Genomic DNA, 56,453 nt, shown 5'->3' on the forward strand with positions numbered 1-56,453 from the left:
TTGCGCCACGGGGAAGCCGGTTTGGCGGATACTTTAGGCTCTGGCGCCGCTTTTGGAGCAGCCTGAGGCTGGGCAGAAACCTGAATCGGTGGCGCAGGCCAGGTGATTTCACCTTCACGGACCACGGTGACGCCGCGTACCACTACATCGTCAAAATCAACGGTGATGTTGCCGTCTTTCTCTTTGCAAAGCAGCTTCAGCAGGTTGACGAGGTTGGTACCGTACAGCTGAGAAGACTGCGTAGGCAGGCGGCCCGGCAGGTCGGTATAACCAATCACCTTCACGCCGTTAGCGGTCGTGGTCACCTGATTCGGCACGGTATATTCGCAGTTACCGCCGTTTTGCGCGGCCAGATCGACGATCACGCTGCCCGGTTGCATGGAATCAACCATCTCACGGGTGATCAGCTTCGGCGCAGGTTTACCCGGAATCAGCGCGGTGGTGACAATAATGTCGACCTCTTTCGCCTGGGCGGCGAAGAGTGCCATTTCGGCTTTGATAAAGGCTTCGGACATCACCTTCGCGTAACCGTCACCGCTGCCTGCTTCTTCCTTAAAGTCCAGCTCAAGGAATTCGGCCCCCATACTCTGGACCTGCTCCTTCACTTCCGGACGGGTGTCAAAGGCGCGCACGATAGCGCCCAGGCTGTTTGCCGCACCGATTGCGGCAAGCCCCGCCACGCCCGCGCCAATCACCATCACTTTTGCCGGGGGAACTTTACCCGCGGCGGTGATTTGACCGGTAAAGAAGCGACCAAACTCGTGGGCAGCTTCCACAATGGCGCGATAGCCAGCAATGTTTGCCATGGAACTCAAGGCATCCAGCGACTGCGCGCGCGAAATACGCGGCACGGAGTCCATCGCCATCACCGTCACGCCGCGGGCCGCCAGCTTCTCCATCAGCTCAGGATTTTGCGCAGGCCAGATAAAGCTCACCAGCGTCGTCCCCGGATTCAGCAGCGCAATCTCACTCTCTTCCGGTGCGTTTACCTTCAGAATAACCGGCGACTGCCAGACGTCAGCACCGTCCACCACTTCCGCGCCAGCCTGGATAAAGGCCTCGTCATCGAAACTCGCCAGCTTGCCCGCGCCGCTTTCAACCGCGACGGTAAAACCCAGTTTTAGCAGTTGCTCCACCGTTTTCGGTGTTGCCGCTACGCGGGTTTCATTGGCTAACCGTTCTTTTGGTACCCCAATACGCATAGTTTTCCCTTCCATCGGTTTTTGATGATGGTTTATCGATAAATGCCCGCGGTTTGTATCAGTTTTCACCGTCGCGCGAGCGACGAGATATGATTGACCCCGGAAAATAAAACAGTAACAAACTGTCTATAACCTACTGAAAATAGCGCCCGCGATCTACCGCCAGAAAACACTATTTCTTACTTTATCTGTGAAAAATAAGCGATCGGCGTCACTGACAGTGATATTTACCTTAAATTCATCGCCGGAACCGATAAATCGCGCAAGCGAAGCGGTAAAAACATGATATAGCGCCATAACAGAACAAGTTATTAACATTAAATTAACTTGTAAAAGTCATATGCTTTATCAGTTTTACTTGTCAAACGCCCGTTTTTTCAACATATCACTAAATGTTATAGAATTCGGTGATTGAGTGAGCACAGGCTGTGAAAAATGGCGCAGACAGCGACGGGTTTTAAATGCAATAATCGGGACCGTCTCAAATTAACAACAATACCAGTACATGGTTTGCGCAAGGCGAAGGATCATTTTTATGAAGCTTAAGAACACACTCCTGGCGTCCGCACTTCTTTCCGCGACCGCCCTGTCTGCGAATGCCGCGACAGAGTTAACGCCGGAGCAAGCGGCAGCGTTAAAACCTTTTGACCATACGGTCATTGTGGGTCGTTATAATTCTATTGGCGATGCCGTCGCCGCTGCATCAAAAGCCGCTGATAAAAACGGGGCGGCCTCGTTTTACGTAGTGGACCAGTCTGATTACGGCAACAGCGGTAACCAGCGCGTGACCATTGCGCTGTTCAAAGACAATGCGCCAAAAGCTGACGCACCGAAAAACCGCGTGATCAACGGCGTGGTTGAGCTGCCGAAAGATCAGGCGATTGAGCTGGAACCTTACGACACCGTCACCGTTCAGGGCTTCTATCGCAGCCAGCCTGAAGTGAACGATGCCATCACCAAAGCCGCGAAAGAGAAAGATGCATACGCTTTCTACATCGTGCGTCAGGTCGATGCTAACCAGGGTGGCAACCAGCGTATTACCGCGTTCATCTATAAAAAAGATGCGAAGAAACGTGTTCTGCAGAGCCCGGATGCCATTCCGGCTGATTCAGAAGCCGGTCGCGCAGCGATAGCGAAAGGCGGCGAAGAGGCGAAGAAAGTAGAAATTCCTGGCGTAGCAACTTCTGCTGCACCAAGCGCTGAAGTGGGCCGTTTCTTTGAAACGCAATCCACGAAAGGCGGTCGTTATTCCGTTACTCTGCCAGACGGCACCAAAATTGAAGAGCTGAACAAAGCCACTGCTGCGCAGATGGTGCCGTTCGACAGCATCAAGTTTACCGGCAACTACGGCAACATGACGGAAGTCTCCTATCAGGTCGCGAAGCGTGCGGCGAAGAAAGGGGCGAAGTATTACCACATCACCCGCCAGTGGCAGGAACGTGGTAACAACGTGACCATCAGCGCCGATCTGTACAAGTAACAAAATCGTTTACGAAAGGCGGCGCAATGCCGCCTTTTTTGTTACTTTTTTTGAATTTCTGCCCCACGTCATTGCATGCTTTCGTTACACTCCGTAAAATCCCGCGCCTTAGTGTAATCCACCATTTTTATGCGCCTGTGCGAAATAATTATTCTGGATTTGGACCTTTCATAACAGGAAGCCAATGGAAAAGAAACTTGGCCTGAGTGCTCTGACTGCACTCGTTTTAAGCTCAATGCTGGGTGCAGGCGTATTCAGTTTGCCGCAGAACATGGCGGCCGTTGCAAGCCCTGCCGCGCTACTCATTGGCTGGGGCATTACGGGGGTTGGGATATTGCTGCTGGCCTTCGCCATGCTGCTGCTCACCCGCATTCGCCCGGATCTGGACGGCGGCATATTTACTTATGCACGTGAAGGTTTCGGCGAGCTGATTGGCTTCTGTTCCGCGTGGGGATACTGGCTGTGTGCCGTTATCGCCAACGTCTCCTATTTGGTCATCGTCTTCTCGGCATTGAGTTTCTTTACCGATACGCCTGAGCTGCGCTTCTTTGGCGACGGGAATACCTGGCAGTCTATTGTGGGCGCCTCGATATTGCTGTGGTTCGTCCACTGGCTGGTGCTGCGTGGCGTGCAAACGGCCGCCAGCATTAACCTGGTAGCGACCCTCGCGAAGCTGGTTCCGCTTGGCCTGTTCATCATTCTGGCGTTTATTGCGTTCCGCCTCGACGTGTTTACGCTCGATTTCAGCGGCATGGCGCTGGGCGTCCCTGTCTGGGAGCAGGTGAAAAACACGATGCTGATAACCCTGTGGGTGTTTATCGGCGTTGAAGGAGCCGTCGTGGTTTCGGCCCGGGCCCGAAATAAACGTGATGTCGGCCGCGCCACGCTGCTGGCCGTGCTGGCCGCGCTGGGCGTGTATCTGCTGGTGACGCTGCTGTCGCTGGGCGTGGTAGCGCGTCCTGAACTGGCTGAAATGCGTAACCCGTCAATGGCAGGACTGATGGTGAAAATGCTCGGTCCCTGGGGCGACGTGGTGATCGCTGCGGGGCTGATCGTCTCCGTCTGCGGAGCTTACCTGAGCTGGACCATTATGGCGGCTGAAGTGCCGTTCCTGGCCTCTACGCACAAAGCGTTTCCGCGCCTGTTTGCCCGTCAAAACAAAAACAGTGCGCCGTCGGCCTCACTCTGGCTGACCAACATCAGCGTTCAGGTTTGTCTGGTGCTGATCTGGCTCACAGGTTCAGACTATAACACCCTGCTGACCATCGCCTCGGAAATGATTCTGGTACCCTATTTCTTAGTGGGTGCGTATTTGTTAAAAATTGCCTCACGCCCGGCGCATTATGTCGTGGGTGTCGGAGCCTGTATTTACGGCCTGTGGTTGTTGTATGCTTCCGGGCCTATGCATCTGCTGTTGTCGGTGGTGTTGTATGCCCCGGGTCTGCTGGTGTTTATCTACGCCCGCCGCACGCATCAGCTGGAGAACGCGCTGAAACGCCGTGAAATGGCATTAATTGGAATGTTACTGGTTGCTGCCGTACCGGCAACCTGGATGTTAATGGGATAGCATCGTCTTTCCCATTGTTGAACTGCAAAGGAGAATACGATGGGAAATGCACAGCTTCGCCCAATACTGATCACCGGTGGAGGCCGCCGTATCGGCCTCGCCCTCGCCCATCATTTTCTCAACCTTCGCCATCCGGTTATTGTCAGCTACCGTACGGAATACCCGTCAATTGAAGGTCTGCGCAAAGCCGGGGCGGTTTGCATTCAGGCTGATTTTTCGACCGATGACGGCATTCTGGCCTTTGCGGAAAAGGTGAAATCCACCACGCCGGGGCTGCGCGCCGTGATCCATAACGCCAGCGCCTGGCGGGCCGAAAAACCCGGTACCTCGCTCAGCGAAACGCTTTCCGCCATGCTGCAGATCCACGTCAACGCGCCTTATCTGCTTAATCACGCCCTGCAGGATCTGCTGCGCGGCCATGGGCATGCTGCGGGGGATATTATCCACTTCACCGATTATGTGGTGGAGCGCGGGAGCGACAAGCACATCGCCTATGCGGCCAGTAAAGCCGCTCTGGATAACATGACGCGCTCGTTTGCCCGCAAGCTCGCGCCGGAGGTGAAGGTGAACGCTATCGCCCCGGCGATGATTTTGTTTAACGAAAACGATGATGCAGAGTATCGCCAGCAGGCGCTGAATAAGTCGCTAATGAAAATTGCCCCGGGCGAGAAAGAGGTAATCGACCTTGTGGATTACCTCCTCACCAGCTGCTACGTCACCGGCAGAACGTTTGCCGTGGACGGCGGCCGACCGCTGCGCTAGTGAAAGCGGCTCCAGAAGAAAATTAACACCCAGGCGCTGAGCCCCCAGCAGACCACCGCCCCGCTCAGCGCCAGGGGAAGACGCAGATAACCGGTGAAATACCACAGCGAAAGCAGATAAAGAAAATAAGGGATGATAGACCACATGCCAAACACGATGGTCGTGCGTAACGCTTCCGTACCCCGCTCAGACGCCACAATATAGTGGGCGATAAGCGCAAAGGTCGGGAAGAGCGGGATTAGCCCGGCAATATAGTAATTTTTCGTTTTTGCCAGAACGCCAATCAGTAACATCACCAGCGCACCCAGCGCGGCTTTGATCGCCAGCCCCATACTTTTTCCTATAACAATCAAATAACAATATGAGCCAGAATAACGTAACCGGCGTTAATTTTGAAAGATTAATGGAAGGTTAAGGTTCCGCGGTGTATGTTGGCTTTTTTCACGAAAACAGACGTGTATGAATAAGATTGTTTATGTTGAAGACGAACCCGAAGTCGGGCAATTGATCGCGGCCTATCTGGGTAAACATGATATGGACGTCATTGTTGAACCTCGCGGCGATCGTGCCGAAGAGGTGGTCGTCCGTGAAAACCCGGATCTGGTGTTGCTGGATATCATGTTGCCTGGAAAAGACGGCATGACGCTCTGCCGCGACCTGCGCGCCCGCTGGGACGGCCCTATCGTACTCCTCACCTCCCTGGACAGCGATATGAACCATATTCTGTCGCTGGAGATGGGTGCCAATGACTACATTCTGAAAACCACACCGCCTGCCGTCCTGCTTGCCCGCCTGCGCCTCCACTTACGCCAGCACGCCAGCATCGAGCGCGAAGCGCCCGCGCCGTCTCTGACGCCGCATAAAGCGATGCGTTTTGGGACGCTGTCGATTGATCCGATCAACCGTCAGGTTCTGCTTTCCGGCGAGCTTATTGCCCTCTCCACCGCAGACTTTGACCTGCTGTGGGAGCTGGCAACGCATGCCGGGCAAATCATGGACCGTGACGCGCTGCTGAAAAACCTGCGCGGCGTAAGCTATGACGGCATGGACCGCAGCGTGGACGTTGCGATTTCGCGCCTGCGCAAAAAACTGCAGGATAACGCCACCGAGCCTTACCGCATCAAAACCGTGCGTAACAAGGGCTATCTGTTCGCCCCTCACGCCTGGGAAACCTGATCGCGTTTCCGAATAAGATACCCTGCGCGAAAAGAAGGCATTACGCGATAATGCCCTTCTTTCGCGCGTTTATTTTTACGTTTACGCAACAATTAGCTTGCTAAGCCCGCGAACTATTCCATAATTACCTTCTCGACTCTCCTTTCTTCAGCTCATCACGCTCTTGCGACCGTTTTACTCATTTTTCGCCGTGAAGCTTTCACGACATCTCTCCCATAAATCTTGAAATGAGGATTTAAGCCCATGAAATATGTATAGCTACATTCAGGTAGAAGCTATCAAAACCAATCTTGAATGGATTGTTAATCAGGCAACGCTTGGCCATTCCACTCCCTCACGCGCCGATCAAAAAGCGCTCTTTGATCTCCTTGAACTCATCCAGTCTTACGAAATTCTCCTGGATTTAATTAACGAATTCGGGACCGATGTGATTGATACGGACATTGCGGAAGGCCTGGCCGTAACTGAAAAATTCATCGCCAAGGTAAAAAACAGCGCGAAAGCCATGTAACACGCTCCACAGACATGAAAAACGCGAAGGCTTTTCATGTATATTCTGCATATAGCGTTTTTTCGGTGAGATCCAATGAAAAAGCTGTTTGTGCAGTTTTATCTTTTGCTGTTTGTCTGCTTCCTTGTCATGACCATGCTGGTCGGGCTGGTGTATAAATTTACCGCCGAACGTGCGGGCAGGCAGTCTCTGGATGATCTGATGAAAAGCTCGCTGTATCTGATGCGCAGCGAGCTGAGAGAGATCCCCCCCCACGACTGGGCTAAAACCCTGAAAGAGCTGGATCTGAATCTGTCGTTCGATTTACGCATCGAGCCGTTGAAGGATTTCGTCCTGGATCCGCCCGCCATGCAGCGTCTGCGCGATGGGGACATCATCGCGCTGGATGAGAAATATACCTTTATCCAGCGAATTCCGCGCAGCCACTACGTGCTGGCCGTCGGGCCGGTGCCTTATCTCTATTATCTGCATCAGATGCGTCTGCTGGACATGGCGCTGATGGCCTTTATCGCCATTTCGCTCGCGTTTCCGGTCTTTATCTGGATGCGTCCGCACTGGCAGGACATGCTGAAGCTCGAATCCGCCGCGCAGCGTTTTGGCGAGGGGCATTTTACCGAGCGTATTCACTTCGACAGCGGCTCCAGCTTTGAACGTCTGGGCGTGGCCTTTAACCAGATGGCCGATAATATCAATGCCCTTATCGCCAGCAAGAAGCAACTCATTGACGGGATTGCGCACGAGCTGCGAACCCCGCTGGTTCGCCTGCGCTATCGTCTGGAGATGAGCGAGAATCTGACGGAAGCGGAGTCTCAGGCCCTTAACCGCGATATTGGTCAGCTTGAAGCGCTGATCGAGGAGCTGCTGACCTACGCGCGTCTCGATCGTCCGCAGAACGAACTTAACCTCAGCACGCCGGACCTGCCTGACTGGCTGCAAACCCACATTGATGATGTCCAGAGCGTGAACCCGCAGCGCACGCTGTTGACCCGCGTCACGCCGGGCGATTACGGCGCGCTCGATATGCGCCTGATGGAGCGCGTGCTGGATAATCTGATCAACAATGCCATGCGCTACAGCGAAAGTACGCTCCAGATTGGCCTGGATTTGCAGGGCAACCAGGCCAGCCTGACGGTTGAGGATGACGGACCGGGGATTGCCCCGGAAGCACGCGAAACCGTGTTCGAGCCGTTTGTTCGCCTCGACCCGAGCCGCGACCGCGCCACCGGAGGATGTGGCCTGGGGCTGGCGATTGTCTACTCTATCGCGCAGGCAATGGGCGGCACGGTGCATTGCGAGGAGAGCGAGCTTGGCGGCGCGCGCTTCTGCTTTAGCTGGCCGGTATACCATAACATCGCGCTTCCCGTTCCTGCCTGACCTAAACCGCATGCTGGCCTGACCCGGCGTGCTGTGCTATATGATAAGTATGTTGTAACTAATGAGAGTGTTTATGGCATCCTACGATCTCATCGAAAGGCTGAACAGCACCTTTCGCGAAATAGAGCACGAGCTACTTACCCTGACCGAACGTTTGCAGACCTGCCGCCTGCTGGCCGCGCGCGTCTTTACCCTGCCCGACGTGGCCAAAGGGGCCGAGCACGATCCGCTGGATACCATCGAGGTGAAACAACATATCGGCAGCGCCGCACGAGAGCTTACGATGAAACACTATCGCCATCTCTTTATCCAGCAGCAGTCAGAACAGCGCAGCAGCAAGGCGGCCGTGCGCCTGCCTGGCGTGATCTGTCTGCAAACCGATGCCGCAGCGTGCGAGGCGCTGGAAACCCAGATTGCCCATGTCAACGCCCTGAAAGCGACGTTTGAAAAGATCGTCACCGAAGAGTCGGGCCTCGCCCCTGCCGCCCGGTTTGAGTGGGTGCACCGCCAGCTTCCGGGGCTGATTACCCTGAATGCCTACCGCACGCTGACGGTACTGCGTCACCCTGCCACGCTGCGCTTCGGCTGGGCGAACAAGCACATCATTAAAAACTTCACCCGGGAAGAGGTTCTGGCGCTGCTGGAAAAAAGCCTCAAGGCGCCGCGCACCGTCGCCCCGTGGTCGCGTGAGCAGTGGATCGAGCGCCTGGAGCAGGAATATCACAGCATCGCTTCACTGCCGGCGGATACGCGGCTCAAGATCAAGCGCCCGGTGAAGGTTCAGCCCATCGCCCGCGTCTGGTATTCCGGCCAGCAAAAACAGGTGCAGTACGCCTGCCCGACGCCGCTGATTGCGCTTTATGATGCCGATAAGGGAGCCATCGTGCCGGATATTGGCGAACTGTTGAATTACGATGCCGAAAATGTTCAGCATCGTTACAGACCTCAGGCGCAACCGCTACAGCTGATTATTCCGCGGCTGCACCTGTACGTGGCGGGATGATTATTTCAGACTGCCGACCATCGCTTCCGGGCGTACCCAGGCGTCGAACTCCGCCTCCGTCAGATAACCCAGCGCCAGGGCGGAGGCTTTCAGCGTCAGCCCCTCTTTATGCGCTTTCTTGGCGATCTCGGCGGCTTTGTCGTAGCCGATATGGGTATTGAGTGCGGTCACCAGCATTAATGATTCATTCATCAGCTGGCTGATACGCTCGCGGTTTGGCTCAATGCCCACCGCGCAATGCTCGTTAAAGCTCTCCATCCCGTCCGCCAGCAGACGAATCGATTGCAGAACGTTGTGGATCACCATCGGGCGATAGACGTTCAGCTCGAAGTTGCCGGACGCGCCGCCCATGTTGACGGCCACGTCGTTGCCCATTACCTGACAGCAGAGCATGGTCATGGCTTCGCACTGGGTCGGGTTAACCTTACCCGGCATGATAGAGCTGCCCGGCTCGTTTTCCGGAATGCTGATTTCGCCGATACCGCAGCGTGGACCGGAGGCCAGCCAGCGCACGTCGTTGGCAATTTTCATCAGTGAAGCCGCCAGCCCCTTCAGGGCACCGTGAGTGTGAACCAGCGCATCGCAGGTCGCCAGGGCTTCGAACTTATTGGGTGCGGTGACAAACGGCTGCCCGGTAATAGCGGCAAGCTCCTCAGCCACGCGCACCGCGTATTCAGGGTGGGTATTTAACCCGGTACCGACCGCCGTACCGCCGAGCGCCAGCTCCGCCAGGTGCGGCAGGCTGTACTCAATATGCTTCAGGTTATGTTCCAGCATCGCCACCCAGCCGGAAATCTCCTGCCCGAGCGTCAGGGGCGTGGCGTCCTGCAGGTGCGTACGGCCAATTTTAACGATGTCGCGGAAGGCCTGCGCCTTCTCGTTGAGCGTGGTTTTGAGCACGTTGAGCTGGGGGATAAGCTGCTCGCGGACAGCGATCACCGCCGCCACGTGCATCGCCGTCGGGAAGACGTCGTTAGAGCTCTGGCTTTTGTTCACGTCATCGTTCGGGTGAACCTTGCGCTCCATGCCGCGAACGCCGCCCAGCAGCTCGCTGGCCCGGTTTGCCAGCACTTCGTTCATGTTCATATTGCTCTGGGTGCCGGAACCGGTCTGCCAGATGGCAAGGGGGAATTCGTCAGGATGCTTGCCCGCCAGCACTTCATCGGCGGCATTGATAATGGCGGTGGCCTTGTCTGCCGCCAGCAGGCCCAGATCCTGGTTTACTTTCGCGGCTGCACGTTTGGTGAGCGCCAGCGCCTGGATCAGCGAGACGGGCATTTTTTCGGTCGAAATACGGAAATGTTCCAGCGAACGCTGGGTTTGCGCGCCCCATAGCTTGTCGCCCGGAACCTCGATTGCGCCCATAGAGTCTTTCTCATGGCGTACCGTTGTCATTACTTTCTCCTTGATAACACTGTCGGGATTGCTCACATGCTTAAGGGATAAGTATTGATGACTTCTGAGAAACGTTATGGCGCTTTGTGCGCTCTTTTTGGTGTCGAGTGGCGCTGACGCTTACCTGACCTACCAGACACGAAGGTCGGGTAAGGCGCAGCCGCCACCCGGCAATTTACAGAATTACTTCACACAGGCCGAACACTGAGAGGACTGGATCTGCTTGAAGAAGTCGTTACCTTTGTCATCCACCAGGATAAACGCCGGGAAATCTTCTACTTCAATTTTCCAGATCGCTTCCATACCCAGTTCCGGGTATTCCACGCACTCCAGGCTCTTGATGCTGCCCTGCGCCAGGACCGCAGCCGGGCCGCCGATGCTGCCGAGGTAGAAACCGCCGTGCTTATGGCAGGCGTCCGTCACCTGCTGGCTACGGTTGCCTTTCGCCAGCATGATCATGCTGCCGCCGTTGGCCTGCAGCTGGTCAACGTACGAGTCCATACGGCCAGCCGTGGTGGGGCCTAACGAACCAGAGGCATAGCCTTCAGGCGTTTTCGCCGGGCCCGCGTAGTAGATCGGGTGATCTTTAATGTACTGCGGCAGCCCTTCGCCGTTGTCCAGACGCTCCTTCAGCTTCGCGTGCGCGATGTCGCGGCCCACGATAATCGTGCCGTTCAGGGAGAGGCGGGTCGAGACCGGATACTGCGAAAGCTGCGCCAGGATCTCTTTCATCGGACGGTTGAGGTCAACGCGAACCGCCTCGCCCTCGCCCGCTTTACGCAGCGCTTCCGGGATGTATTTGCCCGGGTTGTTTTCCAGCTTTTCGATCCACACGCCTTCGCGGTTGATCTTCGCCTTGATGTTGCGATCCGCAGAGCAGGACACGCCCATCCCGACCGGGCAGGATGCGCCGTGACGGGGCAGACGGATCACGCGCACGTCGTGGGCAAAGTATTTGCCGCCAAACTGCGCGCCGAGGCCCAGATTACGCGCTTCTTCCAGCAGTTCCTGCTCAAGCTGAACGTCGCGGAACGCCTGGCCGTGCTCGTTACCTTCGGTGGGCAGACCGTCGTAGTATTTGGTTGAGGCCAGCTTCACGGTTTTCAGCGTGCTTTCCGCCGAGGTACCGCCAATCACAAAGGCGATATGGTACGGCGGGCACGCGGCGGTGCCGAGCGTGCGCATTTTCTCAACCAGGTAGTTCTTCAGCTTGCCCGGGGTGAGCAGCGCTTTGGTTTCCTGGTAGAGATAGGTTTTGTTGGCTGAACCGCCGCCTTTGGCGATACAGAGGAATTTGTACTCGTCACCGTCAACGCTGTAGAGATCGATCTGCGCAGGCAGGTTGGTGCCGGTGTTGACCTCTTTATACATATCCAGCGCCGCGTTTTGCGAATAGCGCAGGTTGTCTTCGATGTAGGTGTTGTAAACGCCGTGCGCCAGCGCCGCTTCATCACCGCCGCCGGTCCAGACGCGCTGCCCTTTTTTACCGACGATGATCGCCGTGCCGGTATCCTGGCAGGTCGGCAGAATGCCTTTTGCCGCGATATCGGAGTTACGCAGGAACTGCAGAGCAACGTATTTATCGTTTTCGCTGGCCTGCGGGTCGCTCAGAATATCGGCAACCTGCTGCTGGTGCGCAGGACGGAGCATAAACGACGCGTCGTGGAATGCGTGCTGCGCCAGCAGCGTCAGCGCCTGCGGATCCACCTTGAGGATCTCTTGTCCTTCAAACTCAGAGACGGAGACATGATCGCGGGTTAACAGGTAATACTCGGTCCGATCCTTACTGAGGGGGAAAGGATCCTGATAATGGAAGGGTTTATTCGACATTGTTCTCTCACTTACTGCTTCGGTCTGTTTATTCAGGGCAGATGTTCCGCTGCCCGGCTTAAAAGCGAGTCAGCTTATCCTACACAATTTTTTAACAAAAACTGAGACTAGTACGACTTTTTACATCCACAGGTTACTTCCATGTGGTTTATTGCTTTAATACCCGGAGTGAATTCCTTAATTGAATCAGGGCTTGATAATGCAAAAACTCATTAACTCGGTGCAAAACTACGCCTGGGGAAGTAAAACTGCGTTAACGGATCTCTACGGTATCGCCAACCCGAACAACCTGCCGATGGCAGAACTGTGGATGGGTGCACACCCGAAGAGCAGCTCAAAAGTTGAAGACGCCAGCGGCCAGGTACGCAGCCTGCGCGACGCGATCGACGCCGATAAAACCGCGCTGCTGGGCGACAAGGTTGCTCAGCGCTTCGGCGAACTGCCGTTCCTGTTTAAAGTGCTGTGCGCCGACCAGCCGCTCTCCATCCAGGTTCACCCGAACAAGAAAGCCTCTGAAATTGGCTTTGCGAAAGAGAACGCGGCGGGTATTCCGTTAGACGCTGCCGAGCGTAACTACAAAGATCCTAACCATAAGCCAGAGCTGGTCTTTGCGCTGACTCCGTTCCTGGCGATGAACGCCTTTCGCGAGTTCGCCGAGATCGTCTCTCTGCTGCAGCCGGTTGCCGGCGCGAACAAGGCTATCGCCCACTTCCTCGAAAACGCCAATGCTGAAGGCCTGAGCCAGCTGTTTGCCAGCCTGTTGAACATGCAGGGTGAAGAGAAATCCCACGCGCTGGCGGTGCTGAAAGCGGCGCTGAACGCGCAGCAGGGTGAGCCGTGGGATACCATCCGCCTGATTTCTGAGTTCTACCCGGACGACAGCGGCCTGTTCTCCCCTCTGCTGCTGAACGTGGTAAAGCTGAACCCGGGCGAAGCGATGTTCCTGTTCGCAGAAACCCCGCACGCCTACCTGCAGGGCGTGGCGCTGGAGGTGATGGCCAACTCCGACAACGTGCTGCGCGCGGGCCTGACGCCGAAATACATCGACATCCCTGAGCTGGTTGCCAACGTGAAGTTCGTGGCGAAACCTGCCGCAGCGCTGCTGACTCAGCCGGTGAAAAATGGCGCAGAGCTGGACTTCCCTATTCCGGTCGATGATTTTGCTTTCTCCCTGCACGACCTGAGCCAGACAGAAGCGACCATTGCTCAGGAGAGCGCGGCAATCCTGTTCTGCGTGGAGGGCGAAGCGACGCTGCAGAAAGGCCATCAGCGTCTGGTGCTCAAGCCGGGCGAGTCGGCTTTTGTTGCAGCGAACGAGTCGCCGGTTAGCGTGAGCGGCACCGGTCGTCTGGCGCGCGTTTTTAATAAGCTATAAGCACTTACTGAATTTTTTAACAACTCTTGCTAAGCTAGTTTAAGGCTTTATATCTCCGGGCGGTTTTTACCGCTTGGTTTCATTTTAGGGATAGTCGCAATGAAAAAATCGGTCGTAGCGGTTGGAGTGATTGTAGCGTTAGGCGTGGTCTGGACGGGTGCCTCCTGGTTTACCGGGAAACAGCTGGAAGGTCGTCTGGCGGAAATGGTGGCGCAGGCGAACGGAGAGATTAAGCGCAGCGCGCCGGAAGCGGGTCTTGAGCTAAGCTACCAGAATTATGAGCGCGGCGTGTTCACCAGCCATATGCAGGTGGTGGTGAAGCCGGCGGCAGGTAATCAAAATGGCTGGCTGAAACCGGGTCAGAGCGTGGTGCTGGACGAAGTGGTGAGCCACGGTCCGTTCCCGCTGGCACAGTTAAAGTCATTCAACCTTATCCCATCGATGGCGTCCGTTCATACCGTGCTGGTGAACAACGACCTGACGAAACCGCTGTTTGACCTGGCGAAGAATGAATCACCTTTCGAGATTGACACCCGCATCAGCTATGCCGGTGACACCAGTTCCGATATCGCTCTGAAAGCGCTGAACTACGAGAAAGAGAATGAGAAAGTGGCCTTTAGCGGCGGTCATTTCAAACTTGATGCTGACCGCGACGGAAACGTCTTCTCCCTGACGGGTGAAGCGGAAAGCGGTCTGGTCAATGCCGTGAACGAATATAACCAAAAAGTACAGCTCACCTTCAACAACCTGAAAGCCGACGGCAACAGCCGAATGACCGACTTTAAAGAGCGCATCGGCGACCAGAAACTGTCTCTCGACAAGGTTGCCATTGCGGTTGAAGGCAAAGAGATGGCCGTGCTGGAAGGCATGGATATCAACGGCACATCTGACGTTTCCAAAGACGGCAAGAGCATCAACACGCAGCTGGACTACACGCTGAAGAGCCTGAAGGTCCAGAATCAGGATCTCGGTACCGGCAAACTTTCGCTGAAGATCGGCAATATTGACGGCCAGGCGTGGCACGAATTTAGCCAGAAATACAGCAAAGAGAGCCAGGCGCTGCTGACCGATGCCGCGCTGCAGCAGAACCCGGAGGTGTACCAGCAGCAGGCCATGGCGGTGCTGTTTAACAACCTGCCTATCCTGCTGAAGGGCGAGCCGGTGGTCACCGTTGCGCCGCTGAGCTGGAAGAACAGCAAAGGCGAAACCAGCTTTAACCTGTCTCTGTTCCTGAAAGATCCGGCAACCGCAACGGGTGAACCCCAGACGCTGGCGCAGGAAGTGGATCGCAGCGTGAAGTCGCTCGACAGCAAGCTGGCCATCCCGATGGATATGGCGACCGAGTTTATGACCCAGATTGCGAAACTGGAAGGCTACGGCGATGAAGACGCCGGCAAGCTGGCGAACCAGCAGGTGAAAGGCCTGGCGGCGATGGGCCAGATGTTCCGCATCACGAAGGTGGATAACAATACGATTTCCACCAGCCTGCAGTATGCCAACGGCCAGGTGACCCTCAACGGCGATAAAATGCCGCTGGAAGACTTTGTCGGAATGTTTGGTATGCCGACGCTGGGCATGCCGGATCCGGCTGAACCCGCAGCGCCAGCCGAACCGGCAGCGCCGCAGCAGTAAACAACAAAACCCCTCGGATGAGGGGTTTTTTATTGCCCGTTACATTCTCCATCCCGCCAGGAAATCCAGCAGCAGCGCGTTCACTTTCTCTGGCTGCTCTTCCTGCGGCAGATGACCGCACTCATCAATACCGTACGCCCGCAGGTTATCCGCCATTTCGGCCCAGACGCTTTGCATATCGAAGAGCTTGCCAACCGCGTGAAAATCATTGCCCCACAGCGACATGACCGGGCAGGTAATTTTCACGTCAGCGTCTGCCAGATCCTGCGCCACATCCTCTGCGTTAGCGCGATAGTCAGCCATTGCGCCCCGCACGGCACCCGGCGCCTGATACGCCCGTACGTAGGTGTCAAACGCCTCACCGCTGATGGTTGACGGGTCGTAGGTCCAGTCCGAGAAAAAGTGGCGCAGCCATACGTTTTCTCGACCCGCAATCAGGGCTTCCGGCAGGTCGGGCACAAGATGAAACAGGAAGAACCAGTATGCACGCGCAATTGAAGCATTCAGATCGCGCGCCACGATACGCGTTGGCACGTTGTCCATCACCACCAGGCGGTCGAGTAACTCGGGATAATCTTTCGCAAAGCGGGTCGCAACCCGCGCCCCGCGATCGTGCCCTATCAGCACCACTTTCTCCAGACCCAGCACCCGCATCAGTTCCCGAATGTCACGCGCCATGTTCCGTTTATCATAACCGGAAGCCGGTTTATCCGTTTCCCCATATCCGCGGAGATCGGGCGCAATCACGCGATAGTGGCGGGATAAAACCGGTATCTGATGGCGCCAGGCATAGTTTGTTTCTGGAAAACCGTGCAAAAGAATAACCGGCGCGCCTTCACCCTCTTCGACCACAAACTGACGGATACCGTTTGCCGTTACAGTGTAACTTTTCATGCGAATAGCCTCACTTTATTTCAGCAAAGGCACATGGGCCGCGCGTTGATAAGGACCGTAATTTACCGGATTCCAGCGGTAGCCCTGCTGCCAGGCGGTGATATGCCCGATACCCGGGAAAGGCAGATGCGCCGCGGCCATCCACTCGCCGTCTTTCGCCAGCGCGTTAAATTCCTGCGAGCGGGATGAGACGGCTTTTTTCGGTTCGACATCGAAACGAATAGACACTTCAGGATGCGGGAACTGGACGGCAGGAGCATGAATCAGGTCTCCAGTGAAGTTAATAGCCGTTCCCTGTGAAGCAAACCGATAAACGGTGCTGCCGGGCGTATGGCCAATGGCATAGGCCGTCTGGACTTCAGGAATAGGCGAAGCGGGCGGAACAAAGGTTTTGAGATGTCCGGTGGCTTTATACGCAGCCAATGCATTCCGGGCGATAGCGAAATAGGGTTTCGCATTCGCAGGCGCGCTCGCTTCCTTAGCCGGATCGAGCCAGTAATCGGCCTCCCCCTGCGGCACATAGACAGTGGCATTAGGGAACAACGCCTTGCCGTCCGCATCGCTCAGGCCACACACGTGGTCAAGATGAAGATGGGTCAGGAAAATCGTATCGACCTGCTCGGGGCGATAACCTGATGCGTTCATATTGCCGATGAGCTGGCCGGCCGTTTCCGCCATGCAGTGCCCGCCCCCGCTGTCAATCATGACCAGGTGTTTACCGGTATTCACCAGAAAGGCGTTGAAGGCGGTAGGCATGCGCTCGGCATCGATTTTTTGTTGTGCCAGCAGTTTGCGAACCGCATCGGATGAAAGGCCTTGCAACAGCGTGGGCGAAAGATCGTTATAGCCGTCGAACAGCGCCGTCACCTCGTACTCCCCTACGGCAAGGCGATAATAGCCGGGGACCTGCTGTTTCACCTGCGCGGGTGCATCTGCCCACGTTGCGCTCGCAAACAGCATGCCACTGAACGCCAGAACCGTTTTCAACTTTTTCATCTTCACTCCACATTCATGTTTATCAGGATGTGAAGAGACTATGGCAGCGTAACGACAAATAATGTAGATATGTAATTTGATAAGGCAGCATAACGAAAAACGAGATAATGAGACTGGAAGATATTGAAGTTTTTGTAGAAGCCGTCAGGGCGGGTAGCCTCGCCGGCGCCGCGCGTCGGCTCTCCATGAGCGCCATGGCCGCGTCGCGCGCCCTGACTCATCTCGAAGCGGAGCTGGGGGTTAGGCTGGTACACCGCACCACGCGTTCGCTCTCGCCCACCAGCGACGGGGATATTTTTCTCCCTCACGCGCAGGCGCTACTGGAAGATAAAAGCAACGCGCTTGCCGACCTGTTTCCCGACGGGACCCACCTTTCCGGACGCCTGCGCATTACCGCCTCAGCGGGATTTGGCCGGAAGATTGTGGCTCCCATGCTGACCCGGTTCATGCAGCAGCATCCCGCCCTGCAGGTCGATTTGCTCGCCACCGACGAACAGGTTGATATTGTCGGCAAAGGCATAGACGTGGCGTTACGCATTGCGCCGCTGCGCGATAACCGGCTGGTTGCCCATCGCCTGTGCCATAACCCGCGCGACCTCTGCGCCAGCGCGGAGTATCTGGCAGCAAACGGTTATCCAAAATCAGTTAACGATCTGGCGGCACACAGCTGTCTGACCACGTCAGACACGGTCCACTGGTCTTTCGAACGGGGTGAACAGCGCTACAAACAGAAGGTATCGGGACGATTCTCCGCGAACTCTGTCGAGGCCATTTTCGAAGCCTGCCTCGGCGGGATGGGCATCGCTAATTTATCTCGCTGGTATTTAGAACCGGCGTTCAGAGAGGGGAAACTCGTGCGCATCGTCCTGGAGGATGCCGAGCCGGAGTCGCTGGCCGTGTGGGCGGTCTATCCGACCTCCCGCCTGATCCCGGCAAAAGTACGAAAGTTTGTAGAAGCCCTGGAGGCCGAGCTGCTGCTCAACCCGCTTACGCAACAGACCTGAGATTATTTCACCGTCACCAGCCGCGCCGCCACAATCTGGTGCCCGGCCTGGACATCCGTATTCTCGATGCGCTGCATGATCCTGTCCGCCAGCGTGTAGCCCATCTCCCGCGCGGGGGTCGTGGCCCAGACGATCGGGAGATCGTCCAGCGCGTTTTCGCCGACGTCGGCGAACGCCCCCAGCGCCACCTGATGACCGAAGAACGTTTCTACCCCACCCTCGCCGCTCTGGCGTCCGGCGCGGATCAGGCCAAACCAGGCGCCCATGGCAATCACGTCGTTATAGCAAATCACAGCGCTGATCGTCGGGCTGCTTCGCAGTAGCGCGCCTATCGCTTCCGCCGCTTTCTTCTGGCTGGATTCACACTCCACGACCCATTCGCTGTGGAACGGCAGGCCGTATTTAATCAGCGTTGCGCAGTAGCCGCCGACCCGCTCGGCGCGCGTCAGCGACGAGCTTTTCCCACCCAGCCAGGCGATGCGCTGATGCCCGCGACGAATAAGATGTTCGGTCAACATTTGCGCGGCCTGCATGTTATCCGGTCGCAGCGTATCGGCCTCGTCGAGGTAGCTGGCGCGTGAAGCAAACACCAGCGGTACGCCTTTTTCGGCGGCTCGCTCGCACAGCTCGCTGCCCACGCCCGACGCCCCTGCGACGATCACGCCGTCCACTCCCTGGTTTAACAGCATATCGAGCCGGGAGAGAAGCTGTTCGGCCTCGCGCCCGCCGTGCAGCAGAAAGACCATTCTCCCCTGCGCTTCAAGCGCTTCGGTTAACCCTGCGGTCAGCTCCGCATAGAACGGTGACGTCAGGTCGCGAACAATCAGGCCAATCACCCCGCTTTGCCCGCCGCGCAGCGCCGACGCCTGGCGATTACGCACAAAGCCCAGCTGCTCAACCGCCTCGTTAACCCGCTGACCGGTTGCGGGCGAGATACGCCCTTTCCCGCTCAGCACCAGAGAAACGGTGCTGACGGAAACGCCCGCCGCCAGCGCGACATCGTTGATGGTGATTTTTTTCGCTACAGCCATGTGTCGGCGTGACTCCCTGAAATGAGATCGGTAAAACGTTTTATCAATACGTTATCTTTATACTACCAGTCAAAGCCTGAGAATGTGATTTAGCGCGCACTAAACTTTGATAAAACGTTTTATCTTCTCGCAGCATTGAGGCAGACAAACTGATTTTAACAATAAAGGAGTCGTTTTATGACGGCGAAAGCAGCACAAAAAATATCGCTGTGGGAATTTTTCCAGCAACTGGGTAAAACCTTTATGCTGCCCGTGGCACTCCTCTCGTTCTGCGGGATCATGCTCGGGATCGGCAGCTCGCTAAGCAGTAAAGACGTCATTACGCTGATCCCGTTCCTCGGCGCGCCCGCGCTGCAGGCGATCTTTATCTGGATGAGTAAAGTCGGCTCCTTCGCCTTCAGTTTCCTGCCCGTCATGTTCTGTATCGCTATCCCGCTGGGCCTGGCGCGCGAGAACAAAGGCGTCGCGGCGTTTGCCGGGTTTGTGGGTTACGCGGTAATGAACCTTGCGGTCAACTTCTGGCTTACCGCAAAAGGCATTCTGCCGACCACCGACGCTGCGGTGCTGAAAGCCAACAACATTCAGAGCGTGATTGGCATTCAGTCTATTGATACCGGGATCCTCGGGGCGGTGATCGCCGGGGTGATTATCTGGATGCTGCACGAGCGCTTCCACAATATCCGTCTGCCGGATGCCCTGGCCTTCTTCGGCGGCACCCGCTTTGTGCCAATTGTCACCCTGGTGGTGATGGGCCTGTTTGGTTTGATCATTCCGCTGATCTGGCCGGTCTTCGCGATGGGCATCAACGGCATTGGCCGCATCATTAACGGTGCGGGAGATTTTGGTCCGATGATCTTCGGCACCGGCGAGCGCCTGCTGCTGCCGTTTGGCCTGCAGCATATCCTGGTGGCCCTGATTCGCTTCACCGAAGCAGGCGGTACCATGGAGGTATGCGGTCATGATGTGAGCGGTGCGCTGACCATCTTCCAGGCGCAGCTGAGCTGCCCGACCACCCACGGCTTCTCCGAGAGCGCAACCCGCTTCCTGTCTCAGGGTAAAATGCCGGCCTTCCTCGGTGGCCTGCCCGGCGCCGCGCTGGCCATGTACCACTGTGCACGCCCGGAAAATCGTCATAAAATTAAGGGCCTGCTTATCTCCGGCGTGATTGCCTGCGTCGTGGGCGGTACCACTGAGCCAATCGAATTCCTGTTCCTGTTCGTTGCGCCGGCGCTGTATCTGATTCACGCCGTGTTAACCGGTCTGGGCTTTACCGTGATGGCGGTGCTGGGCGTCACCATCGGCAACACCGACGGCAACGTGATCGACTTCGTGGTGTTCGGGATCCTGCACGGACTGTCCACCAAGTGGTACCTGGTGCCGGTCGTGGCGGCTATCTGGTTCGCGGTGTACTACGGCATCTTCCGCTTCGCAATCACCCGCTTTAACCTGAAAACGCCGGGTCGTGATGCGGATACCGCCACCAGCGTAGAGCAGGCGGTTGCCGGGACCGTGGGTAAATCCGGCTATAACACTCCGGCCATTCTGGCGGCGCTGGGCGGCGCGGATAACATTACCTCTCTGGATAACTGCATTACCCGCCTGCGTCTGTCGGTGGCGGATATGTCGAAAGTCGACACCAACGCCCTGAAAGCCAACCGGGCCATCGGCGTGGTGCAGCTCAATCAGCACAATTTGCAGGTGGTTATCGGCCCGCAGGTACAGTCAGTGAAGGATGAGCTGGCCACCCTGATGCGAACAGTTGAAGCCTGATGCCTCAGCCCCCTCGCCATGAGGGGGTTTTACGTTAAGGAATAAAGCATGTTTGATTTCTCGACCGTCGTGGACCGACACGGCACCTGGTGTACGCAGTGGGACTACGTTGCGGACCGCTTTGGTGCAGCCGATTTGCTGCCCTTTACCATCTCCGATATGGATTTCGCTACCGCCCCCTGCATTACCGACGCGCTGCATGACCGTATTAATCACGGCGTATTGGGCTACAGCCGCTGGAAAAATGACGAATTCCTGGCCGCCATCGCGCACTGGTTCCAGCAGCGCTTTAGCAGCCGGATTGATACTGGAAGCGTTGTGTATGGACCTTCCGTCATCTATATGGTTTCCGAGCTGATACGGCTTTGGTCAAACCCTGGCGACGGCGTGGTGGTCCACACCCCGGCCTATGATGCCTTTTACAAGGCCATTGAGGGCAATGCGCGTCACGTGGTGCCCGTTGAGATGCAAAAACAGCCGGCGGGCTGGCAAGGGAATATGGCTGCCCTTGAAGCCGCCCTGGCGAAACCCGAAAACAAAATTTTGCTGCTGTGCAGCCCGCAAAACCCCACCGGCAAGGTCTGGACGCGGGATGAACTGACGCACATGGCGGAGCTGTGCGCACGCTATGACGTGGCGGTAATCAGCGATGAAATCCATATGGACATGGTGTGGGGCGAACATCGCCACACGCCGTGGAGCGAGGTTGCGCGCGGCAAATGGGCGCTTCTGACTTCCGGCTCGAAAAGCTTTAATATTCCGGCGCTCACGGGCGCTTACGGCCTGATCGGCGATGAAGCGAGCCGAAACGGCTACCTCAGCGCGATAAAAGGCCGCGACGGACTCTCTTCCCCCGCCGTGCTGGCGCTGACGGCGCACATCGCCGCCTATCAGGAGGGAGCGCCGTGGCTGGATGCCTTACGCCATTATCTCGAAGCGAATTTGCTGTATATCGCTCGCGAATTAAACGGCGCTTTTCCGATACTGAACTGGCAGCCGCCGGAAGCGACCTATCTGGCCTGGATTGACCTTCGTCCGCTGAACGTTGACGATCGGGCGCTGCAAAAAGTGCTGATCGAGCAGCAAAAGGTCGCCATCATGCCGGGATATACCTACGGAAAAGAAGGAAACGGCTTTGTGCGGCTTAACGCCGGCTGCCCGCGCAGCAAGCTTGAGCAAGGGGTTCAGCGACTGATTGCCGGTATTAATACGCTCCTGTAATCAATTTGCGCAACGGAATACTCCCTTGCGCAAATAGCTTTTTACCTCGTTTTGTTTTTATAATATGGCGCACTTTAACCAGAAAAGAGTGCGACCATGATTGATACACGCCTGCCTTTAACTGATATTCATCGTCACCTTGACGGTAACATTCGTGCCCAAACCATCCTCGATCTTGGCCGCCAGTTCAATTTAACGCTTCCCGCTCAGACGCTTGAGTCTCTGATCCCGCATGTACAGGTGACCTCTAATGAACCTGACCTCGTCAGCTTCCTGAGCAAACTCGACTGGGGCGTGAAGATGCTGGCCTCATTGGATGCTTGCCGCCGCGTGGCGTTTGAGAACATAGAAGATGCGGCCCGCAACGGCCTGCATTACGTTGAGCTGCGCTTCTCGCCGGGCTATATGGCGATGACCCACAACCTGCCCGTTGCGGGCGTGGTGGAAGCGGTCATTGAAGGCGTGCGTGAAGGCTGCAAGACCTTCGACGTTCAGGCCCGCCTGATCGGTATTATGAGCCGCACGTTCGGCGAGGCCGCCTGTCTGCAGGAGCTGGAAGCGCTGCTGGCCCATCGCGATGCCATCACCGCCGTCGACCTTGCAGGCGATGAGCTGGGCTTCCCGGGCAGTCTGTTCCTTTCCCATTTCAACCGCGCGCGCGATGCCGGCTGGCACATTACCGTCCATGCGGGTGAAGCAGCGGGTCCGGAAAGTATCTGGCAGGCCATCCGCGAGCTGGGCGCCGAGCGCATCGGTCACGGCGTGAAGGCGGTTGAAGATCGCGCCCTGATGGATTTCCTGGCGGAGCAGCGTATCGGGATTGAGTCATGTCTGACGTCCAACATTCAGACCAGCACCGTCGCTTCACTTGATAAGCACCCGCTGAAAACCTTCCTCGAGCACGGCGTGCTGGCCTCGCTGAACACGGACGATCCGGCGGTACAGGGGGTGGATATTATCCACGAGTACAATATCGCCGCGCCGCAGGCGGGTCTGAGCCGCGATCAAATCCGCCAGGCGCAGATCAACGGCCTGGAAAGTGCCTTCCTGACGCCTGCAGAGAAGCAGGCGCTGAAAGATAAAGTGGCTCGCGGTTGAGCATTTGCCGGGTGGCGGCTACGCCTTACCCGGCCAACATACATATTTAAACCTTATGCCAGACAGAGCGTGGCGCGATGTTTGGCAGATTCAATGCCCAGCTCAATCAGCTCCATGATCTGAATCGCCTGGCTGGCCGGAACCGGATTCTCCCCCGTTCCGTTCAGCGCATCGCGTACGGCCGCATAATACGCCGGATAATTCCCCGGGATCGTCAGCAAGGTTTCTTCCACCAGCTCCTCACCTTCCACCCGCGTCACAACGCCGTCGCGCATGTCATAGCCCCAGTCTTCCTGCGGCAAGCGTTCGCCGTTTTTCAGGCGGTCCTCCTGCGGATCGAGACCAAACTTCACGTAGCTCCCGCGCGTGCCGTGAATAATGTACCGGGCCGACTCGGCGGCCGCGACCATCGTGCCGTGCAGCACAATCCGCCGCTGGGGGTAACTTAATACAGCGTGGAAGTAATCGGTTGTCTGCGCCCCCGGCCTGAGCTGGGCCAGATCGACCGTCATGCTCACCGGCAGACCAAAAAGATTTACGGCCTGATCCAGCAGATGCGGGGCTAAATCGTACCAGATGCCGCTGCCCGGCCCGGCCTGCTCGCGCCAGCGGTTGCGAACCTGCGGGCGGAAACGGTCAAAGTGCGATTCAAAAAAGGTAATCTCCCCAAGCGTGCCTTCGCTGAGAAGTGCTTTCACGGTCAGAAAATCGCTGTCCCAGCGGCGGTTGTGGAAAACCGACAGCAGCCTGCCCAGACCTTTTGCCAGCGCGTCCAGCTCGCGCGCCTGGGACAGCGTGACGGTAAAGGGCTTATCGACAACCACGTGCTTACCGGCTTCCAGCGCGGCCTTTGCCAGCGGAAAGTGGGTATCGTTCGGCGTGGGGATAACGATTAAATCAATATTCGGATCGTTGAAAAGATGTTTAGGCTCAGAGACAACCGGCACGGAAGGCCAGTCGGCATGGACTTTAGCGGCATCGCTGCTGGATACCGCCGCCAGCGCCATCCCCGGCGTACCGGCTATCAGAGGCGCATGAAACGTTTTGCTCGCGTAGCCGTATCCAATTAGCCCGACGCGGATATTATCACTCATAGTGCCATCCTCATTTTATGACGTTCTTATTTCATACTGGCTAGTCTGGCTTTACCACAGATTAATAATGAGCCATATGACGTAAAATAGCAGGTTGTACCGGCTGTTTTTGTTACATAGTATTAACCTGCTGATTTTGTTTAAGGGAACCGTTCCCAAAGCCCTTGCCGCCGGGAAGCGCTCGCTGTAACATTTGCACCCAGTATTTATGGATAAAGTACAATTACGAATTATGACGTCAATAATTAATCGAATCATTGAATTAGCGGGATGGATTGTTCTTGGGGTATCGGTCATTTTGCTCGGCGTTGCCAGCCATATCGATAACTACCAGCCGCCGGAGCCTGTCACTGTCGCCCAACCTAAGTAACCGGTTACCGCAATAAAGAGTGACATAATATGTCAGTTACGTATTGCCAGCCCTGGTGAACACGGTTAACCTTCTCTTCCAGGCATCGTCTGATGCCTGAATTTCAGCAAAGAAAACTCCTAATTTCGTCACGTTACCTGAGTGGGCTGTTTACGTCTTTATTAATCCGTTTATTATTCGAACAAATTACCTTAACGGGTATTACTCACTTTTATATGGAAACTTATTAATATGACAGTTCAGGACTATTTATTAAAATTTCGCAAGATCAATTCGCTTGAGAGCCTGGAAAAACTGTTTGACCATTTGAACTACACCCTGTCGGATAATCAGGACATCATTAATATGTATCGCGCCGCAGACCATCGCCGTGCGGAGCTGGTTTCCGGCGGCCGGTTGTTCAACGTTGGCGAAGTACCTAAATCCGTATGGCGTTACGTTTTATAAGAAAGTAGCCATCCGCGCGAAATGTTATATACTCTCCGCCCTGCAAACTGGCTGTACAACATTTCGCGCAGATTATGGGAGAGTTCATGACCGCAACGCCTGGAGAACGCATTGGTGGCTGGTTAATCGCCCCACTGGCATGGCTGCTGGTTGCTTTATTAAGCGCATCACTTGCGCTGCTGCTTTATACCACCGCGCTGGTTACCCCTCATGCTATCCAGACCCTGATGTCGCAAAGCGTGCTTAATATTGCGCTGTGGTTTGTGTCGTTCGTTTTCGCGATAGGGATGTGGTACTACACGCTGTGGCTGACGATCGCCTTCTTTAAGCGCCGCAAGAGCGTGCCTAAGCACTACATTATCTGGCTGCTGATTTCGGTCCTGCTGGCGGTGAAGGCGTTTGCTTTTTCGCCCGTTTCTGACGCCCTGGCCGTTCGCCAGCTGCTTTTCCCGTTGCTGGCTGCCGCGCTGCTGGTGCCCTACTTCAAGCGTTCGACGCGGGTGAAAAAGACCTTCGTGAACCCGTAATAACCCTACAGATAACCTGTTGTCGCCTGCGTGGGTTTGTCCGATAATAGGCGGCTTTTTTATTTCAGGCTAAATAATGACCGATTACTTACTGCTCTTTGTCGGCACCGTGCTAGTGAACAACTTCGTTCTGGTGAAGTTCCTTGGCCTGTGTCCGTTTATGGGCGTTTCCAAAAAGCTGGAAACGGCTATGGGTATGGGACTGGCGACGACCTTCGTTATGACGCTGGCGTCCATCTGTGCGTGGTGGATCGATACCTGGATCCTCATCCCGCTGGGGTTAACCTATCTCCGTACGCTGGCCTTTATTCTGGTTATCGCGGTGGTGGTGCAATTTACCGAAATGGTGGTGCGCAAAACCAGCCCGGCGCTCTATCGCCTGCTGGGTATCTTCCTGCCGCTGATCACCACCAACTGCGCCGTGCTGGGCGTGGCGCTGCTGAACATCAACCTTGGCCATAACTTTATGCAGTCGGCGCTGTATGGTTTTTCTGCGGCAGTCGGTTTCTCGCTGGTCATGGTGCTGTTCGCCTCCATTCGCGAGCGCCTGGCGGCAGCGGATATTCCTGCGCCCTTCCGCGGTAACGCGATTGCGCTGGTGACCGCAGGTTTAATGTCTCTGGCCTTTATGGGCTTTAGTGGTCTGGTGAAGTTGTAATGAGTGCTATCTGGATTGCCATCGCCTCTATCAGCGTTCTGGGGTTGGTGTTTGGCCTTATCCTGGGTTACGCCTCCCGCCGTTTCGCGGTAGAGGACGATCCTGTTGTTGAGAAAATCGACGAGCTTTTGCCGCAAAGCCAGTGCGGGCAGTGTGGCTACCCCGGATGCCGCCCCTATGCCGAAGCGGTAGGGATTCAGGGTGAAAAAATTAACCGCTGTGCGCCCGGTGGCGAAGCGGTGATGCTGAAAATCGCGACCCTGCTTAACGTTGATCCGCAGCCCGTTGACGGCGATGCGGAGGTGCAGGAGCCGGTACGCGCCCTGGCCGTGATCGACGAAGCGAACTGCATCGGCTGCACCAAATGTATTCAGGCCTGCCCTGTTGACGCCATCGTTGGCGCAACCCGCGCCATGCACACCGTGGTGGCGGATCTGTGCACCGGCTGTAACCTCTGCGTGGCCCCCTGCCCGACGCAATGTATCGAGCTGCGCCCGGTTGAAACGACTACCGAAAGCTGGAAGTGGGATCTTCAAACCATTCCGGTTCGCAATATTCCTGTGGAACAACATGCTTAAGTTATTTTCTGCTTTCAGAAAAGAGAAGATTTGGGACTTCGACGGCGGTATTCATCCGCCGGAAATGAAAACCCAGTCCAACGGCACCCCGCTGCGTCAAATTCCGCTGGCGACGCGCTACGTCATGCCGCTCAAGCAGCACATCGGTGCCGAGGGTGAGCTGTGCGTGAAAGAAGGCGATACCGTGCTTCGCGGCCAGCCGCTGACCTTTGGTCGCGGACGTATGCTGCCGGTACACGCCCCGACCTCCGGTAAGGTGGCGGCCATCGCCCCTCATACGGTGGCTCATCCGTCTGCGCTCTCCGAACTGAGCGTAATTATTGAAGCCGATGGCGAAGACCGCTGGATCGATCGTGACGGCTGGAGCGACTACCGCTCCCACAGCCGCGAAGCGCTTATCGAGCGAATTCATCAGTTCGGCGTAGCCGGCCTGGGTGGCGCGGGCTTCCCAACCGGGGTCAAGCTGCGCGGCGGTGGCGATAACATTCAGACGCTGATTATTAACGCCGCCGAATGTGAACCGTACATCACCGCCGACGACCGTCTGATGCAGGACTGTGCCGCCCAGGTGGTGGAAGGTATCCGCATCCTCGCGCACATTCTGCAGCCGCGGGAAGTGCTGATTGGTATCGAAGACAATAAACCGCAGGCTATCTCTATGCTGCGCGCCGTGCTGGCCGGTAGCCATGATATCAGCCTGCGCGTCATTCCGACCAAGTACCCCTCTGGCGGCGCAAAACAGCTGACGCAAATACTCACCGGCAAGCAGGTTCCGCACGGCGGACGCTCTTCGGATATCGGCGTGCTGATGCAGAACGTCGGCACCGCGTATGCCGTGAAGCGCGCGGTGATTGACGGCGAGCCGTTGACCGAGCGCGTCGTGACGCTGACCGGCGAATCGGTCTCTCGCCCGGGCAACGTCTGGGCGCGTCTGGGTACGCCGGTGCGTCATCTGCTGGAACAGGCTGACTTTTGCCCGGGCAGCGATCAGATGGTGATCATGGGTGGCCCCCTGATGGGCTTTACCCTGCCGTGGCTCGATGTGCCGGTGGTTAAAATCACCAACTGCCTGCTCGCGCCTTCACCGACCGAGATGGGCGAAGAGCAGGAAGAGAAAGGCTGCATCCGCTGTAGCGCCTGCGCCGATGCCTGCCCGGCGGATCTGCTACCGCAGCAGCTTTACTGGTACAGCAAAGGCCAGCTGCACGATAAGGCGAAGGCCCATAATCTGGCCGACTGCATCGAATGCGGCGCCTGCGCCTGGGTCTGCCCAAGCAACATTCCGCTGGTGCAATATTTCCGCCAGGAGAAGGCTGAGATTTATGCCATCTCGATGGAAGAAAAACGCGCTGCGGAAGCTAAAGCGCGCTTTGAAGCGCGCCAGGCGCGGCTCGAACGCGAAAAAATCGCCCGTCAGGAGCGCCATAAGCAAGCCGCCGTTCAGCCAGGTGAGAAAGATCAGGATGCGATTAACGCCGCACTGGCGCGCGTTCGCGAGAAAAAAGCGACCGCGGCGCAGCCTGTCGTGATCCCGGCAGGTGAGAAACCGGATAACAGCGAAGCGATTGCCGCGCGTGAAGCACGTAAGGCCGCAGCGCGCGCCCGACAGGCTGAAAAAGCGCAAACGGCCGAGGCGGGTGCTGAAGTCGATCCGCGCAAAGCCGCCGTTGAAGCGGCGATTGCCCGCGCCAAAGCCCGCAAAGCCGGAGAGCAGCAGGTAGTCGTCGAGCAAGAAGCGGTCGACCCACGCAAAGCCGCCGTTGAAGCGGCAATTGCTCGCGCCAAAGCCCGTAAGGCAGCGCAGCAGGCACCCGAATCAGAAGCAGAAGCAGAAGCACCACCGGTCGACCCGCGCAAAGCCGCCGTCGAAGCGGCAATTGCCCGCGCCAAGGCCCGTAAGGCGGCGCAGCAGGAAGAGCAACCGCAGGCCGCCAACGATGACCCGCGCAAGGCCGCCGTTGCCGCCGCCATCGCGCGCGTTCAGGCGAAGAAAGCCGCACAGAAAGCAGTTAACGAGGATTAAATGGTTTTCAGAATCGCAAGCTCCCCTTACACCCACAATCAGCGCCAGACGTCGCGCATTATGATGCTGGTCTGCCTGGCGGCACTGCCGGGCATTGCCGTTCAGTGCTGGTTTTTCGGCTGGGGAACCCTGTTCCAGATAATCCTGGGCTGTGCCAGCGCCCTGGCGGCGGAAGCCCTTGTGCTCAAGCTGCGCAAGATTCCCGTTGCCCGCATTCTTGCCGACAACTCCGCGCTGCTGACCGGCCTGCTGCTGGCCATCAGTATCCCGCCGTTTGCACCGTGGTGGATGGTGGTTCTCGGGACCGTTTTCGCCGTGATCATTGCCAAACAGCTGTATGGTGGCCTGGGCCATAACCCATTTAACCCGGCGATGATTGGCTATGTGGTGCTGCTGATCTCCTTCCCGGTGCAGATGACCAGCTGGCTGCCGCCGCACGAGATTGCGGCCACGGTTCCGGGCTTTATGGATGCCCTGCACGTTATCTTCACCGGCCATACGGCGCTCGGCGCTGATATGAACGCGCTGCGTATGGGCGTGGACGGCATTAGCCAGGCGACGCCTCTCGATACGTTTAAAACGTCCCTGCATGCCGGAAACAGCGTTGAGCAGATTATGAAATCTGCCATCTATAGCGGCATGCTGGCCGGTGCTGGCTGGCAGTGGGTCAACCTGGCGTATCTGCTGGGCGGGCTGTTCCTGCTGCAGCAAAAAGCCATTCGCTGGCATATTCCGGTCAGCTTCCTCGTGACGCTGACGGTCTGCGCCACGCTGGGCTGGGTATTCTCTCCTGAATCACTGGCCAGCCCGCAGATGCACTTGCTCTCTGGGGCGACCATGCTGGGCGCCTTCTTTATCCTGACGGATCCGGTTACGGCGTCAACGACTAACCGCGGGCGCCTGATCTTCGGCGCGCTGGCAGGGCTTCTGGTATGGCTCATCCGCAGCTTTGGCGGATACCCGGACGGCGTGGCCTTTGCCGTCCTGCTCGCCAACATTACCGTTCCGCTCATCGACTATTACACGCGTCCGCGCGTGTACGGCCATCGCTAAGGGTTTCGCCATGCTAAAAACGATGCAAAAACACGGCGTCACGCTGGCTGTCTTCGCCGCGGTTCTGACGGGCCTGACGGCCCTGGTCAATGCGTTGACTAAAACCACGATAGAAGAGCAGGCCACGAAGCAGCAAAAAGCGCTGTTCGATCAGGTGATCCCGTCCGATTTCTACGATAATGACCTGCAAAAAAGCTGCTTTGTTGTAGACGCGCCGCAGCTTGGGAAAGGTACGCACCGCCTCTTTATCGCCCGCAAAGGCGATAAACCGGTAGGCGCAGTCATGGAAGCGACGGCGCCCGACGGCTATTCCGGCGCCATTCAGCTGCTCGTCGGCAGCGATTTCTCGGGCACGATACTGGGCACCCGCGTGACGGAACATCATGAAACGCCGGGTCTTGGCGACAAAATTGAAACCCGCCTGAGCGACTGGATCCTGCACTTTGCCGGTAAAGTTATTCATGGTGAAGGGGATACCGCGTTTGCGGTGAAGAAAGACGGCGGCGAGTTCGACCAGTTCACCGGCGCGACCATCACGCCGCGCGCGGTGGTGAACGCCGTAAAACGAGCCGGGCTGTATGCTGAAACGCTGCCCGCGCAAATCAACAATCTTCCGGCCTGTGAGGAGTAATCATGAGCCAGGTTAAAGACGTTATCGTCCAGGGATTGTGGAAGAACAACTCCGCGCTGGTACAGCTTCTGGGGATGTGCCCGCTGCTGGCGGTGACGTCCACCGCCACCAACGCGCTCGGTCTGGGTCTGGCGACCACGCTGGTGCTGACCCTGACCAACCTCTCCATCTCTGCCCTGCGCCGCTGGACGCCGTCGGAAATACGTATTCCGATTTACGTCATGATCATTGCGTCGGTGGTCAGTATCGTCCAGATGCTGATTAACGCCTACGCGTTCGGCCTGTACCAGTCGCTTGGGATCTTTATTCCCCTGATCGTCACCAACTGTATCGTGGTCGGTCGTGCGGAAGCCTTCGCGGTGAAAAACAGCCCGGCCATGTCGGCGCTGGATGGTTTTTCCATTGGCATGGGCGCCACGTGCGCCATGTTCGTGCTGGGCTCGCTGCGCGAGATCCTCGGGAACGGTACGCTGTTTGACGGCGCGGACGCGCTGCTCGGCGGCTGGGCCAAAGCGCTGCGCATTGAAGTGTTCCATACCGATACGCCATTCCTGCTGGCTATGCTGCCGCCTGGCGCGTTCATTGGCCTTGGCATGATGCTGGCGATAAAATACCTGATTGATGAAAAACGTAAGCGCCGCGCGGCAGAGCGCAGCGTCCAGGAAGGGATACCCGAGAAGGCCACATGAATAAAGAAAAGCGCATTGCGATCCTGACCCGTTTGCGGGACGAGAACCCGCACCCGACGACGGAGCTGAATTTTACCTCCCCGTTTGAGCTGCTGATCGCCGTGTTGCTCTCTGCGCAGGCTACCGACGTGAGCGTCAATAAAGCTACCGCCCTGCTCTATCCGGTCGCCAATACGCCGAAGGCCATGCTGGAGCTGGGTGTGGAAGGCGTGAAGTCCTACATCAAAACCATCGGCCTGTTTAACAGCAAAGCCGAGAACGTCATTAAGACCTGTCGAATCCTGCTGGAGCAGCACGGCGGCGAAGTGCCGGAGGACCGCGCAGCGCTGGAAGCCTTACCGGGCGTGGGGCGCAAAACGGCGAACGTGGTGCTTAACACCGCGTTTGGCTGGCCCACTATCGCTGTTGATACGCATATTTTCCGCGTGTCTAACCGGACGAACTTTGCGCCGGGGAAAAATGTCGAGCAGGTCGAAGAGAAGCTGTTAAAAGTAGTTCCCGCCGAATTTAAGGTTGATTGCCATCACTGGCTGATTCTGCACGGGCGTTATACCTGCATTGCCCGTAAGCCTCGCTGCGGCTCCTGCATTATTGAAGATCTCTGCGAATACAAAGAAAAAGTCTATTCCTGATTATCCCATCCCCATACCAAAAGAAGGGTAAATGCACGCTCTTCTTTTGGCCGTTATTTGTTCGCCATTCCTTTCCATTGACCTGTCACTTGTTCGGCTGTTTAACGCTCAAACAGGTTAATACTTTTTTCATAGCCAAAAATTTCTATACATCTGTGATCGCGATCGCCCTGATAACTTCATGTTGATTTTTTGTTGTCAAAATCTGCATAAACCCTATGTGGCATAAGATATCTCCGCCTCAAAACCGAAGATAAGACCAGTGATTTTTCAGATTATGGGCTATATGACTGCCACAAACGGCAAATAGCAGAACATATTGCCACAAGCCGGTGATTGAGGGTGATTGCCAGACGAAAAAACTACCTTTACTCATCGTATGAAATTTAACGCTGAATAACATTTGCGTGAACCGACGATTATACCACTCCAGATATATGTAACAGATCATTACAAACGTATTGCCAGATGGGGCAGGATAGTGAACATTACCCGCCGTTTCTCCTCCCAATATAACTATAAGGCGGATGGGCTACGGCCTTCACGCGATGAACACCCCCGTTAATATGGGATGTAAAAAAAGAGGTATATGTGTCGACTGCAAACAATAAACCAACAGATGAAAGCGTGAGTCTTAACGCTTTTAAACAACCTAAAGCGTTCTATCTCATCTTCTCTATCGAGTTATGGGAGCGTTTTGGTTATTACGGCCTGCAAGGGATCATGGCGGTTTACCTGGTAAAACAGCTGGGTATGTCCGAAGCCGATTCCATCACGCTGTTCTCCTCCTTCAGTGCTCTGGTGTACGGCCTGGTCGCTATTGGCGGCTGGCTGGGTGATAAAGTTCTCGGAACGAAACGCGTCATCATGCTGGGTGCCATTGTCCTGGCGATTGGCTATGGCCTGGTTGCATGGTCAGGGCACGATGCTGCTGTGGTGTATATGGGTATGGCGACGATTGCCGTCGGTAACGGTCTGTTCAAAGCGAACCCGTCCTCCCTGCTCTCTACCTGCTATAACAAAGACGATCCGCGTCTGGACGGTGCATTCACCATGTACTACATGTCCATTAACATCGGTTCGTTCTTCTCTATGCTGGCAACCCCATGGCTGGCGGCGAAATTCGGCTGGAGCGTGGCGTTCGCGCTGAGCTTCGTCGGTATGCTGATCACCGTGGTGAACTTCCTGTTCTGCCGCAGCTGGGTTAAAGATTACGGTTCAAAACCGGACTTCGAGCCTGTGCACATGGGCAAACTGCTGGCGACCATCGTGGGCGTGGTGATCCTTGCCGCAATCGCTACCTGGCTGCTGCACAACCAGGGTATCGCACGTGCGGTTCTGGGCGTGGTTGCACTGGGTATCGTGGTTATCTTTGCGAAAGAAGCATTCGCCATGCAGGGGGCTGCCCGTCGTAAGATGATTGTGGCGTTCATTCTGATGCTGGAAGCGATTATCTTCTTCGTCCTGTACAGCCAGATGCCAACCTCTCTGAACTTCTTCGCGATTCGTAACGTTGAGCACTCTATTCTGGGCATCGCATTCGAACCCGAGCAGTATCAGGCGCTGAACCCGTTCTGGATCATGATTGGTAGCCCGATTCTGGCCGCTATCTATAACAAGATGGGTGACCGTCTGCCGATGCCGCACAAGTTCGCTATCGGCATGGTGCTGTGCTCCGGCGCGTTCCTGGTGCTGCCGCTGGGTACCAAATTTGCCACCGACGCGGGTATCGTGTCCGTCAACTGGCTGATCCTGAGCTACGCGCTGCAGTCTATCGGCGAGCTGATGATTTCCGGTCTGGGTCTGGCAATGGTTGCCCAGCTGGTTCCACAGCGTCTGATGGGCTTCATTATGGGTAGCTGGTTCCTGACCACGGCCGGTGCGGCAATTATCGCTGGTAAGATTGCGAACCTGATGGCTGTGCCGGAAAACGTCACCGACCCGCTGGTCTCTCTGAACGTCTACGGTACCGTGTTCATGCAGATTGGTATCGCTACTGCGGTTATTGCAGTACTGATGCTGCTGACCGCTCCGAAACTGAATCGTATGACTCAGGACGACGACAAGACGGCTGAAGCGACCAAAACCGCTACCGCGTAATATTATTGAGAAACGACGAGCCGCTAATGCAGATTAGCGGCTTTTTTTTTATCCTTTCGCGCACTAACATAGCTGAAACCTCAGCAAAAAGGAGTTACCGATGAAACTGTTCTATAAACCGGGCGCGTGCTCTCTTGCTTCCCATATTACTCTGCGCGAGAGCGGCAAAGATTTCACGCTGGATGGCGTTGATCTGATGAAAAAACGTCTGGAAAACGGCGATGACTATCTTGCCATTAACCCGAAGGGACAAGTTCCGGCGCTCTTGCTGGATGACGGTACTCTGCTGACCGAAGGTGTCGCGATTATGCAGTTCCTGGCCGATAGCGTGCCGGATCGCCAGCTGCTGGCGCCGGTCAGCACGATTTCGCGCTACAAGACGCTGGAATGGCTGAACTACATTGCGACCGAACTGCACAAAGGCTTTACGCCGCTGTTCCGTCCGGATACGCCGGAAGAGTTCAAACCAACCCTGCGGGCCCTGCTGGAGAAAAAACTGCAGTACGTCAACGCATCGCTGAAGGACGATCAGTGGATCGGCGGGTCGCGCTTCACGATTGCCGATGCGTATCTCTTCACCGTGCTGCGCTGGGCGCGGGCGGTCAAGCTGAACCTAGAAGGGTTAGACCATATCGCATCATATATGAAACGCGTGGCGGAGCGCCCTACTGTGGCTGCGGCGCTGAAAGCGGAAGGGTTGAACTAACCGAGCGGCCTGTGTTGCCGGGTGGCGCTGACGCTTACCCGGCCTACAACTTCCGTCGGCCCGTGCAAGCGCAGCGCGGGCGGTGTCTACAGCTGCGTTGCGCTGAAATAGTGCTCCGGCTTCGCGATACGATCCTGTGCCGCAACCACCTGCAGTTCATATTCCTGCATCGCTTTCGTCGCAATCATGATTTCATACACTGCCGCTGTGACATGCTCCAGCGCGTCGCGCAGCGTCGCCCCCTGCAGCAGTTTAACCAGCAGCAGACCGCTGGTGACATCACCAACCCCTACCGGCTGCCGCACGCCAAAATCCACCAGCGGACGGCTGATATGCCAGGCGTCGTCTTTCGTCACCAGCAGCATCTCAAAACGGTCCTGACTCATCCCTGCGCGCGCGAGGTGTTTTACCAGCACAACCTCTGGCCCCTGAGCTATCAGCTCACGAGACGCGATTACCGCGTCTTCCACGCTGTTAACCGCACGCTCGCAGAGGATTTCCAGTTCGACCAGATTTGGCGCAATGATATCGCTGGCAGGCAGCGCATGGCGGACGTGGAATTCGGCAACGCCAGGCGCAACGATACAACCTTTTTCCGGATGCCCCATGACCGGGTCGCAGAAGTATTTTGCCGACGGATTTGCTGCTTTCACCTGGCGGACGATGCCGAGGATATGCTCCCCCTGCTCCGCCGAGCCCAGATAACCGCTCAGTATGGCGTCACAGCGTTTGAGCTGGTCGATATCGGCAATCCCCTGCACAACCTCGGTGAGGTGCGAAGGCGGCATCACGCAGCCGGTCCATTTGCCGTACTGCGTGTGGTTGGAAAACTGCACGGTATTGAGGGGCCAGACGTTGACGCCGAGGCGGCGCATCGGGAATTCCGCTGCGCTATTGCCAGCATGTCCAAAAACCACGTGGGACTGAATGGCGAGGATGTTCTTCATTTTTTGCTTACCAAACCCTGAAAAAACAAAAAGGGGCGTGGTTTCCCACGCCCCTCAAGACTGTTAATTATTTCCAGCAGACAAGGCAGTAGTTTTTCTTACCGCGACGCAGCAGGGTGTAGCGGCCATACAGACGGTCGCCGTCAACGAAAGTGTATTCCGGGTCAGCCTGTTTTTCACCGTTGATGGTGATCGCGTTAGAGGCGATGGTTTTACGCGCCTGACCGCGGGAAGGCTGCAGCTCAGAGTCCACCAGCGCCTGCATCAGGTCCGCCCCTTTTTCCATCTCAACCATTGGCACGCCGTCCTGCGCCAGCTGTTCGAAGTCCGCTTCGCTCAGATCGCTCAGGGTACCGTTGAACAGGCTTGCCGTAATGCGTTTTGCCGCGGCCAGACCGTCTTCACCGTGGACCAGTTTGGTCACTTCATCCGCCAGCACGTACTGAGCACGTGGCGCTTTACCGCTGTTCTTGTCTTCTTCTTCCAGCGCATTGATTTCTTCAATGTCCATAAAGGTGAAAAACTTCAGGAAGCGGTAAACGTCGGCGTCCGCCGTGTTGATCCAGAACTGGTAGAATTTGTACGGGCTGGTTTTCTTCGGATCGAGCCATACCGCGCCGCCTTCAGTTTTACCGAATTTGGTGCCGTCTGCTTTGGTGATCAGCGGAACGGTCAGACCAAAGACCTGGTTCTGATGCAGGCGACGAGTCAGATCGATACCGGAGGTAATGTTACCCCACTGGTCAGAACCGCCAATCTGCAGGGAAACGCCGTGCAGTTTGTTCAGGCAGGCAAAGTCATACCCCTGCAGCAGGTTGTAAGAGAACTCGGTAAAGGAGATACCCTGGTCGTCACGGTTCAGACGCTGCTTCACGGCTTCTTTGTTAATCATCTGGTTAACGGAGAAGTGCTTGCCGATGTCACGCAGGAAGGTCAGCACGTTCATGCTGCCAAACCAGTCGTAGTTGTTCGCGGCAATCGCGGCGTTATCACCACAGTCGAAGTCGAGGAACGGTGCAACCTGTTTGCGGATCTTATCTACCCACTCCTGCACGGTATCTTCGGTATTCAGCTTACGCTCGGCGGCTTTAAAGCTTGGGTCGCCAATCAGACCGGTCGCGCCGCCCACCAGGGCAACAGGCTTATGGCCTGCCATCTGGAAGCGTTTCAGGCATAACAATGGAACAAGATGCCCCAAATGCAAGCTGTCAGCGGTGGGATCGAAGCCGCAATAGAGCGCGATCGGGCCTTGCGCCAGTCGCTCTGCTAACGCTTCCTCGTCCGTCACCTGGGCCACGAGGCCCCGCTCTTGCAATTGTTTAATCAAGTTACTGCTTGCCATCAAATTCTCCATGTATAAACGACTGCACCTTTGCCGGTACACGACTTTTCGCCTGATGCGAAAGGACCATAGAATAAAGCGCAAGCGCGGTGTGCGCTAGCGCTTAAATCAACAAATTTCGGGGATTACGGTGCCAGTCTGTCTATTTTCCAGCCGTCGTTCTCGCGCTGGTATAAAAAGCGGTCGTGCAGACGATGTTCGCCCCCCTGCCAGAACTCCATCTGCTCAATCGGGATACGGAAACCGCCCCAGAAACTCGGCAGGGGAATTTCACCCTGCTGGAACTTCTGCTTTAACTCGAGGAATTTGCTTTCCAGCACGCCGCGGGCAGAAATGCGGCTGGACTGTTTTGATACCCAGGCGCCAATCTGGCTGTCACGCGGACGACTGTGGAAGTACTTCACCACTTCCAGCGTCGAGAGACGCTCCGCTTTGCCTGTCACCATCACCTGACGTTCCAGCATGTGCCAGGGGAACAGGAGACTGATACGCGGATTGTTTTCTAAGTGATGCGCTTTGCGGCTGCCCAGGTTGGTATAGAACACCAGTCCTTTCTCGTCATAATGCTTGAGCAACACGATGCGCTGATACGGTTGGCCGTTTTCATCGACCGTCGCGACAACCATCGCCGTTGGGTCGGCAAGTTTCGCTTCGCAGGCCTGTTTCAGCCAACGTTCAAAAAGCACGAGGGGTTCAGCGGGAAGGTCCTGGCGACGCAGGCCGCCTTTGGTGTATTCACGGCGCAGGTGCGCAATTTGCTGCAGTTCGTCGTTATCTGACATGGCGTTAGCTGACATTGAGATTGGGTGGCGCTATTGTGCGCCGCCCCTGTGAAAATCTCAACGCTTCGGGTTTTCGAGCTGGCAATTATTCAGCACAATGCGATCGCGTTTGTAGACCGTGGCGCTGTCGCCTTTTGACCAGAACACATAGATACCGTCGGTATAGCGCGCGCCGGAGGCCGACATGCCCTGCTTCAGCGTCAACAGCTTATTGTCGTAAACAAAGCTGGCTTCCTGGCGCGGATTATTCAGCTTCACGGTCAGCGGTTTTTCGTCGCAGCGATACTCCAGCGTATCGGTCTGCATGCGCTCAACGAGTTGGTTATAGACGCTGCATCCTGACAGCAATAAAGGGGCGGCAATAAGAAGAAGTTTTTTCATGGGCGTATTCCGAAGACTTTCCTGGTCCTGGAGGGCATGCCTGCCCTCCTGTTTCATTCCATTCTAACGACGACGCGCCGCGCTGAATTTCAGTTAACTCTGATTATGACGCGGATTGGCCGGGAAAATCGCCCCGAGCACGCTCGCCTCGCGCGCGCCGGTTACCGAGGGCAAGTTGCCGGGCAATCCGGCAATGGTGCGCCAGGCAAGCCAGGCGAAGGCCAGCGCTTCCATGTCATCCCCACTGATGCCGGCTTCATCGGTCGTCGTCACTTCGGTACCCGGCAGTAGCCCTGCCAGACGCGCCATTACCAGCGGGTTGCGGCTTCCGCCACCGCACACCAGCAGGCGTTCACATCCGCCGCTGAGAAGCACCTGTTCGGAGATCGACACGGCCGTAAGTTCAGCAAGCGTCGTCTGAACATCCTGCGGCGCGAGTGCCGGGAATGGCGCCAGCTGGCGCTCAAGCCAGCTTAAATTGAAGTATTCACGTCCCGTGCTTTTCGGCGCCGGTAAGGCAAAATAAGGATCGCTCAGCATGGACTGCAACAGCGGGATAATCACTTTCCCCTCGCTCGCCCACTCCGCGTTTTTATCATACGGCTGGCCGCACTGACGCCAGATCCAGGCATCCATGAGCATATTGCCTGGGCCGGTATCGTACCCGCGGACCGGCTGCCCCGGGATAAGCATCGACAGATTAGCAATCCCGCCAATGTTGAGCACCATCCGCCGCTCTGTTGGGTGTGCCAGCAACGCCTGATGGAACGCCGGAACCAGCGGCGCACCCTGACCGCCAAGCGCAATATCGCGACGGCGAAAATCACCGACCACCGTGACGCCCGTTTTCGCCACAATCTGGTTGTTATCGCCGATTTGCAGCGTATGCGGGGCATCGCCGACGGGCTCATGCCAGACCGTTTGTCCGTGACATCCGATGGCCACCACATCCTGCGGGCGAAGATGTTCTTTTTGCATCAAAGCCTGCACCGCATCCGCAAACAGCGCCCCCAGGCGGACATCGAGTTGTCCAAGCTGGGAGAGAGTCAGCTGCTGCCCCTGACAGATACTCAGAATATCCTCTTTCAGTGAAATGGGTATTGGCCAGGTCAGGCTTGCCTGCTGAGCCACCATGTTTTCGTCAATGGCGGCCAGAACGACATCTACTCCATCCAGACTGGTGCCTGACATCACACCAATGTAGCGACCCGATTTCATGCGCTTTCCTTACGTTGCGTGGGCTAAGGATATCCACTCAACCATAAACGGCGCAGCTTTGCCATCCGGCGATAATATTTTTTAACAATGTCAGACGGGCATCGCGGGCGGATCCTGTTTATGTCTCGTTAAGTCAAATTCAAGTACAATTTTCCTATTGTTAGTGCAAAGATATGAACTATGGCCCCTTATGCCATATAATTTAGCCATAACGGATGCCTCCGATGGGGCGTTTTTGGTGAACAGGAGATTCAAATGATTTTACGTGTACTGGGCGTTTCGCTGATTGGTTTAACTCTGGCTGGCTGTGTGAACGACAGTTCACTCTCTGGCGACGTTTACAGCGCTTCTGAAGCGAAACAGGTTCAGAACGTGACTTACGGTACCGTTGTTAACGCACGCCCTGTACAGATTCAAGGTGGCGATGAAAACAACGTGATGGGCGCAATCGGCGGTGCTGTTCTGGGTGGTTTCCTGGGTAACACCGTTGGCGGCGGTACTGGTCGCTCTCTGGCGACGGCTGCAGGCGCCGTTGCAGGTGGTGTAGCGGGCCAGGGCGTTCAAGGTGCGATGAACAAAACGCAGGGCGTAGAGCTGGAAATTCGTAAAGACGACGGCAGCACCATCATGGTTGTACAGAAACAAGGCAATACTCGCTTCTCTGCAGGCCAGCGTGTTGTTCTGGCAAGCAACGGCAGCCAGGTGACCGTTTCCCCACGTTAAAAAAAGTGGATGTGGTCATTCGACCACATCCATTTACAATATATATCACTCTCACAAATATACTTACAAAATACATTCATCACATCTATTATTAATCACTGCGTATATTGTTTCCGCGCAAAGTATTTATTCCGCTAATTGATTAGACTCTTCGCAATTACCTCTCTTCTTTCATTATAACTTTGTTAAAACTTTATGCTTGCGAAAAGTCGTTCTTTAAAGAGTCGTTATGTCTCGTTCTGTTTAGGTTGCATTATTGTCATCGGGATATTACAAACTCTATTTTTAAAACTCGTTGAATGGGTTCCGTCCTTTTCACCGCTTTTATTCCCGACGCTCACCATTTTCTTGCTGGTGTTCCACCTGTTTATTGCCTGTTTTATGGCGATGAAATACTGGTGTGACAGAAGACGCTTGTATCTGATTGCGATCGCTTTCGCCTTTGCCGGTTCGGCATTGCTGATGGTTGGAACGCTTTCAAGCTTCCCTGCCTGGCTTGACCTCTATCAATTCAACGTCGTGAACTACAACGATGCGATGATTTACTATATGTTCCGCCACCTCTTAATGGCGGTGCTGATACTGATTGCGGCAATACTCTATACCACGCGCGATTATCCCGTTTCCCGGCTGGCGCATATCTCAATAGTGGGCGGCGCGTTTCTCTTTACCGCCTGCGCAGTGGTGTTGGCATGGCTCTATTCCAGCCATTCACCATTGTTATCTATTGACCTGGTTGATAATGAAACCCGTCACTTTATGGTTCTCTGGAGCCAGTTCATTAATATTTCATTAATTGTCCTGTGGGTGGTGACATTAGCAACGCTGATGTTTGTTACGCGCGTGCGCAATTTATTCTGGGTGGGCGGTAATTTCCTCTGCGTCTGCTATATCGTCACGCTATCCATGCTGTTAGCGGGTGGCCATGCCGAAGATATATCCTGGTATCGCGCCCGGTTATTTGAAACGGTCGCCACGCTGCTGATTATTTTTGTTCTGCTTTACGATGTCTTCAGGCTGTATCGCGACTCGCACGTAAAATATCAACAGTCCTATCAGAACTCGATTCGCGACCCGCTCACGCGCCTTTATAACCGCAGCTATTTTTATGAATCGTTAAACCAGGCGCTGGATATCGCCAAAGCCAACCGCCCTGTCTCCGTCATCGTCAGCGATCTCGATCGCTTCAAGCGTATCAATGACACCTACGGGCATCTTCAGGGTGACAAGGTCCTGCAGTTTGTCGCCAACCTGCTGATGGATTCCGTGCGCCCGCAGGACATCGCAGCGCGCATAGGGGGGGAAGAGTTTGTTCTGATGCTGGCTAACACCTCACCAGAGGCGGCATTCCTGGTGGCGGAACGCATACGGTTAAATCTGAGCAGCTTTGATAGCACCAGCAGCGGGGGTCAGTTACCGGAGCCGATCACCATCAGCATGGGGGTATTTACGGCAACGTCATCGGCGATAACCGCCGAAACGTGCGTGGAGAATGCCGACAAAGCGATGTATGAAGCGAAAGAGACAGGTCGTAATCGTGTGGTCGTCTTTAAGTAAAAAAAAGGCCTTGCTGCTGCAAGGCCTTGTTGTTCGTCAGTCGCGCGACTGCAGCTCATGGATGTTTTGCTCAAGGCGTCCAATGAGGCTGATGAGCATTTCCAGCTCCGCCGGTGAAACGCCTGACAGGATTTCACCGCGCGTTTTGGTAATCACGGCTTCCATTTCAGTGATGATAGGGGCCGCTTTCTCGGTAAGCTTAATCCGCTTCGCGCGACGATCGCTGGCGCAGGTTTGCCGGGAGATCAACCCCTTCTCTTCCAGCTGGTCAAGCGTGCGCACCAGCGACGGTTGCTCAATCCCTATCGCTTTTGCCAGCTGAATTTGCGACTGATCGGGCGGCAGCTGGTGAATGTTGTGCAGCGTGACCCAATGCGTCTGTGTTAATTCCAGAGGTTTCAGGCGATGGTCAATCAGAGCACGCCAGACGCGTACCAACCTTGCCAGATCAGAACCTAATGGCGATTCCAATTTCATCTCCTTATAATTAGCTTGCTAAGTTATTATACTGATTTTAGAATAGTGTGCAGCATTTGTATTGCCAAAACAAATGCAATACTGCATTCATCGAACTTAAAAGTATGACTTACACTGAATTGTGATGCTTCACTCTACTAAGACAAGCCAACGCGGCATTCTGTTCACTGCAAAGGATTTCTGCCCGTGACGTTTTTTCATCGCTCAGAGGGTTTACCCCTTCAGGACCTGATCTTCGGTGCGTCAGTCTACTTTCCTCCCCTGTTTAAAGCCGTTCTGGTGGGCTTTATTCTCTGGCTCATCGCACATCGTCTGCTTCGCGACTGGATGTACTCCGGCGAAATCTGGCATCCCATGTTGATGGATCTTTCCCTGTTCGCCCTCTCCGTATGTGTGGGCCTTGCTGTCTTGATGGTGTGGTGACTATGCCCCTTAAAACGCTGAAGTACTTTTCCACCCTGTTTGTCCTTGCCCTCGCGCTGGTTGCGGGCTGGTGGATGTGGAATTTCTATATGCAGTCGCCCTGGACACGCGACGGCAAAATTCGCGCTGAACAGGTCAGCATCACCCCCCAGGTGTCGGGAAGTATCACGACGCTGCTCGTTAAGGATAACCAGTACGTTAAAAAGGGTGAGGTTTTATTCCGGATCGACGATACCCCATACCATATCGCCATTCTGAATGCGCAGGCGCAGCTGGCGAAAGCCCAGTCTGACTTAGCGAAAGCCAACAACGAGGCCAACCGCCGCCGGCATTTATCGCAAAATTACATTTCAGCGGAAGATTTAGACACCGCGAATATCAACGTGAAGGCTATGCAGGCGAGCGTCAACGTCGCCGAAGCCACGCTAAAACAGGCCCAGTGGGAGCTGACGCAAACCGTCATCACCGCACCGGTTGATGGCTGGGTGACCAACCTTTCCGCTCGCGTCGGGAACTATGCCACCACAGGACAACCCGTGTTTGCCCTCGTCGACAGCCACTCCTTCTACGTCGTGGGCTATTTTGAAGAGACCAAGCTTCGTCATATCCGCGCGGGGTCACCTGCCACGATAACGCTTTACAGCGGCCCGCAGAAGTTACAGGGTCACGTTTCCAGCATTGGTCGGGCCATTTACGACCAAAGCGTTGAAACGGATTCAGGGCTGGTGCCGGACATTAAGCCGAACGTCCCCTGGGTGCGCCTGGCCCAGCGCGTTCCGGTTCGCGTGGAGTTTGACCGTTTACCGCAGGACATCACTCTGGTTTCCGGCACCACCTGCACCGTCTCCATCGGAACCGGCGAGTGAAGCTGCCGGTTTTCTCCTGGCAAAATACGCCGTGGATGAAAGCGACGCGCCCCCAGTGGCGCTACGCGCTGCGAAATGGCGTTGCCATGTGCCTTGCGCTGACCGTCGCCTATTATCTGAACCTGGATGAGCCCTACTGGGCGATGACGTCTGCGGCGGTAGTGAGTTTTCCCACGGTCGGCGGCGTGATCAGTAAAAGCCTTGGCCGTATAGCAGGCAGCCTGCTGGGCGCCACCGCGGCGTTGATTATCGCCGGCCATACGCTGAACGACCCGTGGCTATTCCTGCTGAGCATGGCGGCGTGGCTGGGATGCTGTACCTGGGCCTGCGCCCATTTTACCAATAACGTCGCCTACGCTTTTCAGCTGGCAGGGTATACCGCCGCCATTATTGCCTTTCCGGTGGTTAACGTGCTCGACACCACCGAGCTGTGGGATATCGCTCAGGCGCGCGTCTGTGAAGTCATTGTCGGGATCCTCAGCGGCGGCTTCATGATGATGATCCTGCCCAGCACCTCCGACGGCACTGCGCTCATCACCGCGCTGAAAACGATGCATGCCCGATTGCTGGAGCATGCGAGCCTGCTGTGGCAACCCGATACCAGCGATGACATTCGCCTCGCGCATGAAAAGGTTATCGGGCAGATCCTGACGATGAATCTGTTGCGTATTCAGGCTTTCTGGAGCCACTACCGCTTTCGCCGTCAGAACACCCTGCTTAATTATTTACTGCACCAGCAGCTGCGCATGACCAGCGCAATCTCCAGCCTGCGCCGGATGCTGCTCAACTGGCCTGCGCCCCCTGAAAACACCCGGGCCGTAATTGAAACGCTGCTCGCGGCGCTTGCTCGCCCGAATGCAGACATCTACACGGTCGCGCGGATTATCGCCCCGCTCGCCCCGGTTGATGAGTACGACTACCGCCATCGCGCCTTCTGGCAGCGTCTGAACTACTTTTGCCGGCTGTACCTGCGCAGCAGTCGCTGGATTAATGCGGTCGAGAATGCTACCCCTGTGACAGAATTTAACGTCCCCGGCAGCCCGGCGCTTGCACGGCATACCGACTACCTGGAAGCGCTGTGGAGCGGATTTCGCACCTTCTGCGCGCTGATGCTGGTGGGTGCGTGGAGCATCACCACACAGTGGGAATCCGGTACGGCTGCCCTGACGCTCGCCGCCATCAGCTGCGTGCTTTACTCCGTCGCGGCCTCGCCGTTCAACTCCCTGACGCTCCTGCTGCGCACGCTGGTGCTGCTGTCACTGTTCAGCTTCGTGGTGAAATTTGGCCTGATGGTGCAGATAAGCGATCTGTGGCAGTTCCTGCTGTTCCTGTTCCCCCTGTTAACCACTATGCAGCTTCTGAAGCTGCAAATGCCTAAACTGGCGGGCCTCTGGGGACAGCTGATTGTCTTTATGGGCTCGTTTATCTCCGTGACGAATCCGCCGGTTTACGATTACGCCGATTTTCTCAATGACAACCTGGCAAAGATCCTGGGCGTAGGGCTGGCGTGGCTCGCTTTCGCGGTGCTGCGTCCCGGCTCCGATGCGCGCAAGAGCCGCAGGCATATCCGGGAGTTACGGCGGGGATTTGTCGACCAGCTCAGCCGTAAACCGCATCTGCGTGAAAGCGAATATGAATCGCTGGTTTATCACCACGTCAGCCAGCTGAATAACAGCCAGGACGCGCTTTCACGGCGCTGGCTGTTGCGCTGGGGGGTCGTGCTGTTGAACTGTTCGCACGTGGTCTGGCAGCTTCGCGCGTGGGAAACGCGTTCCGATCCGCTGTCGCAGGTTCGTGATGTGTGTATCTCCCTGCTGCGCGATGTAATGAGCGAACGTGGCGTCCAGCAGCGACCGCTGGAAACCACGCTGAATGAACTGCAGCGGATCTGCGATACCCTGGCACGGCATCATCTGCCCGCAGCCCGCGATTTGGCGTCGATAATCTGGCGCCTGCACTGCTCGCTGTCGCAGCTGGAACAGGCGCCGCCACCCGGAACGATTGGGGATCAGATCACGCCGCAGGCATAACGTGCCCCGCCGCCGCCAAGCGGCTTAGGCTGATCGGACATATTGTCGCCGCCGACGTGGACCATCAGTGCTTTACCTTTTACCTCATCGAGCTTTTTCAGACGCGGCGCAACAACGGGCTCTGTGGCTTTACCGTCGTTATTGACCACCAGCACGGGCAAATCGCCAAGATGCCCCAGCCCCTCCGGGCCCTCATGCTTGCCGGAGTGCTGTGGATCAAGGTGACCTCCTGCCGCTTCCGCCGCAGACGGTTTGCCCTCTTTTAATGCGGGCTGACAGCTGCCTTTGGCATGAACGTGGAAACCATGTTCGCCGGGCGGGAGTGCTTTGAGGTTGGGGGCGAACTCCAGTCCTTTATCGGTTTCAGTGATCTTCACCGTTCCGATGGACTGGCCCACGCCCTGAGAGGTGACGAGATTCATTTCCACTTCGTCGCTGGCTGCCTGCGCCCCTGCGCAAACAACCAGCGTGACCAGTGCCAGAGCAAAACGCTTCATATGACCTCCGCTGGTTATTTTTTGCCCCTTAAGTGTATACCAGGGGCAAAGATTTCACCGGAAAGCCACCGTCTGGCGGTTTATGGCACGTCGTAACCCAGCGCGGCCTTGCGGATGCGGAACCACTGCTGACGGGTCATCTGCAGCTCTTCTGCGGCCAGCGCAGAACGCACGCGTTCAATTTTTCCGGAACCGATAATGGGCAGCGGTTTTGACGGCAGACGCAGGATCCACGCGTAAACTACCTGTTCGATGCTCTCTGCGTTCAGTTCGCGGGCGATAGTTTCAAGCTCGTTGCGCAGCGGCTGGAATTCATCATCATTGAACAGGCGCCCGCCCCCCAGACACGACCAGGCCATCGGGCGAATGCGCAACTGCTGCAGCTGATCGAGCGTACCATCCAGCAGCAGCGGCTGGTGTACCGGGGAGATCTCAACCTGGTTCGTGGCCAGGGTAAACGGCAGACGTGACTGAAGCAGTGCAAACTGCGCCGGGGTAAAGTTTGACACGCCGAAGTGACGCACTTTTCCACTCTGATGCAGATTCAGGAAGGCTTCCGCCACCTCATCGGCATCCATAAGCGGGTCCGGGCGGTGAATTAACAGCAGGTCGATACGATCGGTCGCCAGATTGACCAGCGACTGCTCAGCGCTCTTGATGATATGCGCGCTGTCGGTGATGTAATGGCCGAGGGCATGTTCAGGTTTAGCCGTGGTGGCAATCCCGCACTTCGTGACGATCTCCATGCGGTCGCGGAGTGCCGGAACCAGCTTGAGGGCCTCGCCGAAGGCGGCTTCACACAGGTAGCCACCGTAAATATCCGCATGATCGACGGTGGTGACGCCTAAATCGATGTGCTCTTCAATAAAGCTCGCCAGCTGGAGGGGAGACATATTCCAGTCCATCAGGCGCCAGTAGCCCATCACAAAACGGGAGAATTCTGGCCCCTGGGGGGCAAGGGTAATTCGCTGAACCATAACATTTTCCTCAAGGACGTAATGTCATGAGTATACGCAATTACCGTGTTAAAAAAGTGAAGGCTGCTGCGGTTCTTCGGTCTCACCGGCTTTGTTTGCGCGTATTTTGCGCAGAAGTCGCTGCCGGCAAAGGCGAAGCACCTCTTGTTTTTGCGTGTCGCTAAAGTTTTGCCAGTTAAAACGTTCATCACGGGTACGCATGCACCCGCGGCAATATCCGCGTTCATCAACCTGACAAATACCCCGGCACGGGCTCTGGATGGGGAAAAACTCCAGCTGCTCTGCCACACTCACCTCCAGATAACCACTCTCACCTACAGTGAAGACGTTAAACGCGCCACGTGCAAGGGCTTTACCACAGATTTGTGGCATTAAGGTTTCACTAATCTTCCCTCTCTATACTCGCCCCATCAATACCATGACAGGTTTCCCGTTCGATGTGGTTTATCAAAAAGTTACAATGTAACGACATTAAATTTACTCTGGGCTGTGCACTCTTTTTTACGTTGATTAATGGGCTGTTTATTCAGCGCAGCTGGGCCATTATCGCCCCTGTACATCTGCACGACATTCTCTTTGCCGCGTCCGTACCGCTGGTGCTCTTCTGCGGCTGGGTGATTGTCTTTAGCCTGCTCAACATCCCATACATCCGCAAGCCGCTGCTGATTGCCTTAACCATCGGTTGCGCCGCGGCGACCTATTTTATGTACACCTACGGCGCGGTGATCGATCAGAACATGATTGTGAACGTGTTCGAAACTAACTCACAGGAAGCGACCGCCCTGGTTACTCCGCAGATGATTCTGTGGATTGCCCTTGCCGGCCTCGTTCCCTCGGTGGTGCTGGCGTTGACCCGCATCCGCACGGGAAAATGGTGGTATGCCCTGCTGACGCGCGTTGCCGCGATGCTTGGTGCCCTGCTGGTGATTATCCTGATTGCGGCGCTGTTTTATAAAGATTACGCGTCGCTGTTTCGCAATAACAAAAGCATCGTCAAGATGGTGACCCCGGCGAACTATGTCAGCGCCGTGGTGAAGTACAGCAAAATGCGCTGGTTTGCAGGCGATCAAACGCTGGTGCGGATTGGCGAAGATGCCCATAAAGGGCCATTAATTTCCGGTCAGCAAAAGAAAACCGTTCTGGTGCTTGTCGTCGGCGAAGCGTCTCGCGCGGCGAACTACTCCCTGAACGGTTACGGGCGTGAAACCAACCCTGAGCTGAAAAAGCAGGATGTGATTAACTTCCCTCAGGCCTCCTCGTGCGGGACCGAAACCGCCGTTTCCGTCCCCTGCATGTTCTCCGGCATGACGCGCAGCAAATACGATGCCGACCTGGCTCACCATCAGGAAGGACTGCTCGACGTGCTCAACCACGCGGGCGTCAACCTGCTGTGGCGCGACAACGACGGCGGCTGTAAAGGTGCCTGCGAGCGCATACCCCATACCGATATGACGCAGTGGAAGCTGGACCAGTTCTGCAAAGACAAATCCTGTATCGACGATGTCAATTTCTACCGACTGGACAACGTGCTGGATGGCCTGAAGCAGGACACGGTACTGGTTATCCACCTGATGGGGAGCCACGGCCCGGCATACTATCGCCGTTACCCGGATAATTTCCGCAAGTTCACCCCAACCTGCGATACCAACGAAATTCAGGATTGCGATCATCAGGCGCTGATTAACACCTATGACAACACCATCCTGTATACCGACAGCATGGTCAGTAAAACCATCGATACGCTTAAAGCGCGCCAGGCGAGCATGAACACCGCCCTGATTTACCTCTCGGATCATGGGGAATCACTGGGTGAAAGCGGTATCTATCTGCACGGTACGCCATACATGCTGGCACCGGAGCAGCAAACGCACATTCCGTTTATGTTCTGGCTATCCCCGGACTATGCGAAAAACTTTGGCATCAACGAACAGTGCTTACGTGACCACGCTGCAAAAAATGCGGTTTCCCAGGACAATTTATTCTCGACCGTACTGGGCATGATGGACGTTAAATCAAAGGTTTACCAGCAGCAGCTGGATATTCTGAGCGCATGTCGCCAGTAAACTCGCTTGCATTAGACCGAACGGTCTATTAGAGTGCGGCCATGAGCAGAAATACTGAACATGATACCCGCGAACATTTACTGGCTACCGGCGAGCGGCTTTGCATGCATCGCGGGTTTACCGGTATGGGGTTGAGCGAACTGTTAAAAACCGCCGAAGTACCGAAGGGGTCGTTTTATCACTACTTCCGGTCCAAGGAGGCTTTTGGCGTGGCGATGCTGGAGCGTCATTATGCTGGCTACCACCAGCGTCTGGCGACCCACTTCGCCTCGGGTGAAGGTAACTATCGCGATCGTGTTCTGAACTACTATCAGGAAACGCTGAACCAGTTCTGTCAGCAGGGCATTATCAGCGGATGCCTGACGGTCAAACTGTCTGCCGAAGTGTGCGATCTTTCTGAAGATATGCGCACGGCGATGGATAAAGGTGCCAGCGGCGTTATCGCCCTGCTGGCGCAGGCGCTGGAGAAAGGCCGCAATGAAAAAACGCTGGCCTTTTCCGGCGAGCCGTTAACCCAGGCGCAGGTGTTATATGCGCTCTGGTTAGGTGCTAACCTGCAGGCAAAAATTTCGCGCAGTGCCGTGCCGCTGGAAAGCGCGCTGGCACATGTGAAAAACAGCATTACTGCGCCTGGCGTGTAGCTGGCGTTTTTTTTAACTCATTACTAGTCGACTGGTCTACTCAGGAGTCTTTATGTCAGCTGAAAAACTCTTTACCCCCTTGAAAGTGGGTGCCGTCACGGCGCCAAACCGCGTGTTCATGGCTCCGCTTACCCGTCTGCGCAGCATTGAGCCGGGCGACATCCCAACCCCACTGATGGGTGAATACTACCGTCAGCGCGCCAGCTCTGGCCTGATCATCACCGAAGCCACGCAGATTTCTGCTCAGGCTAAGGGCTACGCGGGTGCACCGGGTCTTCACAGCCCGGAACAGATTGCCGCATGGCAGAAAATCACCGCGGGCGTTCACGCTGAAGAGGGTCGCATTGCGGTGCAGCTGTGGCATACCGGTCGTATCTCTCACAGCAGCATTCAACCCGGCGGACAGGCTCCAGTCTCCGCTTCGGCCCTGAGCGCCAATACCCGCACTTCCCTGCGTGATGAAAATGGTAATGCGATCCGCGTGGATACCTCTATGCCACGCGCCCTTGAGCTGGAAGAAATCCCGGGCATCGTTAACGACTTCCGCCAGGCCGTGGCCAACGCGCGCGAAGCCGGCTTTGACCTGATTGAGCTGCACTCCGCGCATGGCTATCTGCTGCACCAGTTCCTGTCACCGTCCTCTAACCACCGCACCGACCAGTACGGCGGCAGCGTCGAAAACCGTGCCCGCCTGGTGCTGGAAGTGGTTGACGCCGTTTGCCAGGAGTGGAGCCCGGACCGTATCGGCATCCGAGTATCCCCAATCGGTTCTTTCCAGAACGTTGACAATGGCCCGAATGAAGAAGCCGACGCGCTCTATCTGATTGAAGAGCTGGCGAAACGCGGTATTGCGTATCTGCACATGTCCGAGCCGGACTGGGCCGGCGGTAAGCCTTACACTGAAGCTTTCCGTCAGAAAGTGCGCGAACGCTTCCACGGCGTGATCATCGGTGCGGGGGCCTATACCCCTGAGAAAGCCGAAGATCTGATCAATAAAGGGCTGATTGATGCCGTCGCGTTTGGCCGCGACTACATTGCCAACCCGGATCTGGTTGCCCGTCTGCAGCAAAAAGCAGCACTGAACCCGCAGCGTCCGGAAAGCTTCTACGGCGGCGGAGCGGAAGGTTACACCGACTACCCTTCTCTGTAATCTCGCCATTGTTCATTGATAGCGGCGATACTTCGCCGCTATACTAAAACATCGTTTCTGTTCAAAAAAAACAGTCTGTTCCACAGGTTAATGAGGAAATTATGCGCCTACTTCACACCATGCTGCGCGTTGGCGATCTGCAACGTTCGATTGATTTCTACACTAACGTACTGGGTATGAAACTGCTGCGCACCAGCGAAAACCCGGAATACAAATACTCGCTGGCATTCGTGGGCTACGGCCCGGAAACGGATGAGGCGGTTATCGAACTGACCTACAACTGGGGCGTAGACAGCTACGAGCTGGGCACGGCATACGGCCATATCGCGCTGGAAGTGGACAACGCGGCTGAAGCGTGTGAACGCATTCGCAGCAACGGCGGTAACGTCACGCGCGAAGCAGGCCCGGTAAAAGGTGGCACCACCGTGATTGCGTTCGTGGAAGATCCGGACGGTTATAAAATCGAGCTGATTGAAGCCAAAGACGCCGGTCGCGGTCTGGGCAACTGATCTTTCAGGGCGCAACGTGCGCCCGTAGTTTTACTGCATCACCCGCCAAAATTTGCCATAATGCGCTCTGCTTTTTTCCCCATGTAAGAGACCCTGATGTCCGATAACGCTCAATTTAGCGGTCTGTGCGACCGTTTTCGTGGTTTTTATCCCGTTGTCATTGATGTAGAAACAGCCGGATTTAACGCTAAAACCGATGCGCTGCTCGAAATTGCCGCCATCACGCTGAAGATGGATGAACAGGGCTGGCTTACACCGGACACCACGCTACATTTCCACGTTGAACCTTTCGAAGGGGCAAACTTACAGCCGGAAGCACTGGCGTTTAACGGTATCGACCCGCACAACCCGCTGCGCGGTGCGGTCAGTGAATATGATGCGCTACACGCCATTTTTAAAATGGTGCGTAAAGGTATGAAAGAGAGCAACTGCAGCCGCGCCATCATGGTGGCCCACAACGCCACCTTCGATCACAGCTTTACCATGGCCGCCGCGGAGCGCGCGTCGCTCAAGCGAAACCCCTTCCATCCTTTTGTAACCTTCGACACCGCCGCACTGAGCGGCCTGGCGCTGGGACAGACGGTGTTATCAAAAGCCTGTATTACGGCTGGGATTGAGTTTGACGGCACGCAGGCCCACTCCGCTCTGTATGACACGGAGCGCACAGCAGAACTGTTCTGTGAGATCGTCAACCGCTGGAAGCGACTGGGCGGCTGGCCGCTGCCGATGGGCGACAGCGAAGAATAAAAAAAAGCGACCTCTTAAGGTCGCTTTTTTATTTCAGCAGAAAATTACTCTGCGTCCGGCTCTTCAGTTTTGTACTTAGCCGCCGTCTCTTTGATCAGCTGCTGCAGTTCGCCGCGCTGATACATTTCAATCAGGATATCGCAACCGCCAACCAGTTCACCGTCTACCCACAGCTGTGGGAAAGTCGGCCAGTTCGCGTACTTAGGCAGCTCAGCGCGGATGTCCGGGTTCTGCAGGATATCAACGTAAGCAAAACGCTCACCACAGGCGGACAGCGCCTGAACCGCTTGCGCGGAGAAGCCGCAGCTTGGCAGCTTCGGAGAACCTTTCATATACAGCAGAATCGGGTTTTCAGCGATCTGGCGCTGGATTTTTTCAATAGTGGTGCTCATGTCTTGCTTCCTTTAACTTCTGTTACGGCATTCGTCTGACATTGTAGCGGTTCAGACTGGCATCGGAAAATAACATTTTTGTCACGTTTATACATTCTACCCCGAGTCACGAAAAGTTGCATTGCAAATGGTGTTTAACCCTGCAGCAGCCAGGGTTTTGCTTAGGGAGTGGACAAATGTGCGACAGAACGATGAATTTTTTTGCACTTGCTAACGAAACACGATTGTAGATTGAAAAATGCTATTAACTTTCTGGGTTTTTATGGATTAGAATCGACGGGCTTTGTAAATCACACGCGGGTATTATTGATGACCTGCATTTATCAGGGGACTGCCCAGTGGCGCGGATAAATAAAATCTCGATCACGCTCTGTGCTTTACTGTTTACATCACTCATTTTCACGCCAGTGGCAAACGCCTCTCAGCAGGCGCGGCATTCTGCCGTACAAAAAAACCATCTGGTGAAAACCACAGAACGTAAGAAAAAAAACACCGCTAAGAACGACAAGAAAAAAACAGCTAAACAGACCGCTTCCAGCAAGACGAAAACAAAATCTTCCCGCACTGCCCACACCGCCAAAAGCAAAGCTTCGCAAACCGCCGCTAACCTCGTTACTGAAAAATGCATCACGCGTAAAGGCCACAAGGCGAAATGCACAAAGGTCACGAAAATAGCGGAAGTGCATAAAGTGCGCGTACAGAAAGCGCAGAAAACCGCGATGAACAAGCTGATGGGGCAGATTGGAAAACCTTATCACTGGGGTGGCAGTTCGCCACGTACCGGTTTTGACTGCAGCGGCCTCGTCTATTACGCCTATAAAGATCTGGTCAAGTTCCGCATTCCTCGCACCGCCAATGAGATGTACCACCTGCGCGATGCTTCCCCGGTTGACCGTGGAGAGCTGGAAAACGGCGATCTGGTGTTCTTCCGCACTCAGGGCCGCGGCACGGCTGACCATGTTGGCGTTTATGTCGGCAACGGAAAATTCATCCAGTCACCGCGTAGCGGCCAGGATATTCAGATCACCTCTCTCAGTGAAGACTACTGGGTACGTCACTACGTCGGCGCGCGTCGCGTGATGACGCCGAAAACCATTCGCTAATCCCTGCCCTGCCACGCCCGTGGCAGGGTAAGTTCCTCTTTTGCATACCCTTTCAATTTGCTATCCTGTCCCTGTTGTCTGTGTGGTTATTGACAACGCAAAATACAATAAGGAGAGAAGCAATGTCGTTCGAATTACCTGCACTACCGTATGCAAAAGACGCCCTGGCACCGCACATTTCTGCGGAAACCCTGGAATATCATTACGGCAAGCATCACCAGACGTACGTCACCAACCTGAACAACCTGATCAAGGGCACCGATTTCGAAGGCAAAACGCTGGAAGAGATCGTCCGCAGCTCAGAAGGAGGCGTATTTAACAACGCCGCTCAGGTGTGGAACCACACCTTCTACTGGCACTGCCTGGCACCGAATGCCGGTGGTGAGCCTGCCGGTGAACTGGCTGCCGCCATCAACGCCGCATTTGGCAGCTTCGCGGATTTCAAAGCGAAGTTCACCGATGCCGCGATCAAGAACTTCGGCTCTGGCTGGACGTGGCTGGTCGAAGAGGCTGATGGCAAACTGGCTATCGTTTCTACGTCTAACGCGGGCACCCCGCTGACCACCAGCGCTAAGCCGCTGATGACCGTAGACGTTTGGGAGCACGCTTATTACATTGATTACCGTAACGCGCGCCCGAACTACCTGGAGCACTTCTGGGCGCTGGTTAACTGGGACTTTGTGGCGAAGAACTTCGCCGCGTAAGAGACACGCAGAAGGGTTCGCCCTTCTGCGTTTTTGGTTTATTCAGCAGCGCAGGCTGCTTCTGGCTGTTTACGACCCGACATCATCACCAGCAGCAGGCCGAGCGCGGCAATGATTGCCCCCATCACCGGCACAAAGCTGTACCCCAGTCCCCCTGAAATCACGGCCCCACCGGCCGCCGCACCGAGCGCATTGCCCAGGTTAAAGGCACCAATATTGACCGAAGATGAAAGACCCGGCGCTTCATGCGCGACGCGCATCACGCGCATTTGCAGCGGTGGAACCACGGCAAAGGTCGCGGCACCCCAGACGACCATCGCAATGGCGGCCCCATACTCATTACGCGCCAGCCACGGAATGGCGATCATGATGACAATCAGCAGGGTTAAGAAGCCCTTCAGCGTCCCGCTCACGGAACGGTCGGCAAATTTCCCACCCAGATAGTTGCCAATCGAGAAGCCCACGCCAATCAGCACCAGCATTGCGGTAACAAAGAGAGGCGTCGCGTGGGTGATGTCATGCAATACCGGCGAAATGTAGGTGTAAAGGGTGAACATCGCCCCTGCCCCCAGGACGGTGGTGAGCAGCGCGGAGAGCACCTGCGGGCGCATCAGCACCGACAGCTCTCTGCGCACGTCAGGACGTTCCCCCGCGCTGCCTTTCGGCAAGGAGAAGAACAGCGCCACCATCGCAATCACGCCAAGCCCGGCGGTCGCCAGGAAGGACATACGCCAGCCGATCGCTTCACCCAGCCAGGTTGCCGCAGGCACCCCGCCAATGTTGGCAATCGTCAGGCCCATAAACATGGTTGCCACGGCGCTCGCCTGCTTGTGTTTTGACACCACGCTTGCCGCCACGACCGACCCCAGCCCAAAGAAGGCACCGTGGTTAAGGCTGGTCAGAATGCGAGACAGCATCAGCGTGGTGTAGTCCGGCGCGATGGCGGAAAGCACGTTGCCCAGGGTGAAAATCGCCATCAGGAAAATCAGCGCATTGCGGCGCGCGCGGTGCGAAAGCAGAAGCGTCATCAGCGGCGCGCCAACCATCACGCCGATGGCGTAGGCGCTGATTAACATGCCTGCAGCAGGGATCGAGACGTCCACGCCCCGGGCAATAACAGGCAGTAACCCCATCGGGGAGAATTCAGTGGTGCCAATCCCAAAAGCGCCAATCGCCAGGGCCAGCAGGGGAAAATTGATTTTCATGCGTCAACTCCGGATGCCGTGTCATGTGATGACACAGAACAAAGAAGCCGAAAGCATGACATTAATCACAAAAAATGAGAAGTTAACAAAATGGCAAAAGATTTTTGCATGAGAAGTAACAATTGGGGCGATCGGGAGGGAGAACGCTCTCCCTCCGCGTAAATCAGTGCAGCGCAGCCGTCAGACCGGCAGCCACAATCAGAGCCAGCACAATAACGGTGGTGAACAGCGAAAACTTCAGATCGGAACTCATCAATTTTTCTCCTTTTAATCCCCCCACGAAAAGTGAGCCTGCTCATTTTTGCACAGTTTACGTCAAAAATCTTCCTGGATTTAAACTGATAAACACTTTACCTCTTCCCCTTTTCATCAAGATAGGACAAAATTCCACGCTAAATTTATTAGCGTACCGGCCATTGACCCCCTCCTGACGTCCCGTGTCGTTTTCCCGGCGTGCCGCAACTCAACATTGCGAAATAAGGGTGAGAGAAGGCAAACGTTTACCTTCAAGTATTTCAGGAGTTTAGGATATGGTCTGGAGTGACATTTAATGGCAACAATTAAAGACGTAGCAAAACGCGCAAACGTTTCCACTACAACCGTATCACATGTAATTAACAAAACCCGCTTCGTGGCGGAAGAGACGCGCAATGCCGTCTGGGCCGCGATCAAAGAGCTGCACTATTCGCCAAGTGCGGTCGCGCGAAGCCTCAAGGTTAATCACACCAAATCCATTGGATTGCTGGCCACCAGCAGTGAAGCGGCCTATTTTGCCGAGATCATTGAAGCGGTAGAGAAAAACTGCTTCCAGAAAGGCTATACCCTGATTCTGGGCAACGCGTGGAACAGCATTGAAAAACAGCGCGCCTACCTGTCGATGATGGCGCAAA

Annotated in this window: 58 protein-coding genes (2 of these 58 only partly in view); 38 read left to right on the top strand and 20 right to left on the bottom strand. The window is 55.8% G+C overall.

Translation table 11 applies throughout. The annotated features are described in order from the left end of the window. Positions 1-1,202 carry the 5' portion of a Re/Si-specific NAD(P)(+) transhydrogenase subunit alpha gene (pntA, locus tag M2433_RS04085; protein ID WP_429052983.1) on the bottom strand. It extends 328 nt beyond the left edge of the window, so 1,202 of the gene's 1,530 nt are visible here — the first part of the coding sequence; the start codon lies at positions 1,200-1,202; the stop codon falls past the left edge of the window. A gap of 535 nt (positions 1,203-1,737) precedes the next feature. Here pntA and ydgH point away from each other — a divergent pair. The 3 genes from ydgH to folM all read left to right on the top strand — a co-directional run bounded on the left by ydgH (position 1,738) and on the right by folM (position 5,011). Next, positions 1,738-2,682, top strand: a complete 945-nt coding sequence (ydgH, locus tag M2433_RS04090; RefSeq protein ID WP_047348760.1) for a DUF1471 family protein YdgH — start codon at positions 1,738-1,740, stop codon at positions 2,680-2,682. A gap of 184 nt (positions 2,683-2,866) precedes the next feature. After that, positions 2,867-4,249: an amino acid permease gene (locus tag M2433_RS04095; RefSeq protein ID WP_429052984.1), complete on the top strand. Its 1,383-nt coding sequence runs from the start codon at positions 2,867-2,869 to the stop codon at positions 4,247-4,249. Between the two features lie 39 nt (positions 4,250-4,288). Further along, complete coding sequence (gene folM / locus M2433_RS04100) at positions 4,289-5,011, top strand: dihydromonapterin reductase (RefSeq protein WP_047348762.1); 723 nt, start codon at positions 4,289-4,291, stop codon at positions 5,009-5,011. On the opposite strand, the gene M2433_RS04105 is transcribed toward folM, so the two are convergent. Continuing rightward, a complete protein-coding gene (locus M2433_RS04105) occupies positions 5,008-5,343 on the bottom strand; it encodes a GlpM family protein (RefSeq protein WP_429052985.1) in 336 nt (111 codons plus the stop codon). The two genes, folM and M2433_RS04105, sit on opposite strands and share 4 nt — an antisense overlap. 127 nt (positions 5,344-5,470) lie before the next feature. Between M2433_RS04105 and rstA the strand changes: the two genes are divergently transcribed. The 4 genes from rstA (at position 5,471) to tus (ending at position 9,075) form a co-directional block, all read left to right on the top strand. Beyond that, positions 5,471-6,187 (top strand): two-component system response regulator RstA, encoded by a 717-nt coding sequence (rstA, locus tag M2433_RS04110; protein ID WP_100170752.1) that lies wholly within the window; start codon positions 5,471-5,473, stop codon positions 6,185-6,187. Positions 6,188-6,437: 250 nt separating this feature from the next. Further along, entirely contained in the window at positions 6,438-6,698 is a 261-nt protein-coding gene (locus M2433_RS04115) for a hypothetical protein (protein ID WP_429052986.1), read from the top strand. Between the two features lie 75 nt (positions 6,699-6,773). Beyond that, positions 6,774-8,072, top strand: a complete 1,299-nt coding sequence (gene rstB, locus M2433_RS04120) for a two-component system sensor histidine kinase RstB (RefSeq protein ID WP_047348766.1) — start codon at positions 6,774-6,776, stop codon at positions 8,070-8,072. Positions 8,073-8,145: 73 nt separating this feature from the next. Then, positions 8,146-9,075, top strand: a complete 930-nt coding sequence (gene tus, locus M2433_RS04125) for a DNA replication terminus site-binding protein (RefSeq protein ID WP_429052987.1) — start codon at positions 8,146-8,148, stop codon at positions 9,073-9,075. Here tus and fumC read toward each other — a convergent pair whose 3' ends face one another. Both fumC and fumA read right to left on the bottom strand, forming a co-directional pair. Then, complete coding sequence (gene fumC / locus M2433_RS04130; RefSeq protein ID WP_429052988.1) at positions 9,076-10,470, bottom strand: class II fumarate hydratase; 1,395 nt, start codon at positions 10,468-10,470, stop codon at positions 9,076-9,078. It abuts the gene before it with no gap. A 183-nt stretch (positions 10,471-10,653) separates the two neighbouring features. Then, complete coding sequence (gene fumA, locus M2433_RS04135; RefSeq protein ID WP_059312007.1) at positions 10,654-12,300, bottom strand: class I fumarate hydratase FumA; 1,647 nt, start codon at positions 12,298-12,300, stop codon at positions 10,654-10,656. A gap of 199 nt (positions 12,301-12,499) precedes the next feature. On the opposite strand from fumA, the gene manA reads away from it, so the two are divergent. Then, positions 12,500-13,675: a mannose-6-phosphate isomerase gene (manA, locus tag M2433_RS04140; protein WP_429052989.1), complete on the top strand. Its 1,176-nt coding sequence runs from the start codon at positions 12,500-12,502 to the stop codon at positions 13,673-13,675. Positions 13,676-13,774: 99 nt separating this feature from the next. Further along, the gene (locus M2433_RS04145) at positions 13,775-15,307 is read left to right on the top strand and encodes a YdgA family protein (protein ID WP_429052990.1); all 1,533 of its coding nucleotides are present in this window, start codon (positions 13,775-13,777) and stop codon (positions 15,305-15,307) included. A 39-nt stretch (positions 15,308-15,346) separates the two neighbouring features. Here the strand turns inward: M2433_RS04145 and M2433_RS04150 are convergent, their stop codons facing one another. Together M2433_RS04150 and M2433_RS04155 are read right to left on the bottom strand one after the other, a co-directional pair. After that, positions 15,347-16,201 (bottom strand): alpha/beta fold hydrolase, encoded by an 855-nt coding sequence (locus M2433_RS04150; protein WP_429052991.1) that lies wholly within the window; start codon positions 16,199-16,201, stop codon positions 15,347-15,349. Between the two features lie 15 nt (positions 16,202-16,216). Further along, on the bottom strand, positions 16,217-17,197 hold the full coding sequence (locus M2433_RS04155) for an MBL fold metallo-hydrolase (protein ID WP_429052992.1): 981 nt from the start codon (positions 17,195-17,197) through the stop codon (positions 16,217-16,219). A 107-nt stretch (positions 17,198-17,304) separates the two neighbouring features. Here M2433_RS04155 and M2433_RS04160 point away from each other — a divergent pair, with 107 nt between their 5' ends. After that, positions 17,305-18,201, top strand: coding sequence for a LysR family transcriptional regulator (locus tag M2433_RS04160; protein WP_429052993.1), 897 nt, complete (start codon positions 17,305-17,307; stop codon positions 18,199-18,201). A gap of 2 nt (positions 18,202-18,203) precedes the next feature. Here M2433_RS04160 and M2433_RS04165 read toward each other — a convergent pair whose 3' ends face one another. Beyond that, positions 18,204-19,232 carry a Mal regulon transcriptional regulator MalI gene (locus M2433_RS04165; protein ID WP_429052994.1) on the bottom strand — a complete coding sequence of 343 codons (1,029 nt, stop codon included), beginning with the start codon at positions 19,230-19,232 and terminating at the stop codon, positions 18,204-18,206. Positions 19,233-19,409: 177 nt separating this feature from the next. Between M2433_RS04165 and malX the strand changes: the two genes are divergently transcribed. From malX to add, 3 genes are all read left to right on the top strand, one after another. After that, on the top strand, positions 19,410-21,002 hold the full coding sequence (malX, locus tag M2433_RS04170) for a maltose/glucose-specific PTS transporter subunit IIBC (protein ID WP_429052995.1): 1,593 nt from the start codon (positions 19,410-19,412) through the stop codon (positions 21,000-21,002). Positions 21,003-21,050: 48 nt separating this feature from the next. Continuing rightward, the gene (locus tag M2433_RS04175) at positions 21,051-22,223 is read left to right on the top strand and encodes a MalY/PatB family protein (RefSeq protein ID WP_429052996.1); all 1,173 of its coding nucleotides are present in this window, start codon (positions 21,051-21,053) and stop codon (positions 22,221-22,223) included. Positions 22,224-22,319: 96 nt separating this feature from the next. After that, positions 22,320-23,321, top strand: coding sequence for an adenosine deaminase (add, locus tag M2433_RS04180; RefSeq protein ID WP_429052997.1), 1,002 nt, complete (start codon positions 22,320-22,322; stop codon positions 23,319-23,321). 53 nt (positions 23,322-23,374) lie between these two features. Here add and M2433_RS04185 read toward each other — a convergent pair whose 3' ends face one another. Then, positions 23,375-24,415, bottom strand: a complete 1,041-nt coding sequence (locus M2433_RS04185; RefSeq protein WP_264438845.1) for an oxidoreductase — start codon at positions 24,413-24,415, stop codon at positions 23,375-23,377. 244 nt (positions 24,416-24,659) lie between these two features. Between M2433_RS04185 and blr the strand changes: the two genes are divergently transcribed. From blr to gstA, 12 genes are all read left to right on the top strand, one after another. After that, a complete protein-coding gene (gene blr, locus M2433_RS04190; RefSeq protein WP_168112406.1) occupies positions 24,660-24,785 on the top strand; it encodes a division septum protein Blr in 126 nt (41 codons plus the stop codon). A 231-nt stretch (positions 24,786-25,016) separates the two neighbouring features. After that, positions 25,017-25,232: a transcription modulator YdgT gene (gene ydgT / locus M2433_RS04195; RefSeq protein WP_013096896.1), complete on the top strand. Its 216-nt coding sequence runs from the start codon at positions 25,017-25,019 to the stop codon at positions 25,230-25,232. 86 nt (positions 25,233-25,318) lie between these two features. Continuing rightward, positions 25,319-25,759, top strand: coding sequence for a DUF2569 domain-containing protein (locus M2433_RS04200; RefSeq protein WP_047348777.1), 441 nt, complete (start codon positions 25,319-25,321; stop codon positions 25,757-25,759). A 76-nt stretch (positions 25,760-25,835) separates the two neighbouring features. After that, a complete protein-coding gene (gene rsxA, locus M2433_RS04205; RefSeq protein ID WP_008500564.1) occupies positions 25,836-26,417 on the top strand; it encodes an electron transport complex subunit RsxA in 582 nt (193 codons plus the stop codon). Continuing rightward, positions 26,417-26,995 carry an electron transport complex subunit RsxB gene (gene rsxB, locus M2433_RS04210; RefSeq protein ID WP_429052998.1) on the top strand — a complete coding sequence of 193 codons (579 nt, stop codon included), beginning with the start codon at positions 26,417-26,419 and terminating at the stop codon, positions 26,993-26,995. The genes rsxA and rsxB overlap by 1 nt, the downstream gene beginning before the upstream one ends. Further along, a complete protein-coding gene (rsxC, locus tag M2433_RS04215) occupies positions 26,988-29,018 on the top strand; it encodes an electron transport complex subunit RsxC (protein WP_429052999.1) in 2,031 nt (676 codons plus the stop codon). Before rsxB ends, rsxC begins: the two co-directional genes overlap by 8 nt. Then, on the top strand, positions 29,019-30,071 hold the full coding sequence (gene rsxD / locus M2433_RS04220; RefSeq protein WP_429053000.1) for an electron transport complex subunit RsxD: 1,053 nt from the start codon (positions 29,019-29,021) through the stop codon (positions 30,069-30,071). It begins immediately after the preceding gene. Positions 30,072-30,081: 10 nt separating this feature from the next. After that, on the top strand, positions 30,082-30,702 hold the full coding sequence (gene rsxG, locus M2433_RS04225; protein ID WP_047348780.1) for an electron transport complex subunit RsxG: 621 nt from the start codon (positions 30,082-30,084) through the stop codon (positions 30,700-30,702). A gap of 2 nt (positions 30,703-30,704) precedes the next feature. Next, positions 30,705-31,391 carry an electron transport complex subunit E gene (locus tag M2433_RS04230; protein WP_429053002.1) on the top strand — a complete coding sequence of 229 codons (687 nt, stop codon included), beginning with the start codon at positions 30,705-30,707 and terminating at the stop codon, positions 31,389-31,391. Continuing rightward, entirely contained in the window at positions 31,388-32,023 is a 636-nt protein-coding gene (gene nth / locus M2433_RS04235; protein WP_042719087.1) for an endonuclease III, read from the top strand. The genes M2433_RS04230 and nth overlap by 4 nt, the downstream gene beginning before the upstream one ends. A 591-nt stretch (positions 32,024-32,614) precedes the next feature. Then, complete coding sequence (gene dtpA, locus M2433_RS04240; protein WP_059312019.1) at positions 32,615-34,123, top strand: dipeptide/tripeptide permease DtpA; 1,509 nt, start codon at positions 32,615-32,617, stop codon at positions 34,121-34,123. Between the two features lie 100 nt (positions 34,124-34,223). Further along, entirely contained in the window at positions 34,224-34,829 is a 606-nt protein-coding gene (gstA, locus tag M2433_RS04245) for a glutathione transferase GstA (RefSeq protein WP_429053003.1), read from the top strand. Positions 34,830-34,915: 86 nt separating this feature from the next. On the opposite strand, the gene pdxY is transcribed toward gstA, so the two are convergent. The 5 genes from pdxY to anmK all read right to left on the bottom strand — a co-directional run bounded on the left by pdxY (position 34,916) and on the right by anmK (position 39,499). Continuing rightward, positions 34,916-35,776 carry a pyridoxal kinase PdxY gene (gene pdxY / locus M2433_RS04250; protein ID WP_429053005.1) on the bottom strand — a complete coding sequence of 287 codons (861 nt, stop codon included), beginning with the start codon at positions 35,774-35,776 and terminating at the stop codon, positions 34,916-34,918. A 67-nt stretch (positions 35,777-35,843) separates the two neighbouring features. After that, positions 35,844-37,118, bottom strand: a complete 1,275-nt coding sequence (tyrS, locus tag M2433_RS04255; RefSeq protein ID WP_059312572.1) for a tyrosine--tRNA ligase — start codon at positions 37,116-37,118, stop codon at positions 35,844-35,846. A 125-nt stretch (positions 37,119-37,243) separates the two neighbouring features. Further along, positions 37,244-37,900, bottom strand: coding sequence for a pyridoxamine 5'-phosphate oxidase (pdxH, locus tag M2433_RS04260; protein WP_429053007.1), 657 nt, complete (start codon positions 37,898-37,900; stop codon positions 37,244-37,246). Between the two features lie 57 nt (positions 37,901-37,957). Then, positions 37,958-38,281, bottom strand: a complete 324-nt coding sequence (gene mliC / locus M2433_RS04265; protein WP_047348787.1) for a C-type lysozyme inhibitor — start codon at positions 38,279-38,281, stop codon at positions 37,958-37,960. Between the two features lie 93 nt (positions 38,282-38,374). Further along, positions 38,375-39,499 carry an anhydro-N-acetylmuramic acid kinase gene (anmK, locus tag M2433_RS04270; protein ID WP_429053008.1) on the bottom strand — a complete coding sequence of 375 codons (1,125 nt, stop codon included), beginning with the start codon at positions 39,497-39,499 and terminating at the stop codon, positions 38,375-38,377. Between the two features lie 255 nt (positions 39,500-39,754). Between anmK and slyB the strand changes: the two genes are divergently transcribed. Both slyB and M2433_RS04280 read left to right on the top strand, forming a co-directional pair. After that, positions 39,755-40,222, top strand: coding sequence for an outer membrane lipoprotein SlyB (gene slyB / locus M2433_RS04275; RefSeq protein ID WP_047348789.1), 468 nt, complete (start codon positions 39,755-39,757; stop codon positions 40,220-40,222). Between the two features lie 195 nt (positions 40,223-40,417). Beyond that, positions 40,418-41,779, top strand: a complete 1,362-nt coding sequence (locus M2433_RS04280) for an MASE4 domain-containing protein (protein WP_429053010.1) — start codon at positions 40,418-40,420, stop codon at positions 41,777-41,779. Positions 41,780-41,815: 36 nt separating this feature from the next. On the opposite strand, the gene slyA is transcribed toward M2433_RS04280, so the two are convergent. Beyond that, positions 41,816-42,256, bottom strand: coding sequence for a transcriptional regulator SlyA (gene slyA, locus M2433_RS04285; RefSeq protein ID WP_024909359.1), 441 nt, complete (start codon positions 42,254-42,256; stop codon positions 41,816-41,818). Positions 42,257-42,442: 186 nt separating this feature from the next. Between slyA and M2433_RS04290 the strand changes: the two genes are divergently transcribed. From M2433_RS04290 to M2433_RS04300, 3 genes are read left to right on the top strand one after another with little or no spacing between them, the layout of a single operon-like run. Next, positions 42,443-42,679, top strand: a complete 237-nt coding sequence (locus M2433_RS04290; protein ID WP_429053011.1) for a DUF1656 domain-containing protein — start codon at positions 42,443-42,445, stop codon at positions 42,677-42,679. Between the two features lie 2 nt (positions 42,680-42,681). Further along, complete coding sequence (locus M2433_RS04295) at positions 42,682-43,545, top strand: efflux RND transporter periplasmic adaptor subunit (protein WP_429053012.1); 864 nt, start codon at positions 42,682-42,684, stop codon at positions 43,543-43,545. Then, positions 43,542-45,575 carry an FUSC family protein gene (locus M2433_RS04300; RefSeq protein WP_429053013.1) on the top strand — a complete coding sequence of 678 codons (2,034 nt, stop codon included), beginning with the start codon at positions 43,542-43,544 and terminating at the stop codon, positions 45,573-45,575. The genes M2433_RS04295 and M2433_RS04300 overlap by 4 nt, the downstream gene beginning before the upstream one ends. On the opposite strand, the gene sodC is transcribed toward M2433_RS04300, so the two are convergent. From sodC to M2433_RS04315, 3 genes are all read right to left on the bottom strand, one after another. Further along, positions 45,554-46,072, bottom strand: a complete 519-nt coding sequence (gene sodC / locus M2433_RS04305; RefSeq protein WP_429053015.1) for a superoxide dismutase [Cu-Zn] SodC — start codon at positions 46,070-46,072, stop codon at positions 45,554-45,556. The genes M2433_RS04300 and sodC overlap by 22 nt on opposite strands. Positions 46,073-46,152: 80 nt before the next feature. Continuing rightward, positions 46,153-47,049, bottom strand: a complete 897-nt coding sequence (locus M2433_RS04310; protein WP_059312579.1) for an aldo/keto reductase — start codon at positions 47,047-47,049, stop codon at positions 46,153-46,155. A 48-nt stretch (positions 47,050-47,097) separates the two neighbouring features. After that, entirely contained in the window at positions 47,098-47,337 is a 240-nt protein-coding gene (locus M2433_RS04315) for a DUF1289 domain-containing protein (RefSeq protein ID WP_008500587.1), read from the bottom strand. Between the two features lie 149 nt (positions 47,338-47,486). Between M2433_RS04315 and eptA the strand changes: the two genes are divergently transcribed. The 5 genes from eptA to rnt all read left to right on the top strand — a co-directional run bounded on the left by eptA (position 47,487) and on the right by rnt (position 52,159). Continuing rightward, complete coding sequence (gene eptA, locus M2433_RS04320) at positions 47,487-49,112, top strand: phosphoethanolamine transferase EptA (RefSeq protein WP_429053016.1); 1,626 nt, start codon at positions 47,487-47,489, stop codon at positions 49,110-49,112. A gap of 41 nt (positions 49,113-49,153) precedes the next feature. Continuing rightward, positions 49,154-49,753 carry a TetR/AcrR family transcriptional regulator gene (locus tag M2433_RS04325; protein WP_047348797.1) on the top strand — a complete coding sequence of 200 codons (600 nt, stop codon included), beginning with the start codon at positions 49,154-49,156 and terminating at the stop codon, positions 49,751-49,753. Between the two features lie 52 nt (positions 49,754-49,805). Continuing rightward, a complete protein-coding gene (locus tag M2433_RS04330) occupies positions 49,806-50,903 on the top strand; it encodes an alkene reductase (RefSeq protein ID WP_429053018.1) in 1,098 nt (365 codons plus the stop codon). A gap of 101 nt (positions 50,904-51,004) precedes the next feature. Further along, entirely contained in the window at positions 51,005-51,412 is a 408-nt protein-coding gene (gene gloA, locus M2433_RS04335) for a lactoylglutathione lyase (protein ID WP_013096923.1), read from the top strand. A gap of 96 nt (positions 51,413-51,508) precedes the next feature. After that, a complete protein-coding gene (gene rnt, locus M2433_RS04340; protein ID WP_025758334.1) occupies positions 51,509-52,159 on the top strand; it encodes a ribonuclease T in 651 nt (216 codons plus the stop codon). A 44-nt stretch (positions 52,160-52,203) separates the two neighbouring features. On the opposite strand, the gene grxD is transcribed toward rnt, so the two are convergent. After that, on the bottom strand, positions 52,204-52,551 hold the full coding sequence (gene grxD, locus M2433_RS04345) for a monothiol glutaredoxin 4 (RefSeq protein ID WP_003832760.1): 348 nt from the start codon (positions 52,549-52,551) through the stop codon (positions 52,204-52,206). Positions 52,552-52,889: 338 nt separating this feature from the next. On the opposite strand from grxD, the gene M2433_RS04350 reads away from it, so the two are divergent. After that, positions 52,890-53,654 (top strand): C40 family peptidase, encoded by a 765-nt coding sequence (locus M2433_RS04350; RefSeq protein ID WP_429053019.1) that lies wholly within the window; start codon positions 52,890-52,892, stop codon positions 53,652-53,654. 122 nt (positions 53,655-53,776) lie between these two features. Continuing rightward, positions 53,777-54,358, top strand: a complete 582-nt coding sequence (gene sodB, locus M2433_RS04355; RefSeq protein WP_429053020.1) for a superoxide dismutase [Fe] — start codon at positions 53,777-53,779, stop codon at positions 54,356-54,358. Positions 54,359-54,396: 38 nt separating this feature from the next. On the opposite strand, the gene M2433_RS04360 is transcribed toward sodB, so the two are convergent. Together M2433_RS04360 and M2433_RS04365 are read right to left on the bottom strand one after the other, a co-directional pair. Next, complete coding sequence (locus tag M2433_RS04360) at positions 54,397-55,563, bottom strand: MFS transporter (protein WP_429053021.1); 1,167 nt, start codon at positions 55,561-55,563, stop codon at positions 54,397-54,399. A gap of 163 nt (positions 55,564-55,726) precedes the next feature. Further along, entirely contained in the window at positions 55,727-55,816 is a 90-nt protein-coding gene (locus M2433_RS04365; RefSeq protein WP_020688313.1) for a YnhF family membrane protein, read from the bottom strand. A gap of 297 nt (positions 55,817-56,113) precedes the next feature. Here M2433_RS04365 and purR point away from each other — a divergent pair, with 297 nt between their 5' ends. Next, on the top strand, positions 56,114-56,453 hold the 5' portion of the coding sequence (gene purR, locus M2433_RS04370) for an HTH-type transcriptional repressor PurR (RefSeq protein ID WP_047348803.1). Its footprint extends 686 nt past the window's final position; 340 of the gene's 1,026 nt are visible here — the first part of the coding sequence; its start codon is at positions 56,114-56,116; its stop codon lies beyond the right edge, outside the window.

Source organism: Enterobacter sp. AC1 (assembly GCF_050434705.1).
Lineage (GTDB): Bacteria > Pseudomonadota > Gammaproteobacteria > Enterobacterales > Enterobacteriaceae > Enterobacter > Enterobacter cloacae_L.

What these genes read in the sequence shown, in the direction of transcription:
- M2433_RS04280 (WP_429053010.1), top strand. Translation starts at nt 40,418, where the DNA reads ATGCTTGCGAAAAGTCGTTCTTTAAAGAGTCGTTATGTCTCGTTCTGT.
- rsxD (WP_429053000.1), top strand. Translation starts at nt 29,019, where the DNA reads ATGGTTTTCAGAATCGCAAGCTCCCCTTACACCCACAATCAGCGCCAG.
- M2433_RS04175 (WP_429052996.1), top strand. Translation starts at nt 21,051, where the DNA reads ATGTTTGATTTCTCGACCGTCGTGGACCGACACGGCACCTGGTGTACG.
- gstA (WP_429053003.1), top strand. Translation starts at nt 34,224, where the DNA reads ATGAAACTGTTCTATAAACCGGGCGCGTGCTCTCTTGCTTCCCATATT.
- M2433_RS04230 (WP_429053002.1), top strand. Translation starts at nt 30,705, where the DNA reads ATGAGCCAGGTTAAAGACGTTATCGTCCAGGGATTGTGGAAGAACAAC.
- tyrS (WP_059312572.1), bottom strand. Translation starts at nt 37,118, where the DNA reads ATGGCAAGCAGTAACTTGATTAAACAATTGCAAGAGCGGGGCCTCGTG.
- manA (WP_429052989.1), top strand. Translation starts at nt 12,500, where the DNA reads ATGCAAAAACTCATTAACTCGGTGCAAAACTACGCCTGGGGAAGTAAA.
- M2433_RS04200 (WP_047348777.1), top strand. Translation starts at nt 25,319, where the DNA reads ATGACCGCAACGCCTGGAGAACGCATTGGTGGCTGGTTAATCGCCCCA.
- malX (WP_429052995.1), top strand. Translation starts at nt 19,410, where the DNA reads ATGACGGCGAAAGCAGCACAAAAAATATCGCTGTGGGAATTTTTCCAG.
- M2433_RS04185 (WP_264438845.1), bottom strand. Translation starts at nt 24,415, where the DNA reads ATGAGTGATAATATCCGCGTCGGGCTAATTGGATACGGCTACGCGAGC.
- M2433_RS04095 (WP_429052984.1), top strand. Translation starts at nt 2,867, where the DNA reads ATGGAAAAGAAACTTGGCCTGAGTGCTCTGACTGCACTCGTTTTAAGC.
- add (WP_429052997.1), top strand. Translation starts at nt 22,320, where the DNA reads ATGATTGATACACGCCTGCCTTTAACTGATATTCATCGTCACCTTGAC.
- sodB (WP_429053020.1), top strand. Translation starts at nt 53,777, where the DNA reads ATGTCGTTCGAATTACCTGCACTACCGTATGCAAAAGACGCCCTGGCA.
- slyB (WP_047348789.1), top strand. Translation starts at nt 39,755, where the DNA reads ATGATTTTACGTGTACTGGGCGTTTCGCTGATTGGTTTAACTCTGGCT.
- fumA (WP_059312007.1), bottom strand. Translation starts at nt 12,300, where the DNA reads ATGTCGAATAAACCCTTCCATTATCAGGATCCTTTCCCCCTCAGTAAG.
- fumC (WP_429052988.1), bottom strand. Translation starts at nt 10,470, where the DNA reads ATGACAACGGTACGCCATGAGAAAGACTCTATGGGCGCAATCGAGGTT.
- M2433_RS04325 (WP_047348797.1), top strand. Translation starts at nt 49,154, where the DNA reads ATGAGCAGAAATACTGAACATGATACCCGCGAACATTTACTGGCTACC.
- M2433_RS04150 (WP_429052991.1), bottom strand. Translation starts at nt 16,201, where the DNA reads ATGAAAAGTTACACTGTAACGGCAAACGGTATCCGTCAGTTTGTGGTC.
- rsxB (WP_429052998.1), top strand. Translation starts at nt 26,417, where the DNA reads ATGAGTGCTATCTGGATTGCCATCGCCTCTATCAGCGTTCTGGGGTTG.
- mliC (WP_047348787.1), bottom strand. Translation starts at nt 38,281, where the DNA reads ATGAAAAAACTTCTTCTTATTGCCGCCCCTTTATTGCTGTCAGGATGC.
- slyA (WP_024909359.1), bottom strand. Translation starts at nt 42,256, where the DNA reads ATGAAATTGGAATCGCCATTAGGTTCTGATCTGGCAAGGTTGGTACGC.
- M2433_RS04360 (WP_429053021.1), bottom strand. Translation starts at nt 55,563, where the DNA reads ATGAAAATCAATTTTCCCCTGCTGGCCCTGGCGATTGGCGCTTTTGGG.
- nth (WP_042719087.1), top strand. Translation starts at nt 31,388, where the DNA reads ATGAATAAAGAAAAGCGCATTGCGATCCTGACCCGTTTGCGGGACGAG.
- gloA (WP_013096923.1), top strand. Translation starts at nt 51,005, where the DNA reads ATGCGCCTACTTCACACCATGCTGCGCGTTGGCGATCTGCAACGTTCG.
- ydgT (WP_013096896.1), top strand. Translation starts at nt 25,017, where the DNA reads ATGACAGTTCAGGACTATTTATTAAAATTTCGCAAGATCAATTCGCTT.
- rstB (WP_047348766.1), top strand. Translation starts at nt 6,774, where the DNA reads ATGAAAAAGCTGTTTGTGCAGTTTTATCTTTTGCTGTTTGTCTGCTTC.
- rsxC (WP_429052999.1), top strand. Translation starts at nt 26,988, where the DNA reads ATGCTTAAGTTATTTTCTGCTTTCAGAAAAGAGAAGATTTGGGACTTC.
- M2433_RS04105 (WP_429052985.1), bottom strand. Translation starts at nt 5,343, where the DNA reads ATGGGGCTGGCGATCAAAGCCGCGCTGGGTGCGCTGGTGATGTTACTG.
- rsxG (WP_047348780.1), top strand. Translation starts at nt 30,082, where the DNA reads ATGCTAAAAACGATGCAAAAACACGGCGTCACGCTGGCTGTCTTCGCC.
- rsxA (WP_008500564.1), top strand. Translation starts at nt 25,836, where the DNA reads ATGACCGATTACTTACTGCTCTTTGTCGGCACCGTGCTAGTGAACAAC.
- pdxH (WP_429053007.1), bottom strand. Translation starts at nt 37,900, where the DNA reads ATGTCAGATAACGACGAACTGCAGCAAATTGCGCACCTGCGCCGTGAA.
- grxD (WP_003832760.1), bottom strand. Translation starts at nt 52,551, where the DNA reads ATGAGCACCACTATTGAAAAAATCCAGCGCCAGATCGCTGAAAACCCG.
- rstA (WP_100170752.1), top strand. Translation starts at nt 5,471, where the DNA reads ATGAATAAGATTGTTTATGTTGAAGACGAACCCGAAGTCGGGCAATTG.
- M2433_RS04295 (WP_429053012.1), top strand. Translation starts at nt 42,682, where the DNA reads ATGCCCCTTAAAACGCTGAAGTACTTTTCCACCCTGTTTGTCCTTGCC.
- tus (WP_429052987.1), top strand. Translation starts at nt 8,146, where the DNA reads ATGGCATCCTACGATCTCATCGAAAGGCTGAACAGCACCTTTCGCGAA.
- M2433_RS04145 (WP_429052990.1), top strand. Translation starts at nt 13,775, where the DNA reads ATGAAAAAATCGGTCGTAGCGGTTGGAGTGATTGTAGCGTTAGGCGTG.
- sodC (WP_429053015.1), bottom strand. Translation starts at nt 46,072, where the DNA reads ATGAAGCGTTTTGCTCTGGCACTGGTCACGCTGGTTGTTTGCGCAGGG.
- M2433_RS04115 (WP_429052986.1), top strand. Translation starts at nt 6,438, where the DNA reads ATGTATAGCTACATTCAGGTAGAAGCTATCAAAACCAATCTTGAATGG.
- M2433_RS04165 (WP_429052994.1), bottom strand. Translation starts at nt 19,232, where the DNA reads ATGGCTGTAGCGAAAAAAATCACCATCAACGATGTCGCGCTGGCGGCG.
- M2433_RS04310 (WP_059312579.1), bottom strand. Translation starts at nt 47,049, where the DNA reads ATGGTTCAGCGAATTACCCTTGCCCCCCAGGGGCCAGAATTCTCCCGT.
- M2433_RS04365 (WP_020688313.1), bottom strand. Translation starts at nt 55,816, where the DNA reads ATGAGTTCCGATCTGAAGTTTTCGCTGTTCACCACCGTTATTGTGCTG.
- rnt (WP_025758334.1), top strand. Translation starts at nt 51,509, where the DNA reads ATGTCCGATAACGCTCAATTTAGCGGTCTGTGCGACCGTTTTCGTGGT.
- M2433_RS04160 (WP_429052993.1), top strand. Translation starts at nt 17,305, where the DNA reads ATGAGACTGGAAGATATTGAAGTTTTTGTAGAAGCCGTCAGGGCGGGT.
- anmK (WP_429053008.1), bottom strand. Translation starts at nt 39,499, where the DNA reads ATGAAATCGGGTCGCTACATTGGTGTGATGTCAGGCACCAGTCTGGAT.
- ydgH (WP_047348760.1), top strand. Translation starts at nt 1,738, where the DNA reads ATGAAGCTTAAGAACACACTCCTGGCGTCCGCACTTCTTTCCGCGACC.
- M2433_RS04155 (WP_429052992.1), bottom strand. Translation starts at nt 17,197, where the DNA reads ATGAAAAAGTTGAAAACGGTTCTGGCGTTCAGTGGCATGCTGTTTGCG.
- M2433_RS04330 (WP_429053018.1), top strand. Translation starts at nt 49,806, where the DNA reads ATGTCAGCTGAAAAACTCTTTACCCCCTTGAAAGTGGGTGCCGTCACG.
- pdxY (WP_429053005.1), bottom strand. Translation starts at nt 35,776, where the DNA reads ATGAAGAACATCCTCGCCATTCAGTCCCACGTGGTTTTTGGACATGCT.
- eptA (WP_429053016.1), top strand. Translation starts at nt 47,487, where the DNA reads ATGTGGTTTATCAAAAAGTTACAATGTAACGACATTAAATTTACTCTG.
- folM (WP_047348762.1), top strand. Translation starts at nt 4,289, where the DNA reads ATGGGAAATGCACAGCTTCGCCCAATACTGATCACCGGTGGAGGCCGC.